Annotated in this window: 61 protein-coding genes and 1 tRNA gene (2 of these 62 cut by a window edge); 35 read left to right on the top strand and 27 right to left on the bottom strand. The window is 68.5% G+C overall.

Features of this window, described 5'->3' with window-relative positions; all coding sequences use genetic code 11:
- The 3 genes from KUG41_RS02585 to KUG41_RS02575 all read right to left on the bottom strand — a co-directional run.
- Positions 1 to 815: the 5' portion of a DUF389 domain-containing protein gene (locus KUG41_RS02585; RefSeq protein WP_254216749.1), read on the bottom strand. Its footprint begins 370 nt before the window's first position; the window shows 815 of its 1,185 coding nt (coding positions 1–815); its start codon is at positions 813 to 815; its stop codon lies beyond the left edge, outside the window.
- A gap of 68 nt (positions 816 to 883) precedes the next feature.
- A complete protein-coding gene (locus tag KUG41_RS02580) occupies positions 884 to 1,582 on the bottom strand; it encodes an ion channel (protein ID WP_371734004.1) in 699 nt (232 codons plus the stop codon).
- Between the two features lie 20 nt (positions 1,583 to 1,602).
- Entirely contained in the window at positions 1,603 to 1,923 is a 321-nt protein-coding gene (locus tag KUG41_RS02575; RefSeq protein ID WP_216900738.1) for a helix-turn-helix transcriptional regulator, read from the bottom strand.
- 142 nt (positions 1,924 to 2,065) lie between these two features.
- Between KUG41_RS02575 and KUG41_RS02570 the strand changes: the two genes are divergently transcribed.
- The 5 genes from KUG41_RS02570 to KUG41_RS02550 all read left to right on the top strand — a co-directional run bounded on the left by KUG41_RS02570 (position 2,066) and on the right by KUG41_RS02550 (position 5,643).
- Positions 2,066 to 3,193, top strand: coding sequence for an MBL fold metallo-hydrolase (locus KUG41_RS02570; RefSeq protein WP_216900736.1), 1,128 nt, complete (start codon positions 2,066 to 2,068; stop codon positions 3,191 to 3,193).
- A gap of 74 nt (positions 3,194 to 3,267) precedes the next feature.
- Positions 3,268 to 3,801: a rhodanese-like domain-containing protein gene (locus tag KUG41_RS02565; protein ID WP_216900734.1), complete on the top strand. Its 534-nt coding sequence runs from the start codon at positions 3,268 to 3,270 to the stop codon at positions 3,799 to 3,801.
- Positions 3,798 to 4,658 (top strand): sulfite exporter TauE/SafE family protein, encoded by an 861-nt coding sequence (locus KUG41_RS02560; RefSeq protein WP_371734000.1) that lies wholly within the window; start codon positions 3,798 to 3,800, stop codon positions 4,656 to 4,658. Before KUG41_RS02565 ends, KUG41_RS02560 begins: the two co-directional genes overlap by 4 nt.
- Positions 4,655 to 5,131: a hypothetical protein gene (locus KUG41_RS02555; RefSeq protein WP_216900732.1), complete on the top strand. Its 477-nt coding sequence runs from the start codon at positions 4,655 to 4,657 to the stop codon at positions 5,129 to 5,131. Before KUG41_RS02560 ends, KUG41_RS02555 begins: the two co-directional genes overlap by 4 nt.
- Positions 5,128 to 5,643, top strand: a complete 516-nt coding sequence (locus tag KUG41_RS02550; protein ID WP_216900730.1) for a GNAT family N-acetyltransferase — start codon at positions 5,128 to 5,130, stop codon at positions 5,641 to 5,643. The genes KUG41_RS02555 and KUG41_RS02550 overlap by 4 nt, the downstream gene beginning before the upstream one ends.
- Positions 5,644 to 5,665: 22 nt before the next feature.
- On the opposite strand, the gene KUG41_RS02545 is transcribed toward KUG41_RS02550, so the two are convergent.
- The 5 genes from KUG41_RS02545 to KUG41_RS02525 all read right to left on the bottom strand — a co-directional run bounded on the left by KUG41_RS02545 (position 5,666) and on the right by KUG41_RS02525 (position 8,548).
- Positions 5,666 to 6,493, bottom strand: a complete 828-nt coding sequence (locus KUG41_RS02545; protein WP_371733999.1) for an MOSC domain-containing protein — start codon at positions 6,491 to 6,493, stop codon at positions 5,666 to 5,668.
- Between the two features lie 82 nt (positions 6,494 to 6,575).
- Positions 6,576 to 6,893, bottom strand: a complete 318-nt coding sequence (locus KUG41_RS02540; RefSeq protein WP_216900728.1) for a Nif11 family protein — start codon at positions 6,891 to 6,893, stop codon at positions 6,576 to 6,578.
- Positions 6,894 to 6,944: 51 nt separating this feature from the next.
- The gene (locus KUG41_RS02535) at positions 6,945 to 7,667 is read right to left on the bottom strand and encodes an STAS/SEC14 domain-containing protein (RefSeq protein ID WP_254216748.1); all 723 of its coding nucleotides are present in this window, start codon (positions 7,665 to 7,667) and stop codon (positions 6,945 to 6,947) included.
- Positions 7,668 to 7,740: 73 nt separating this feature from the next.
- Complete coding sequence (locus KUG41_RS02530) at positions 7,741 to 7,938, bottom strand: hypothetical protein (protein ID WP_216900726.1); 198 nt, start codon at positions 7,936 to 7,938, stop codon at positions 7,741 to 7,743.
- A 40-nt stretch (positions 7,939 to 7,978) separates the two neighbouring features.
- Entirely contained in the window at positions 7,979 to 8,548 is a 570-nt protein-coding gene (locus tag KUG41_RS02525; protein WP_216900724.1) for a restriction endonuclease, read from the bottom strand.
- A 6-nt stretch (positions 8,549 to 8,554) separates the two neighbouring features.
- Here KUG41_RS02525 and KUG41_RS02520 point away from each other — a divergent pair, with 6 nt between their 5' ends.
- A complete protein-coding gene (locus KUG41_RS02520; protein WP_216900722.1) occupies positions 8,555 to 9,079 on the top strand; it encodes a hypothetical protein in 525 nt (174 codons plus the stop codon).
- A gap of 142 nt (positions 9,080 to 9,221) precedes the next feature.
- Here KUG41_RS02520 and KUG41_RS02515 read toward each other — a convergent pair whose 3' ends face one another.
- The 3 genes from KUG41_RS02515 to KUG41_RS02505 all read right to left on the bottom strand — a co-directional run bounded on the left by KUG41_RS02515 (position 9,222) and on the right by KUG41_RS02505 (position 9,925).
- Positions 9,222 to 9,641, bottom strand: coding sequence for an NUDIX domain-containing protein (locus tag KUG41_RS02515; protein ID WP_216900720.1), 420 nt, complete (start codon positions 9,639 to 9,641; stop codon positions 9,222 to 9,224).
- Positions 9,638 to 9,832, bottom strand: coding sequence for a hypothetical protein (locus KUG41_RS02510; protein ID WP_216900718.1), 195 nt, complete (start codon positions 9,830 to 9,832; stop codon positions 9,638 to 9,640). Before KUG41_RS02510 ends, KUG41_RS02515 begins: the two co-directional genes overlap by 4 nt.
- Positions 9,833 to 9,853: 21 nt before the next feature.
- Positions 9,854 to 9,925 (bottom strand) — tRNA-Val (locus KUG41_RS02505).
- 73 nt (positions 9,926 to 9,998) lie between these two features.
- Between KUG41_RS02505 and KUG41_RS02500 the strand changes: the two genes are divergently transcribed.
- The gene (locus KUG41_RS02500; protein ID WP_216900717.1) at positions 9,999 to 10,508 is read left to right on the top strand and encodes a metal-binding protein; all 510 of its coding nucleotides are present in this window, start codon (positions 9,999 to 10,001) and stop codon (positions 10,506 to 10,508) included.
- Complete coding sequence (gene mazG / locus KUG41_RS02495; protein ID WP_216900715.1) at positions 10,508 to 11,401, top strand: nucleoside triphosphate pyrophosphohydrolase; 894 nt, start codon at positions 10,508 to 10,510, stop codon at positions 11,399 to 11,401. Before KUG41_RS02500 ends, mazG begins: the two co-directional genes overlap by 1 nt.
- A gap of 32 nt (positions 11,402 to 11,433) precedes the next feature.
- Here the strand turns inward: mazG and arfB are convergent, their stop codons facing one another.
- Both arfB and KUG41_RS02485 read right to left on the bottom strand, forming a co-directional pair.
- Positions 11,434 to 11,871, bottom strand: a complete 438-nt coding sequence (arfB, locus tag KUG41_RS02490) for an alternative ribosome rescue aminoacyl-tRNA hydrolase ArfB (protein WP_216900713.1) — start codon at positions 11,869 to 11,871, stop codon at positions 11,434 to 11,436.
- The gene (locus KUG41_RS02485; RefSeq protein ID WP_216900711.1) at positions 11,868 to 12,605 is read right to left on the bottom strand and encodes a carbonic anhydrase; all 738 of its coding nucleotides are present in this window, start codon (positions 12,603 to 12,605) and stop codon (positions 11,868 to 11,870) included. The genes arfB and KUG41_RS02485 overlap by 4 nt, the downstream gene beginning before the upstream one ends.
- Positions 12,606 to 12,671: 66 nt before the next feature.
- On the opposite strand from KUG41_RS02485, the gene speE reads away from it, so the two are divergent.
- Both speE and speB read left to right on the top strand, forming a co-directional pair.
- Positions 12,672 to 13,559 carry a polyamine aminopropyltransferase gene (gene speE / locus KUG41_RS02480; protein ID WP_371734003.1) on the top strand — a complete coding sequence of 296 codons (888 nt, stop codon included), beginning with the start codon at positions 12,672 to 12,674 and terminating at the stop codon, positions 13,557 to 13,559.
- Positions 13,556 to 14,425, top strand: coding sequence for an agmatinase (speB, locus tag KUG41_RS02475; RefSeq protein ID WP_216900707.1), 870 nt, complete (start codon positions 13,556 to 13,558; stop codon positions 14,423 to 14,425). The genes speE and speB overlap by 4 nt, the downstream gene beginning before the upstream one ends.
- Here speB and KUG41_RS02470 read toward each other — a convergent pair.
- Together KUG41_RS02470 and KUG41_RS02465 are read right to left on the bottom strand one after the other, a co-directional pair.
- Positions 14,419 to 14,817, bottom strand: coding sequence for a cyclic nucleotide-binding domain-containing protein (locus KUG41_RS02470; RefSeq protein WP_254216747.1), 399 nt, complete (start codon positions 14,815 to 14,817; stop codon positions 14,419 to 14,421). The two genes, speB and KUG41_RS02470, sit on opposite strands and share 7 nt — an antisense overlap.
- Before the next feature lie 145 nt (positions 14,818 to 14,962).
- Positions 14,963 to 15,202 (bottom strand): hypothetical protein, encoded by a 240-nt coding sequence (locus tag KUG41_RS02465; RefSeq protein ID WP_216900705.1) that lies wholly within the window; start codon positions 15,200 to 15,202, stop codon positions 14,963 to 14,965.
- Between the two features lie 183 nt (positions 15,203 to 15,385).
- Between KUG41_RS02465 and gcvT the strand changes: the two genes are divergently transcribed.
- The 5 genes from gcvT (at position 15,386) to KUG41_RS02440 (ending at position 21,431) form a co-directional block, all read left to right on the top strand.
- Positions 15,386 to 16,513 carry a glycine cleavage system aminomethyltransferase GcvT gene (gcvT, locus tag KUG41_RS02460; protein WP_216900702.1) on the top strand — a complete coding sequence of 376 codons (1,128 nt, stop codon included), beginning with the start codon at positions 15,386 to 15,388 and terminating at the stop codon, positions 16,511 to 16,513.
- A 49-nt stretch (positions 16,514 to 16,562) separates the two neighbouring features.
- Entirely contained in the window at positions 16,563 to 18,383 is a 1,821-nt protein-coding gene (gene aspS / locus KUG41_RS02455; protein WP_216900700.1) for an aspartate--tRNA ligase, read from the top strand.
- Positions 18,384 to 18,480: 97 nt separating this feature from the next.
- Positions 18,481 to 18,975: a Dps family protein gene (locus KUG41_RS02450; RefSeq protein ID WP_216900698.1), complete on the top strand. Its 495-nt coding sequence runs from the start codon at positions 18,481 to 18,483 to the stop codon at positions 18,973 to 18,975.
- A gap of 157 nt (positions 18,976 to 19,132) precedes the next feature.
- Positions 19,133 to 20,812: a CTP synthase gene (locus KUG41_RS02445; RefSeq protein ID WP_216900697.1), complete on the top strand. Its 1,680-nt coding sequence runs from the start codon at positions 19,133 to 19,135 to the stop codon at positions 20,810 to 20,812.
- Complete coding sequence (locus KUG41_RS02440) at positions 20,787 to 21,431, top strand: 7-carboxy-7-deazaguanine synthase QueE (RefSeq protein WP_216900694.1); 645 nt, start codon at positions 20,787 to 20,789, stop codon at positions 21,429 to 21,431. Before KUG41_RS02445 ends, KUG41_RS02440 begins: the two co-directional genes overlap by 26 nt.
- A gap of 25 nt (positions 21,432 to 21,456) precedes the next feature.
- On the opposite strand, the gene KUG41_RS02435 is transcribed toward KUG41_RS02440, so the two are convergent.
- A complete protein-coding gene (locus tag KUG41_RS02435) occupies positions 21,457 to 21,984 on the bottom strand; it encodes an ecotin family protein (RefSeq protein ID WP_216900692.1) in 528 nt (175 codons plus the stop codon).
- Between the two features lie 119 nt (positions 21,985 to 22,103).
- Between KUG41_RS02435 and queC the strand changes: the two genes are divergently transcribed.
- From queC to KUG41_RS02405, 6 genes are all read left to right on the top strand, one after another.
- Positions 22,104 to 22,838, top strand: a complete 735-nt coding sequence (gene queC, locus KUG41_RS02430) for a 7-cyano-7-deazaguanine synthase QueC (RefSeq protein WP_254216746.1) — start codon at positions 22,104 to 22,106, stop codon at positions 22,836 to 22,838.
- Entirely contained in the window at positions 22,835 to 24,151 is a 1,317-nt protein-coding gene (locus KUG41_RS02425) for an anthranilate synthase component I family protein (protein ID WP_254216745.1), read from the top strand. The genes queC and KUG41_RS02425 overlap by 4 nt, the downstream gene beginning before the upstream one ends.
- Positions 24,148 to 25,002, top strand: coding sequence for an aminotransferase class IV (locus KUG41_RS02420; protein WP_216900690.1), 855 nt, complete (start codon positions 24,148 to 24,150; stop codon positions 25,000 to 25,002). The genes KUG41_RS02425 and KUG41_RS02420 overlap by 4 nt, the downstream gene beginning before the upstream one ends.
- A gap of 17 nt (positions 25,003 to 25,019) precedes the next feature.
- Positions 25,020 to 25,550 (top strand): hypothetical protein, encoded by a 531-nt coding sequence (locus KUG41_RS02415; RefSeq protein WP_216900688.1) that lies wholly within the window; start codon positions 25,020 to 25,022, stop codon positions 25,548 to 25,550.
- A gap of 142 nt (positions 25,551 to 25,692) precedes the next feature.
- Positions 25,693 to 26,898: a formamidase gene (gene fmdA, locus KUG41_RS02410; RefSeq protein ID WP_216900884.1), complete on the top strand. Its 1,206-nt coding sequence runs from the start codon at positions 25,693 to 25,695 to the stop codon at positions 26,896 to 26,898.
- A gap of 86 nt (positions 26,899 to 26,984) precedes the next feature.
- Positions 26,985 to 27,257, top strand: a complete 273-nt coding sequence (locus KUG41_RS02405) for an FmdB family zinc ribbon protein (RefSeq protein ID WP_216900686.1) — start codon at positions 26,985 to 26,987, stop codon at positions 27,255 to 27,257.
- 11 nt (positions 27,258 to 27,268) lie between these two features.
- On the opposite strand, the gene urtE is transcribed toward KUG41_RS02405, so the two are convergent.
- The 8 genes from urtE to KUG41_RS02365 all read right to left on the bottom strand — a co-directional run bounded on the left by urtE (position 27,269) and on the right by KUG41_RS02365 (position 34,717).
- Positions 27,269 to 27,994, bottom strand: a complete 726-nt coding sequence (gene urtE, locus KUG41_RS02400) for an urea ABC transporter ATP-binding subunit UrtE (protein ID WP_216900684.1) — start codon at positions 27,992 to 27,994, stop codon at positions 27,269 to 27,271.
- 31 nt (positions 27,995 to 28,025) lie between these two features.
- Complete coding sequence (urtD, locus tag KUG41_RS02395) at positions 28,026 to 28,772, bottom strand: urea ABC transporter ATP-binding protein UrtD (RefSeq protein ID WP_216900682.1); 747 nt, start codon at positions 28,770 to 28,772, stop codon at positions 28,026 to 28,028.
- 68 nt (positions 28,773 to 28,840) lie between these two features.
- Positions 28,841 to 29,947 carry an urea ABC transporter permease subunit UrtC gene (urtC, locus tag KUG41_RS02390; protein WP_216900680.1) on the bottom strand — a complete coding sequence of 369 codons (1,107 nt, stop codon included), beginning with the start codon at positions 29,945 to 29,947 and terminating at the stop codon, positions 28,841 to 28,843.
- Between the two features lie 60 nt (positions 29,948 to 30,007).
- A complete protein-coding gene (locus KUG41_RS02385; RefSeq protein ID WP_216900678.1) occupies positions 30,008 to 31,165 on the bottom strand; it encodes an urea ABC transporter permease subunit UrtB in 1,158 nt (385 codons plus the stop codon).
- 138 nt (positions 31,166 to 31,303) lie between these two features.
- Positions 31,304 to 32,599, bottom strand: a complete 1,296-nt coding sequence (gene urtA, locus KUG41_RS02380) for an urea ABC transporter substrate-binding protein (RefSeq protein ID WP_216900676.1) — start codon at positions 32,597 to 32,599, stop codon at positions 31,304 to 31,306.
- Positions 32,600 to 32,811: 212 nt separating this feature from the next.
- A complete protein-coding gene (gene ureG / locus KUG41_RS02375) occupies positions 32,812 to 33,426 on the bottom strand; it encodes an urease accessory protein UreG (RefSeq protein ID WP_216900674.1) in 615 nt (204 codons plus the stop codon).
- Between the two features lie 41 nt (positions 33,427 to 33,467).
- Complete coding sequence (locus KUG41_RS02370; protein WP_216900672.1) at positions 33,468 to 34,172, bottom strand: urease accessory protein UreF; 705 nt, start codon at positions 34,170 to 34,172, stop codon at positions 33,468 to 33,470.
- Complete coding sequence (locus KUG41_RS02365; RefSeq protein WP_216900670.1) at positions 34,169 to 34,717, bottom strand: urease accessory protein UreE; 549 nt, start codon at positions 34,715 to 34,717, stop codon at positions 34,169 to 34,171. The genes KUG41_RS02370 and KUG41_RS02365 overlap by 4 nt, the downstream gene beginning before the upstream one ends.
- A 65-nt stretch (positions 34,718 to 34,782) precedes the next feature.
- Between KUG41_RS02365 and KUG41_RS02360 the strand changes: the two genes are divergently transcribed.
- Entirely contained in the window at positions 34,783 to 35,718 is a 936-nt protein-coding gene (locus KUG41_RS02360; RefSeq protein WP_216900668.1) for an urease accessory protein UreD, read from the top strand.
- On the opposite strand, the gene KUG41_RS02355 is transcribed toward KUG41_RS02360, so the two are convergent.
- On the bottom strand, positions 35,698 to 36,702 hold the full coding sequence (locus KUG41_RS02355) for a hypothetical protein (protein ID WP_216900666.1): 1,005 nt from the start codon (positions 36,700 to 36,702) through the stop codon (positions 35,698 to 35,700). The genes KUG41_RS02360 and KUG41_RS02355 overlap by 21 nt on opposite strands.
- A gap of 201 nt (positions 36,703 to 36,903) precedes the next feature.
- On the opposite strand from KUG41_RS02355, the gene KUG41_RS02350 reads away from it, so the two are divergent.
- The 3 genes from KUG41_RS02350 to ureC are packed head-to-tail and all read left to right on the top strand — an operon-like array spanning position 36,904 to position 39,304.
- The gene (locus KUG41_RS02350; RefSeq protein WP_216900664.1) at positions 36,904 to 37,206 is read left to right on the top strand and encodes an urease subunit gamma; all 303 of its coding nucleotides are present in this window, start codon (positions 36,904 to 36,906) and stop codon (positions 37,204 to 37,206) included.
- Positions 37,207 to 37,218: 12 nt separating this feature from the next.
- Positions 37,219 to 37,536 (top strand): urease subunit beta, encoded by a 318-nt coding sequence (locus KUG41_RS02345; protein WP_216900662.1) that lies wholly within the window; start codon positions 37,219 to 37,221, stop codon positions 37,534 to 37,536.
- Between the two features lie 43 nt (positions 37,537 to 37,579).
- Entirely contained in the window at positions 37,580 to 39,304 is a 1,725-nt protein-coding gene (gene ureC, locus KUG41_RS02340) for an urease subunit alpha (protein WP_216900659.1), read from the top strand.
- 188 nt (positions 39,305 to 39,492) lie between these two features.
- Here the strand turns inward: ureC and KUG41_RS02335 are convergent, their stop codons facing one another.
- Positions 39,493 to 39,954 (bottom strand): PilZ domain-containing protein, encoded by a 462-nt coding sequence (locus KUG41_RS02335; RefSeq protein WP_216900657.1) that lies wholly within the window; start codon positions 39,952 to 39,954, stop codon positions 39,493 to 39,495.
- Between the two features lie 195 nt (positions 39,955 to 40,149).
- Here KUG41_RS02335 and KUG41_RS02330 point away from each other — a divergent pair, with 195 nt between their 5' ends.
- From KUG41_RS02330 to KUG41_RS02305, 6 genes are all read left to right on the top strand, one after another.
- The gene (locus tag KUG41_RS02330) at positions 40,150 to 41,589 is read left to right on the top strand and encodes a circularly permuted type 2 ATP-grasp protein (RefSeq protein ID WP_216900655.1); all 1,440 of its coding nucleotides are present in this window, start codon (positions 40,150 to 40,152) and stop codon (positions 41,587 to 41,589) included.
- Entirely contained in the window at positions 41,583 to 42,563 is a 981-nt protein-coding gene (locus KUG41_RS02325; protein ID WP_216900653.1) for an alpha-E domain-containing protein, read from the top strand. Before KUG41_RS02330 ends, KUG41_RS02325 begins: the two co-directional genes overlap by 7 nt.
- Positions 42,548 to 43,459 (top strand): transglutaminase family protein, encoded by a 912-nt coding sequence (locus KUG41_RS02320; RefSeq protein WP_216900652.1) that lies wholly within the window; start codon positions 42,548 to 42,550, stop codon positions 43,457 to 43,459. Before KUG41_RS02325 ends, KUG41_RS02320 begins: the two co-directional genes overlap by 16 nt.
- Before the next feature lie 126 nt (positions 43,460 to 43,585).
- Positions 43,586 to 46,003: a glycogen/starch/alpha-glucan phosphorylase gene (locus KUG41_RS02315; RefSeq protein WP_216900651.1), complete on the top strand. Its 2,418-nt coding sequence runs from the start codon at positions 43,586 to 43,588 to the stop codon at positions 46,001 to 46,003.
- A gap of 48 nt (positions 46,004 to 46,051) precedes the next feature.
- Positions 46,052 to 48,142, top strand: coding sequence for a transglutaminase family protein (locus tag KUG41_RS02310; RefSeq protein WP_254216744.1), 2,091 nt, complete (start codon positions 46,052 to 46,054; stop codon positions 48,140 to 48,142).
- A gap of 240 nt (positions 48,143 to 48,382) precedes the next feature.
- A complete protein-coding gene (locus KUG41_RS02305) occupies positions 48,383 to 50,503 on the top strand; it encodes an EAL domain-containing protein (protein WP_216900649.1) in 2,121 nt (706 codons plus the stop codon).
- A gap of 13 nt (positions 50,504 to 50,516) precedes the next feature.
- Here KUG41_RS02305 and KUG41_RS02300 read toward each other — a convergent pair whose 3' ends face one another.
- Entirely contained in the window at positions 50,517 to 50,993 is a 477-nt protein-coding gene (locus tag KUG41_RS02300; RefSeq protein WP_216900882.1) for a redox protein, read from the bottom strand.
- 295 nt (positions 50,994 to 51,288) lie between these two features.
- Between KUG41_RS02300 and KUG41_RS02295 the strand changes: the two genes are divergently transcribed.
- From KUG41_RS02295 to KUG41_RS02280, 4 genes are all read left to right on the top strand, one after another.
- Positions 51,289 to 52,146 carry a CsgG/HfaB family protein gene (locus tag KUG41_RS02295; protein ID WP_216900648.1) on the top strand — a complete coding sequence of 286 codons (858 nt, stop codon included), beginning with the start codon at positions 51,289 to 51,291 and terminating at the stop codon, positions 52,144 to 52,146.
- Between the two features lie 245 nt (positions 52,147 to 52,391).
- Positions 52,392 to 52,877, top strand: coding sequence for a nitrate reductase associated protein (locus KUG41_RS02290; RefSeq protein ID WP_216900647.1), 486 nt, complete (start codon positions 52,392 to 52,394; stop codon positions 52,875 to 52,877).
- A complete protein-coding gene (locus KUG41_RS02285) occupies positions 52,874 to 53,482 on the top strand; it encodes a molybdenum cofactor guanylyltransferase (protein WP_216900645.1) in 609 nt (202 codons plus the stop codon). Before KUG41_RS02290 ends, KUG41_RS02285 begins: the two co-directional genes overlap by 4 nt.
- 10 nt (positions 53,483 to 53,492) lie before the next feature.
- Positions 53,493 to 53,524, top strand: the start of a protein-coding gene (locus KUG41_RS02280; protein WP_216900643.1) for a GTP 3',8-cyclase MoaA. 1,027 nt of this gene lie beyond the right edge of the window; 32 of the gene's 1,059 nt are visible here — the first part of the coding sequence; it begins with the start codon at positions 53,493 to 53,495; its stop codon lies off the right edge, out of view.

Raw genomic sequence — 53,524 nt, 5'->3', positions numbered from 1 at the left:
ATGGAGGTGCCCATCAGCTCCGAGTCCTTGCCCAGGGTGATCGTGCGCTGGCGCAGGCTTTCGGTGATCGCCCGCTCCACCTGCTGCAGGGCCACTTCCCGCTGCGCCTTGGCCACCAGATTGAGGAAGCTGCCGGAGAGCGGAACCAGCAGCAGGGCCGTGAGCAGGAGGCTCATCAGTCCCAGCCGGCTGCTCCAGAGGCGGGTGCGCAGGCCGGGGGTGATCGCCGCCAGGGTGATCAGGCCGCCGCTGAGGATGCCCAGCAGGTTGGCGGCGAACAGCAGACCCGCGCCCCGGGCCGTGGACCAGTCGCGGGTGGCCAGCAGCAGGCCGAACACGCACACCGGCGGCACCAGGGCCACGGCGATGGCGGTGCCCGCCAGGGAGGAGACCGCCTTGCTGTGGACCTTGCCATAGATGGCGATCGCCCCTGCCACCAGGGCGATGGCGAGATCCAGCAGGTTCGGGGTGGTGCGGGAGAGCACCTCCGAGCCGTAGACGGGGAAGCCCACCACGAGGCCCAGCGTCCAGGAGAGCAGCACGGTGATGGCCACCCCCGCCGCCAGGGTGACCAGGGCCCGGCCCACCAGGGCGACCCGCCCCTGGAGAATCCCGAAGGCCGCCGCCCGCAGGGGCATGATCCAGGGAGCCACCAGCATGGCGCCGATGACGACGGCAGGGCTGTTGGCCAGCAGACCGAGGGAGGCGATCAGGCCCGCCCCCACGGTCAGGAACAGGTACACCTGATCGAGGCCGGCTTCCTGGTCGAGGTCCCTGGACAGCTCTTCGGCCATGGCCTCGGATCGCACGGTCATCGGTCCGCAAACCCGAGGGGAGCTGGAGGACTCCCACTCTGGACGCGATTCCCTCGGGGCCACAGGCCTCAGGTGGCCGGTGCCGAACCCGGCGGCGGGCAGGCCACGGCGAGGTTGAAGCGGGAGAAATCGATCCGGCGGCCGTCGCCGTGGTGCTTGACCAGGTCGACGAAGCAGCAGTCGAAGGCCAGCTGGGGCGAGGCGCAGGCGTGGCGGGCATGGACCGGCCGCTCCATGGTTTCGTCGATGCCGCGGAAGGCTACGAGCACTTCGGCGTTGGCCGCAGCCAGGTCTGCGGCGCCGAGGCCGTGCAGGGGACTGGCCGCGTCGATCACGTGCATGGCGGTCCAGGTGGGCAGGAACGTGGCGCCCTGCTCCCGCACCAGGGGCAGCCGGTGCAGACGACGCATCCAGAGCCCTTCAGCGCTGCGCTCGTCGATCGCCAGCACCGCCTGGAGCCGGGCCTCCAGGATCGTGTTGCGGCGCTCGCTGGCGATGCGGAACATCAGGGTGGGCACGCCGTTGCAGGTCTGTTCCGTGGCCACTTCCGAGAAGCGGATCCGGGCACTGCTGCGGGCGAAACGGGCGAAGGCCAGGCCGGTGGTCAGGGCAATGAAGATCAGGCCGAGAAAGGCCTCCACCGTGACCAGCAGATGCACGGTCAGGCTCGTGGGGTGGAGCACGCCGTAGCCGATCGAGGCGAGGGTCTGGACGCTGAAGAAAAAGGCCTCATCGAACCGGGCCCGGCCGGAAGCGGTGCCGCCGATGGCGACACACGACAGCAGCCTCAGGCGGCCTGAAGCTGGGCCAGCTGCTGCTGCAGCCGCTGCTTCATGCGGTTCTGAACCAGGGCGCAGAGCTCCTCCACCAGTTCGGCGTTGGCCCGGTAGATCAGGCGGACGCCATCGCGCTCACAGCTGACCAGCCCGGCCCGCTGCAGCTGGGAGAGCTGGCGGCTGATGTGGGACTGGCTGAAGCCGGTGGCTGCGATCAGCGAGGCCACATCGGTGGGGCCCTGGCGCAGATGGCAGAGCAACTGGAGCCGGGCCGGTTCGCTCAGCAGGCGGAAGAACTGGCTGAACTCCTCCAGCAGCTCGGGACTGGGCATCGATCCGGAACCGTCAGCACCCATCACAGCGGGATATGTGTCTAAAGCCATTATTGCAGGGGCCTCCCAGCCCTGGCGGGAAAGGATTTCAGCAGCCGCTTTTATGCGTGTATGGTCATAGCAGCCCACGCAGGTTGCTTCGATGGCTTCCGATCCCCCGTTCCCGCTCGCGGCCGCCGCCGGCGGCGCCCCTCTGCTGTTCCGTCAGCTCTTCGACGCCGAGACGGGCACCTTCACCTACCTGCTGGCCGACGTGGCCTCCGGCGAAGGGGTGCTGATCGATCCGGTGTACGAGCAGCACCCCCGCGATCTGTCCCTGGTGCGGGAACTGGGTATTGATCTGGTGGCCTGCCTCGACACCCACGCCCACGCCGACCACGTCACCGGCAGCTGGCGCATGCACAGGGCCACCGGCTGCGCCATCGGGCTGGCCGCCGCCGTCCGGGCCCAGAACGTGACCCTGCCCCTCACCCACGGCGACCGGGTCGGCTTCGGCAGCCGCCATCTGGAGGTGCGCGCCACCCCGGGCCACACCGACGGCTGCCTCACCTACGTGCTCGATGACCACGGCATGGCCTTCACAGGCGATGCCCTGCTGGTGCGGGGCTGCGGCCGCTGCGATTTCCAGCAGGGCAATGCCCATACCCTCTACCGCTCGATCACCGAGCAGATCCTCTCCCTGCCGGATCACTGCCTGCTCCACCCCGCCCATGACTACAACGGCCGCACCGTGAGTTCGGTCGCCGAAGAGAAGGCCTACAACGCCAGGCTCGGCGGCGGGGCGGACGAGCGGGACTTCGTGGGCTACATGGAGAACCTGCGTCTGCCCCACCCCCACCGGATCGCCGTGGCTCTGCCGGCCAACCTGCGCTGCGGCCGCCCCGTCGATAACGACCACGGTGAGGACGACGACTGGGGGCCCATCGAGCGCAGCTACGCCGGTCTGCCGGAGCTGGCGGCCGCCTGGGTGGCCGAGCACCGCGACCAGCTGACCCTGGTGGATGTGCGCTCCCCGGCCGAGGTGCTCGGGCCGGATGGCCGCATCCCCGGCAGCCTCGCCATTCCCCTGCCGGAGCTGGAGGCCCGGGCCGGCGAGATCCCCGCAGCCAAGCCCGTGGTGCTGCTCTGCCATTCCGGCAGCCGCTCGGCGCTGGCCACCCAGCAGCTGCAGAAGCGGGGGATGGCCCGGGTGGCCAACCTGCGCGGCGGCCTGCGGGCCTGGAAAACCCAGGGCCTGCCCCTGGAGCAGCCGCTGCCCGTGGAGGTCTGAGCCGAGCCAGCCCCGACCCGTCCCTGCACTCCTGCCCACCTCATCCCTGCTGCTTCGTCGCGCTCTCCACCACCATGACCCTCACCCAACCCTCCCCCCGGCGCTACGCCCCCCATGAGCTCACCACCCGCCACGCCCGGGGAGAGCTGACCGTGATCGACGTTCGCGAACCGATGGAATACGCCGGTGGCCACATCCCCGGCAGCCGCAACATCCCCCTCTCGCGCCTGGGCAGCACCGATCTGCCGGACGGGCCGCTGGTGCTGGTGTGCCAGAGCGGCAAACGCAGCCGCCGGGGCCTCAGCGATCTGCTGCGCCGCGGCCATGCCCACCCCCTGGCGGAGCTGGAGGGGGGCTTCGGCGCCTGGCAGGCGGCGGGTCTGCCCGTGGGGCGGCACGCGAGGGCGCCCCTGCCGCTGATGCGCCAGGTGCAGATCGCCGCCGGCGGCCTGGTGCTGCTGGGCGTGCTGCTCAGCCAGGTGGTGGCGCCGGGATGGATCTGGCTGAGCGGCCTGGTGGGCGCCGGCCTGATGTTCGCCGGGATCAGCGGCTTCTGCGGCATGGCCCGCCTGCTGGCGGTGATGCCCTGGAACCGGGTGTCGACGTGAGTGCGGAGACCCTTGTGGTCATGGGGGCCGGCGGAGCCCTGATCGGATTCCTGCTGGCGGTGCTCGGCGCCGGCGGTTCGATCCTGCTGCTGCCCCTGCTGATCTCCGGTGCGGGACTCTCCACCCGGGAGGCGGTGCCGCTGTCGCTCCTGGCCGTGACCCTGCTGGCGTTGGCCAATGCCCTGCCCTACGTGCGCCGCCGCCAGGTGGCGTTGCGCCCCGCCCTGGTCCTGGGCGTGCCGGCCCTGGGGGGCAGCTGGATCGGCGGCAGCCTGGTGAAGGCCGGGCTGGTCCCCGAAGCGGTGCAACTGGGGGTGTTCGCCGCCGCCGCCCTAGCGGCCTCCTGGCTGCTCACCCGTCGGCGCCATGGCCCATCGAGCACCGGCTCCGTCCACGCGCCCCGTCCCCACGGATCCCCCACAGCCCTGGCGGGGCAGGGGGTGCTGGTGGGCCTGCTGACCGGCGTGGCCGGGGTGGGCGGTGGCTTCGCGATTGTGCCCGCCCTGGTGCTGCTGGCCGGCCTGCCGATGCCCCTGGCCACCGGCACCAGCCTGGTGCTGATCGTCACCAACAGTCTGGTCGCCTTCCAGGCGCTGGGTCACTGGCCGGCCCAGGCCCTGCCGCTGCTGGTGCCGCTCCTGGCCGGTGGGCTGGTGGGAGCGATCGCCGGGCAGGGGCTGGCGTCCCACGTGTCGGACCGCCACCTGCGCCAGGGCTTCGCGGCCCTGCTCGTGGGCTCCGCCCTGCTCAGCGGCGCCGAAGCCTGGCATCGCCAGACCGCGACCCCCCGTGCGAACAACCACAGCCATCCCGTCAACACCTCCCTACAGGATCCCCACCCCATCCCCCACCCATGACCAACCTCTGCTTCCACTTCCGCCTGCACAGCCACCACGGCGGACCCGACCACGCCACGCAATCCCTCAGCGTCGACATTCGCAACGACGACAACGACCGTTGGCTGCCGCTGGAGCCCTCCCTGCAGACCCCCGGCTTCCGCCTCTACCTGCTCTCCCTGCTGCTCTGTCAGCACCACTACCTGGTGGCCAACGCCCTCGAGCGACACCTGCCCCTGAAGGCGGTGGACGGAGAACTCAGCGTGACCACCTCCTCCGGCTGGATGATCGAGTCGGTGAACGGCACCTTCCGGGTGTCCCTCGAGCCGGCCGCCGGCGAAGCGACGCCGGCCCTGGATCCCGATATCATCGCCTTCCTGGAGCGGCGCATGACGGTGTGTCCGGTGTCGCGGAATCTGCCGGCCAAGGTGACCAAGGCCATTGCGGTGGAGGCAGCCCTCCAGCCAGTCCTCGAGAACGCGGGCCTGGGATGAGTGGGGCTGTGGCGGCGATCCGGCCCTTCCGGGAGGCCGACTGGCCGGGGGTCTGGGCGGTGCTGGAACCGGTGTTCCGCGCCGGCGAGACCTTCCCCCACGACCCGGCGATCACGTCTGAAGAGGCTCACCGGGCCTGGATCGGCGCCGCCAGCGCCACCTTCGTGGCCGTCGACGCCGACGGCGCCCTTCTGGGCACCTACTACCTGCGGCCCAACCAACCGGCCCTCGGCGCCCATGTGGCCAATGCCGGCTATGTGGTGGCCGAAGCCGCCCGGGGCCGGGGCATGGCCCATGCGCTCTGCCGCCACTCCCAGCAGGAGGCGATCCGGCGGGGCTTCCGGGCCATGCAGTTCAACCTGGTGGTGAGCACAAACACCGCGGGGGTGGCCGCCTGGACCCGCAACGGCTTCCGCACCATCGGTCGGTTGCCGGGTGCCTTCCGCCACCCGCGGCTGGGGTTCGTGGATGCCCTGGTGATGTTCAAGCCCCTCGTGGCGGAGGGGGCCTGAGCGCTCCAGGGCTGAGGAGCGCTCAGGCCAGCAGGCGCACCGGATCGCCCACCGCCACCGGACCGGGGGTCACCACGCTCAGCCGGATGCCGGCCACCACCTTGTTGTGCCGGGCGGTGGCGCGCAGGATCTCCAGATCTTCCTCCAGCTCGCCCTGGGCCAGGGTGGTGACGACGCAGCGGGGACAACCGCCATCGACCCGCAGCACCAGCTGCGCGCCGATCTGGAGGCAGGCACCACTCCAGTCTTCCTCCACGAAGCCTTCCACCCCCTCGGGCGCGCTGATCAGCAGGTTGGGTCGGAAGCGCTCGACCGCGAAATCGAGCTGGGGTTCGAGCTGCCGCAGCCGCGCCAGGGTGGCGGTGGTCAGGGCATGGATGGGGCAGGCGTCGAAGAAGGTGCCCTCAGGCAGCTCGAGGGCGTTGGTCACGTCCTGGAAGGCGCGGCCTTCCACCGGCGGCCAGTACTGATCCAGGCTGGCCCCCTCCGGCGGCGTGTCCAGCAGGCTCACCCGACGACCGAAGAGCCCACTGAAGAAGGCACCGACATCGGCCTCCTCGCTGGAGAGCTCGGCGCCCTCCCCATCGCGGAGGGATCGGATCACGACGGGGGGCAGGGGGGCCGCCGCTTCGGGCTCGTCCCGATAGCGGGCGCCGTAGCCGAGCAGATCCTTCCAGAGGCGTGGATTCTTGGCACTGGCCACCCGGCCGCTGGCGTGGTCCCAGAGGGCATAGGCCCGATCCCCGCGGATGCCGCGGGCATCCACGTCCAGCCTGGCTGGAGATTCCCCCAGCATCGATTTGACCGGGTAGCGCCAGAGCGACTGCACCGTTCCCACCAGCTCCTGCACGTCCCTGCTCCCGCGGATGTGAAGTCACTCTGAAGGCCGGTGGGGACGCTTCCGGTAACAAGTCGTACGGTCCTCGGCCGTCTCAGCCCTGGTCCTGGGGCGTCAGTTCCCAGTGGTCGCCATGGCGGACCGCATCGGGGAGGCCATCCCCATCGAAGTCGATCCGATCGCCCTCCGCCGCTGGGGCCGGCCGGGGCTCACGGGCGGATGGGACCGCCACCTCCCGAGGCTGGCGGGACGGCACGGGGGCCCTGGCGAGTTCCGCCGCCGTGACGGCGAAGCCGGCGGCATGGGCGATGGAGACCGCCGCCGAGGCCACCGCGGGATCCTGGAGCAGCCGCTGCAGCCCGGAATCGGCCCGGACCCTGGCGAGGAAGACGACCCGGGGATCCAGGGACATGGAAAGGCAGCGGGAGCACCCATCCCTAGCATCGTGGAGTGAAGCGAGGCCTCACTGGTTGAGCCAGGTCTCCGCCAGGGCGAAATCCGCCGCAGGGAAGAAGCGGGCTTTGGCCGGGAGCAGACGGGACACCACCCGTTCCGCCAGCTTCTGCCAGGCCGCATCACCCACCACCGCCACCCGCCGCAGGGCATGGCGATGATCCCTGATCAGGGCCAGGTGCTGGCCCAGGGCACCCAGGCCGGCCCAGCCGTCGAACTGGCGCAGGTCCAGCAGCAGCCGCACTCCCTCGATCCCGGAGAACAGGGCATCGATCTCCTGCTCGGCCCTCTCGAAGGCGCTGGCTTCCAGGGAGCCGATCAGCCGCGCGGTCACCAGCGCGCCCTCCCGGGAGAGGTGGATGGTGCCGAGCGACTCGCCCAGCCAGCGGCGGGCGTCCTCCACCTCACTGTTGGCGAACAGGCGGCTGGGGCAGGGCAGGGCGACGGCGAACGCCTGCATGGCCAGTCGCAGCCAGGGCACCTCGGTGACGAGGGCCAGCCGTTCGAAGCCACTCCAGTGGCGCAGCGCCTCCTTGCTGTCCTCCCAGGCGGCCCCGAGTTCGTAGGCCTCGAAGTCCTCGCCCATGATCACCAGCAGCTTGAGCCTGTCGTGCTGCTCCAGGCCGTGCTCCAGGGCCGGTGTGAGCACGTTGGCGTAATCGGCGGCCGTGATCGTGCCGCGCATCCGAAAGCCCAGGGTGCCGTCGGGCAGGCCCTGCAGGGTGTCGATCATGGGCCCCAACCTCTTCTCGCTCAGTCTCAACCTTAGACAGACCCCGGATCAGCCCAGGGGAGACCCACCGTCCTCAGGGGCTGGCGAAGAAGCCGCGGGACTGGAGCCAGAGGCCCAGCACCACCAGCGGCAGCAGGAAGCCCGCCAGGAGCTGCAGACGGGGGCGCAGGCCGCTCCCCTCGGAAGGAACCTGAGAGGGTGCGGGCGTGCGCTGAGCGGCCTTCCCCGATCGCGGCGAACCCGGCCTCTGGCGACGCGTTCGCGAGGGCATGGAAAGTGGAGAGAAGGGACGGCCATTCTGATGGCCGGGCTCAGCCCTTCACCAGCGCCTGCTCGAGGGAGAGTCGATCACGCAGCTCCACGGGCAGATGGGTCCACTGCTGGGCGATCAGATCGGCCAGCTGGTCGCCGCTGACGAGGCTGATCCTGGCGAATCCCTCCTCCATGGCCGCGGCGGCGGCGGCGGGCTCGAAATCGGCCGTGGTGACATAGACACCATGACCTCCGAACGGAATGAGCTGGCGCAGCTGCCGCACCGCCTCGGCGCCGATCCGGGCGCCGAGATTGCCGCGGTGAAAGCGTGCATGCACCCGGATCCTGGCGGGCAGGGCCAGCCGGATCTCACCGCAGGCATCCACCACGTCCTGTCCGGGAGCCTGGTGCTCGCTCAGCTGGCAGTCCTCGAAACCGAGGGCCTCGAGGAGGTGGGCCACGAGTTGTTCGAACACGGGAAGCGGAAGCTGGAGCAACTCCTCCAGCACCACCCGGTGGGCCACCGTCCTGGTGACCGGCTGGGGGCGGGCCGGCGGCTCAGGGCGCTCGATGGCCCTGAGGAACTCCTCCTTGTGCTCGACCAGAAACACCGTGAGCAACGAGTGCATCCGGGTATGGGCAGGAACGTTCAGAAGGGTGCGGATGGAATTCCTGAACGAGGGGGAAAGGTCTTCCAGGCGGATCCCCTCGGCAGCCCAGGTCACGGGTCGACGGTGCCGCAGGGGGCATCCGTCCTCTCCGGTCGGGTCGTAATAGGGAGGCGCCTGGTCGACGAGGCCGTAGCGGAGGAATGCGGCGTCAGCCGTCGGGATGATCACATAGTCATCGGATTGAATCTCAAAAAGAAAACGATGAATCTCATTGACGTAATTGGAGAGGAGGATGGCACTCTGAACATCGGGAAAGTAACGCCGCACCAGGGTGAAGAGCTGCTCTCGGTTGCTGACCTTTCCGAGATCTTCGGCAATTTCACGCCAGCCGATGCCGACGTAACCACCCTTGAGGAAATTCTCTGCAAACATCCCACCGCCCGCGCGTACGCACCAGACGTTGGTCATTGGAGTGGCCCTGCGGGAAAGGTTGGCGACCAGCTCATCCGTGCGAGGCAGGAGAACTGGATGGACCCAAGTGCGCCATGATTGCGGCAGATGTGCGGCCAGCTTCCGACTGGAAACCTGTCGCCAGTGTCGCTGATCTTGTTGACAAACGCATCCACACGGACAACGAGGCGCAGGGGCCCAGGCTGAATTCCGCCAATCTTAAGGCAAAGCTCACCTTTTTCTAGCCCTTGACCTCCAGGCGGTGCACAGCCCGCTCCAGGGAGGGGGCCAGTCTCCGAAGTTCCTGCCGTCTGGGGCTCCAGACCTCGCCACTGCGCAGCTCATCGAGGCCGGCCAGCACCATGTCCTGTCCCTCGGTCTGCACCAGGTCCGCCAGGGACACCGTCAGCCTGCCGCGGAAGTAATGGGCGCGGAGCTGGGCATCCTGGTGCTCGAACCAGAACGGCAGCCCTTCCGCCTCCCAGCCGATCTCCTCCCGCAGCTCCCGTCGGATCGCCTGGTCGGGTGGTTCTCCCGGATCGAGATGGCCTCCGAACAGGCCCCAGAGCCCGGGATGGACGATGCCTGCGATGTCGTCGCGGAGCTGGAGCAGCCAGCGGCCCTCCCGCTCCAGCATGGCCAGGGCCACCGCGAAGGTCATGGTTGGGCGCAGTCCGCCACGGTTGAGCCCTTCTCGAACCTGCGGATTCTGCCCTGATCCGGTGCAGCCGGCATGGCGATGGCGAATCCAGGGTGATGAGCAGCATCCGGTTCGTCAACAACGTTCCCGCCCGGCTGTTCATGGCCGATTTCACCGGGCTCACCCAGCGCTTCCTCGGCCAGGAGAACCATGCGCTGCGCCTCAGCCGACCATGCCCGATGCCGGTTTCGAACCAGCGACATCCTGCTTGTAAGGCAGGCGCTCTACCGCTGAGCTAATCGGGCGCTGATCCATTTTGCCGGAAGGGCGCCCACGCCAGCGGCCCGGTATCTTCCGCTCAGCGTCCGTCCCCCGGCCATGGCCAGCGGCCGCCACCACGACCGCGCCACCCGGCTGCTGACCGTGCCCTTCGGGCTGCTCTGGTGGCCCGGGCTCGGACCCACGGGTGCCGTCGTGGCAGCCCTGGCCTTTCTGTTCGGTGGCCTCTGGCTGTCTCCCGATCTCGACACCCGCTCCAACGCCACCCGCCGCTGGGGGCCCCTGCGGCTGCTCTGGTGGCCCTACCGGCGGCTGCTCAGCCACCGGTCGCTGCTCTCCCACTGCCCCCTGCTGGGCACGGCCCTGCGGCTCCTGTGGCTGGCGGCTGTGGTGACCGCCATCGCCGCCGCCCTGCAGCCCCTGGGGGCCCCGGGCCCCGGGGAACTGCTGGAGCACAGCCGGGGGCTCTGGAACTCCCGAAGGCCCCTGCTGCTCGCGGCCCTGGTCGGCGTGGAGGCCAGCAGCTGGCTGCATCTGCTCCAGGACGGCGACCCGATCCCCCGGTTGCCGCGGCCCCTGCGCAGGCTCCTGCGTGACAGCCTGCGGTGATGGATCCCGACCTTTCCCCCGCCACCGATCCCTCCACCCTCGCCGCCCTGGCCGAGCTGGTGGCGATCGTGGCCCGCCTGCGGGATCCCGAGGCCGGCTGCCCCTGGGACCTGGCCCAGACCCACGCCTCCCTGATTCCCTACGTGCTGGAGGAGGCCCATGAGGTGGCCGATGCCATCCGCCGGGACGACGCCTCCCACCTGGAGGAGGAGCTTGGCGATCTGCTGCTGCAGGTGGTGCTCCACGCCCGCATCGCCGGCGAGCGAGGCGCCTTTGATCTGGCCGGCGTCGCCCGGGCCATCGGCGCCAAGCTGGTGCGCCGCCATCCCCATGTGTTCGATCCGGCGGCGGAGCGGGCCGCCGACCCCGAGGCCGTGCGCCGCAGCTGGGAGGCGATCAAGGCCGCCGAGCGGGCCGAAGCCCAGGCGGCCGCAGACCCCGCCGGCGTCAGCCAACCACCCTCCCCCAGCCCCCTGAGTGATCAGCTGGCGAGCAAGGTGCGCGGTCAGCCGGCCCTGGCCGGCGCCATGACCATCTCCCTCAAAGCCGCCGCCGCAGGCTTCGAGTGGGAGTCAATGGAGGGGGTATGGGCGAAGGTGCAGGAGGAGATGGAGGAACTGCGGCAGGCGGTGGCCAGCGGCGATCGGGCCCATGCCCAGGCGGAACTGGGCGATGTGCTCTTCACCCTGGTGAACGTGGCCCGCTGGTGCGGCCTCGATCCCGAGGAGGGTCTGGCCGGCACCAACCGCCGCTTCCTCGACCGTTTCTCCCGCGTGGAAGCCGCCCTGGGCGGTGATCTGGGCGGCCGTGGCATCGCTGAGCTGGAAGGCCACTGGCAGGCGGCCAAGGCCATGATCCGCGCCGAGCAGGGTGAACCGGGTCCCGCCAGCTGAGCCCACCGTTCCCGGGGGCCGGTGGGGAGTCTTCAGCCCTCCTCCGGAGCGGCCCCCTGGCGGCGGCCGCTCTTGATCGACCCCCGCTGCCGCTTGGCCTTCAGCCGCCGCTCCACCGAGCCCCGGGTGGGCCGGGTGCGGCGCCGGGGCGGCGCCGGCGGCGCCAGGGCCTCCCGCAGCAGGGCCACCAGCCGCCGCTGGGCCGCCTGACGGTTCTGCCACTGGGAGCGGTGCTCGGCGGCCACGATCACCAGGCCGGCGGGGGTGAGCCGGGCGGCCAGCCGCCGCAGGGCCCGCTCCCGAAGCGACGGCGGCAGGGCCGCGCTGGCGGCCAGGTCGAACACCAGCTCCACCCGGGAATCGGTCGTGTTGACCCCCTGGCCGCCGGGCCCCGAGCCCCGCGAGAAGCGCCAGCCCAGCTCGGCCGCCGGGATCACCAGACCGTCACCCAGGGGCAGATCACCGCTCACACCAGGCTCACTTCGCCGCTGCCGATGTCGAAGTAGGCGGCCTGGATCTGCAGCCGCCCGTCCGCCACCGCATCGCGCAGCAGGCCACTGCAGCGAGGCAGGTCGGCGGCGGCGGCGGCGGCGTTGGTGCGCACCGCCTGGGCCAGATCGGCACCGGGCTGGAGTGTGGCCCGGATCGGCGCCACCAGGTCTTCGAGCAGGGGCGTGAGCGGCTCTGTGGCCATGGCGGCGGTCACCGCGCCGCAGCCGCTGTGGCCCATCACCAGGATCAGGGGCACCGCCAGTTCCGCCACGGCGAACTCCAGCGAGGCGATGCCCTCGGCGAAGGCCGTGTTGCCGGCGCTGCGCACCTCGAACAGTTCGCCGGAGCCGCAGGCGAAGATCCACTCCGGTGCCACCCGCGAATCGGCGCAGCAGAGCACCGAGGCCCAGGGCCGCTGGCCGGCGGCCAGGGCATCGGGACGCACCTGGCAGTGGAGCGGCCAGGTGTCGTGCAGCAGGGTGGCCCGGTCGACGGGATCCTCGCTGCGCTCCGCCGCCTGCCAGACCCGGCAGAAGTCCCGGTTGCGGCGCAGCAGCTCCTGCAGGGGGTCACCGCTGGGGCGGCACACCGACAGCCGCTCCGCCAGATCGCCCTCGGCCGCCGCCGCTGCGCGGGGAGCCAGGGATTCGAGCACCAGGCCACCGGCCCCCAGGGCGGCAAACCGCAGCAACTGGCGACGGGAAGGTGCCATGGCTCCGTGACAAGGGGTGCTGCTGAAGGTTTAGCTGGAAAGCCACGAGCCAACCGCATGGGTCCTCTGCAGCCACCTGCCGCCCCCCGCTCCGGCGACGCCTGGGTGGACGAGGAGCTCGACGGCGTGCGCTACGGCCTGGCGGCCACCGTGGTGGAGGAGCGCATCAGCCCCTACCAACGCATCACGATCATCGACAGCCCGGCCTACGGCAAGGGTCTGCTGCTCGACGGTTGCTGGATGACGGCGGAACGCCAGGAACGGCACTACCACGAACCCCTGGTCCATCCGGCCCTCTGCGCTGCCGCTTCGATCGAGCGGGTGCTGGTGATCGGCGGCGGCGACGGCGGCACCGCCCGGGAGTGTCTGCGCCATGCCGGCGTCGTCCATCTGGACATGGTGGAGATCGATGGGCTGGTGGTGGAGCTGGCCCGCCGCCACCTGCCCTCCCTCGGCGGCGGCGCCTGGAGCGACCCCCGCTTCCACCTCACCGTGGGCGACGGCATCGGCTGGGCGGCCTCGTCCGCCGATGCCAGCTACGACGTGGTGCTGGTGGACGGCTCCGACCCGGCCGGACCGGCCGAGGGCCTGTTCAACCGCAGCTTCTTCCAGCACTGCCGCCGCCTGCTGCGGCCCGGCGGCGTGTTCGCCACCCAGAGCGAATCCCCCGAGGCCTTCCGCCAGGTGCACATCGACACCGTGCGACTGCTGCGCGAGGTGTTCGGCCATGCCGATCCCCTCTACGGCTGGGTGCCCATGTACCCCAGCGGCTGGTGGAGCTGGACCTTCGCCTGCCCCGACGGCCCCCGCTACCGGGAGCCCCTGGCCGAACGGGCCGCGGCGGTGGCCGGCGGCTGCGCCATCTGGTCGCCCCGCTGGCAGCGGGGCGCCTTCGAGGCGGTGCCCGCCTTCGTGGAGCGGGCGCTGGCGGCGACCGATGGGGACCAGCCATGAACAGCGACCTGTTCGACACCGAAGGCGCGATCTTCATGGGCGCCCGACGCGAGCCTCGGGGCTGCGCGGTGGGCCTGTTCGGCGTTCCCTACGACGGCACCACCTCCTTCCGTCCCGGCACCCGCTTCGGACCGGCGGCGATCCGGGAGGTGAGCAACGGCCTGGAGAGCTACGACCCCCAGCTCGACCTGGACCTGGAGGAGCTGGCCATCGCCGACCTGGGCGCCGTGGCGATCCCCTTCGGTGCCCCCGAGCCGGTGGTGGCGGCGGTGCGCCGGGCCACCGAGACCGTGCTGGCCCAGGGCCTGGCGCCCCTGATGCTGGGCGGGGAGCACTCGATCAGCAGCGGAGCGGTGGCGGCGGTGGCCGAGCAACACCCCGATCTGGCCCTGGTGCAGCTGGACGCCCACGCCGACCTGCGCCAGAGCTGGCTCGGGGCCCATCACAGCCACGCCTGTGCCATGCGCCGCTGCCTGGAGGTGCTGCCCAGCGGCACGCTTCGCCAGATCGCCATCCGCAGCGGCACCCGCGAGGAGTTCCGGGAACTGCGCTCCAGCGGCCGGCTGGTGCCGATCGAGGCCATGGCCCAGGCCCTGCGGCCCCTGCGGGGCAGGCCCATCTACCTCACCGTGGACCTCGACTGGTTTGATCCGGCCGTCCTGCCAGGCACGGGCACCCCCGAGCCCGGCGGCTTCCACTGGCCCGACTTCGCCGTTCTGGTGGAGGAGCTGCGCCACCACCATCTGGTGGCCGCCGATGTGGTGGAACTGGCCCCCCAGCTCGACCCCAGCGGCGTCAGCGCCGTGCTCGCCGCCAAGGTGACCCGCAGCCTGCTCCTGCTGCTCGGCCGAGGGCCCGCTCAGTAGCAGCAGGTGCCGCTGGCGCGCTGCTCCCGCAGGCGATCGTGCTGCTGGCCGATCAGCTGCACCGCGAGGGTTGGGTGGTTGTGGAGCAGGTTCAGGAAGCGCAGCCGATCCAGCCGCAGCACCTCCACCGGTGTGCGCGCGAAGGCATCGCTGCGGTGACTCAGTTCCCGCCAGGTGATGTCCTGGTAGCTGAACAGCTCGCCGGGGCGGTAACAGGTTTTTTCGCCCTGCTCACCCACCAGTTCGACAATGCCGCGACGCACCGCGTAGATGGCATCGGCGGCCGCTCCGCGGGAGAAGACGTGGGCACCGGTGGGCAGGGTGAAGGTTTCACAATCCACATGGACCGCCATCAGCTCGATGGGGGATGGGGATGCGGTGGTTCTGTTCAATTCAGGACACCTCCTGGTGCAGGGTGGACAACATGGTGCCTTCCTACAGCCGATCCCCCGGGGGTGCGAGGGGGCCGGGCGGGGAAATGACTGAGGAGCTTCGAATCGGCATCAACCGTAACGAATTTCCTCTTTTCTTCGGATTTCAGGCGAGGCCGGTGGCCAGGCTGAGCTGCTGGTTGCCCGCCGGCAGCCGGCCGGGCCGTTGCAGCCCCTCGGGGGTCACCACCGGAAGCCGCGGCGGACGGGCCGTCCAGTGATGGCACCAGAGATCCGCCACCAGCTCGGGATGGATGGGCAGCTGGCGGAGCTGGCACCAGCCCATCTCCACCCCGGCGGGAGGGGTGCAGTGGCGGCAGCTGCGGCAGTGGGGACGGTTGCCCATCCGGTCGACCCATTGGGCTGCTCAAGGTAGGCAGTTCTTCGCCCCTACACCAGTGGTGGAACCCGAATCACAGGCTTTCTTCGGGATTGCTGACGCGGTCGCCGCCCAGCAGCCTGCCCACCGGCACTCCATAGGATCGCGCCACCGTCAACCGGTGTCCCCTGGCCGGCCGGCAGTCTCCCTATGGATTCCTCTCCCCTGCGCCGCACCCCCCTGGCCGCCGCCGCCGTCGCCGCCGGCGCCCGCATGGTGCCCTTCGCCGGCTGGGAGATGGCCATCCAGTTCTCCGGCCTGGTGCAGGAGCACAACGCCGTGCGCCAGCACTGCGGCGTCTTCGACATCTCCCACATGGGGGTACTCAGCCTCCGGGGCGACGGCGCCAAGGACGCCCTGCAGCGGCTGGTGCCCACCGACCTGTTCCGCATCGGCCCCGGCGAGGCCTGCTACACGGTGCTGCTCAACGAAGCCGGCGGCATTCGTGACGACCTGATCGTCTACGACCGGGGCCGGGTGGCCGGGGGGGAAGGTCCGGAGAACGACAGCACTGACGAGCTGGTGCTGGTGATCAACGCCGCCTGCGCCGAGGCGGACACCGCCTGGATCACCGCCCAGCTGGCCCCCGAGGGGATCCGCATCAGCGACCGCAAGGGCGACGGGGTGCTGCTGGCCCTGCAGGGGCCGGAAGCCGCCGCCCGGCTCGAGGCCCTCAGCGGCGCCGATCTGGGCGGCCTGCCCCGTTTCGGCCACCGGGAACTGACCATCGACGGGGCGCCGGTGTTCGTGGGCCGCACCGGCTACACCGGTGAGGACGGCTTCGAGCTGCTGTTGGGCCGTGAGGCGGGCCTGGCCCTGTGGGAGCGGCTGCTGGCCGGCGGCGTCACCCCCTGCGGCCTCGGCGCCCGCGACACCCTGCGGCTGGAGGCGGCCATGCACCTCTACGGCAACGAGATGGATGCGACCACCACCCCCCTGGAGGCGGGCCTGGGCTGGCTGGTGCACCTGGAGATGCCGGCCGACTTCATCGGCCGCGCCGCCCTGGAACGGCAGACCGCCGCAGGGGTGAGCCGGAAGCTGGTGGGGCTGAAGCTGCAGGGCCGGGCCATCGCCCGCCACGGCTACCCGGTGCTGCAGGACGGACAGCCGGTGGGTGTGGTCACCAGCGGCACCTGGTCGCCGACCCTGGGGGAGGCGGTGGCGCTGGCCTATGTCCCGGCGGCGGCGGCGAAGCCCGGCACCGAACTGGCCGTCGAGATCCGCGGCAGGGCCGAGCCGGCGCTGGTGGTGAAGCGGCCCTTCTACCGGCGCGGCTGAGGGCGGCCCGCTCCACGTGGGAAACTCGCCCATTGATGTGTCCTTCTCCATGCGCAGCCACGGGTGCGGCGATCTGCGCAACGACGCCATCGGTACGGGCGTCCAGCTGTGCGGCTGGGTCGATCGGCGCCGCGACCATGGCGGGGTGATCTTCATCGACCTGCGGGACCGCAGCGGCACCGTGCAGATCACGGTGGACCCGGATCTGGCCCCCGCCGCCTTCGCCGTGGCCGAGCGGCTGCGCAACGAGACCGTGCTGCAGGTGGAGGGAAAGGTGCGGGCCCGTCCCGAGGAATCCCGCAACGAGCGGCTGGCCACCGGGGCGATCGAGGTGCTGGCCGCCGGCATCACGGTGCTCAATGAGGTGCGCGGCAACCTGCCCTTTCCGGTGTCGGTTCACGACGAGGAGAACACCCGCGAGGAGCTGCGCCTGCGCCACCGCTACCTCGATCTGCGCCGCGAGCGCATGGCCCGCAACCTGCGCCTGCGCCACGCCACCGTGCGAGCCGCCCGGGGCCACCTGGAAGCCGAGGGCTTCATCGAGGTGGAAACCCCCGTGCTCACCCGCTCCACCCCCGAGGGCGCCCGCGACTATCTGGTGCCCTCGCGGGTCTGCGGAGGCGAGTGGTTCGCCCTGCCCCAGTCGCCCCAGCTGTTCAAGCAGCTGCTGATGGTGGGCGGCATCGAGCGCTATTACCAGCTGGCCCGCTGCTTCCGCGACGAGGACCTGCGGGCCGACCGCCAGCCGGAGTTCACCCAGCTGGACATGGAGATGAGCTTCATGGACCAGGAGCAGATCCTGGCGCTCAACGAGGGCCTGATCGCCGCCATCTGGCAGCAGGTGAAGGGGATCGAGCTGCCGCGGCCCTTCCCCCGGCTCACCTGGCACGAGGCCATGGCCCGCTATGGCACCGACCGGCCCGACACCCGCTACGGCATGGAGCTCACCGACGTCTCGGACATCGTCCGGGACATGGGCTTCAAGGTGTTCTCCGGCGCCGTGGCGGCCGGCGGGTCGGTGAAGTGCATCGCCGTGACGGGGGGCAACGAGGCCGTCAGCAACGTGCGGATCAAGCCCGGCGGCGATGTGTTCCGGGAGGCCCAGGCGGCCGGCGCCGGCGGCCTGGCCTTCATCCGGGTGCGGGCCGGCGGTGAGATCGACAGCATCGGCGCCATCAAGGACAACCTCGACGCCGACAAGAGAGCGGAGCTGCTGGAACGCACCGGCGCCGCCGAGGGCACGCTGCTGCTGTTCGGTGCCGGCGACACGGCCACGGTCAACAAGGCCCTCGACCGGGTGCGCCAGTACCTGGCCCGGGAGCTGGGCCTGGTGCCGGCCGACCGGGACAACGACCGCTGGAACTTCCTCTGGGTGGTCGACTTCCCGATGTTCGAGGTCAACGCAGGCGAGAACCGGCTGGAGGCCCTGCACCACCCCTTCTGCGCCCCCAACCCCGACGACCTGGGCAGCGACCCGGCCGCCTGGGCCGAGCGGCTGCCCACGGCCCGCGCCCAGGCCTACGACCTGGTGCTCAACGGCCTGGAGCTGGGCGGCGGCTCCCTGCGCATCCACGATTCGGCCCTGCAGCGCCAGGTGCTGCAGACCATCGGCCTGCCCCTGGAGGAGGCCGAGCGCCAGTTCGGCTTCCTGATGGAGGCCCTCGACATGGGCGCCCCGCCCCACGGCGGCATCGCCTTCGGCATGGACCGGCTGGTGATGCTGCTGGCCGGGGAGGAGTCGATCCGCGACACCATCGCCTTCCCGAAAACCCAGCAGGCCAGGTGTCTGCTCACCCAGGCCCCCGCCGACGTCACCGACGCCCAGCTGGCGGAGCTGCACGTGGCCAGCACCTGGAGCGAGGAGAACTGAGCCACAAGCCGCTCGGCATGTCATGGCACAGGGATGGCGCCGGCGAAGCGGCCCAGGCCCTCGGCGGGTTAAAACGGAGTTAGTCCGCATTAACTTCATGGCCAGCAAAGCCCCCACGCCCCCTGCCATCGACATCGGCATCCCGGAGGCCCAGCGAAAACAGATCGCAGAGGGCCTCGGACGGGTGCTCGCCGACAGCACCGTGCTCTATGCCAAGACCCACGGCTTCCACTGGAACGTCACCGGGCCGATGTTCAACACCCTGCACCTGATGTTCATGGAGCAGTACACCGAGCTCTGGACCGCCCTCGACGAGATCGCCGAGCGGATCCGGGCCCTGGGCTTGCCCGCCCCCTACGGCGGCTCCACCTACTCCGGCCTGTCCTCCGTTCCCGAGTCGAAGGGGGTTCCCGCCGCCATGGACATGGTGCGGGAGCTGGTGGTCGGCCACGAGACGGTGGCCCGCACGATCCGCGACGTGTTCACCACGGCGGACGAGGCCAACGACCAGCCCACCGCCGATCTGCTCACCCAGCGGCTCCAGATCCACGAGAAGACGGCCTGGATGCTCCGGAGCCTCCTGGAGGGGTGAGCGTCAGCGGTGCCGCCTGCGCCGGCCCACGCTCGCTGGCGCGAGCAACGGCAGGCTCCGGTGGCGCCGCAGACGCCCCCCTGGAGCGTGAGAGAGCAGAGGGGCGGCCTGGGGGTCTGGAAAGGGTCGGTAGATTGGGTGATCAGCGCAGCGCCCGATGTCCGCACCGTCCGCCCCGCGGGGCCATGCCGCGAAGTTCGTCTTCGTCACCGGCGGGGTGGTCTCCAGCATCGGCAAGGGCATCGTGGCCGCCAGCCTGGGGCGGCTGCTCAAGTCACGCGGGTACAGCGTCTCGATCCTGAAGCTCGATCCGTACCTCAACGTGGATCCGGGCACGATGAGCCCTTACCAGCATGGGGAGGTGTTCGTCACCGAGGACGGCGCCGAGACCGATCTCGACCTGGGCCACTACGAACGCTTCACCGACACGGCGATGTCGCGCCTCAACAGCGTGACCACCGGCTCCATCTACCAGTCGGTGATCAACAAGGAGCGCCGCGGCGACTACAACGGGGGCACCGTCCAGGTGATTCCCCACATCACCGGCGAGATCCGCGAGCGGATCCACCGGGTGGCCGCCAACAGCGGCGCCGATGTGGTGATCACCGAGATCGGCGGCACCGTCGGCGACATCGAATCGCTGCCGTTCCTGGAGGCCATCCGTGAATTCCGGGGCGACGTGGGCCGCCAGGACCTGGCCTATGTGCACGTCACCCTGCTGCCCTACATCGGCACCTCCGGCGAACTCAAGACCAAGCCCACCCAGCACTCGGTCAAGGAGCTGCGCTCGATCGGCATCCAGCCCGATGTGCTCGTCTGCCGCAGCGACCGGCCCATCAGCACCGACCTCAAGGCCAAGATCGGTGGCTTCTGCGGCGTGCCGGCCGGTGCCGTCATCCAGGCCCTCGATGCCGACAGCATTTACGCGGTGCCCCTGGCGATGGAGACCGAAGGCCTGTGCCGCCAGGTGCTCGACGTGCTCTCCCTGGTGGACCACGACAGCGACATGGAAGGCTGGGCGGAACTGGTCAACAAGCTGCGCCACCCGGGGCCTGCCGTGAAGGTGGCCCTGGTGGGCAAGTACGTGCAGCTCAACGACGCTTACCTCTCGGTGGTGGAAGCCCTGCGCCATGCCTGCCTGGAGCGGGATGCGTCCCTCGATCTGCACTGGGTCTGCGCCGAGCAGATCGAGAGTCGCGGTGCTGACGTCCTGCTGCGGGGCATGGATGCGGTGGTGGTGCCCGGCGGCTTCGGCAACCGCGGCGTCGACGGCAAGGTGGCGGCGATCCGCTGGGCCCGGGAGCAGCGGGTACCCTTCCTGGGGCTCTGCCTGGGCATGCAGTGCGCCGTGATCGAGTGGGCCCGCAACCAGGCGGGCCTGGAGGGGGCCACCAGCGCCGAGCTGGACGGCGCCACGCCCCATCCGGTGATCCACCTGCTGCCGGAGCAGCAGGACGTGGTGGATCTGGGCGGCACCATGCGGCTCGGCGTCTACCCCTGCCGGCTCACGGCGGGCACCATGGCCCAGCGGCTCTACGGCCAGGAGGTCGTCTACGAGCGCCACCGGCACCGCTACGAGTTCAACAACGCCTACCGCTCCCTGTTCCTGGAATCGGGCTACGAGATCAGCGGCACGTCCCCCGACGGCCGCCTGGTGGAACTGATCGAGCTTCGCGACCACCCCTTCTTCACCGCCTGCCAGTACCACCCGGAATTCCTCTCCCGGCCCGGCAAGCCCCATCCCCTGTTCCGCGGCCTGATCGAGGCCGCCCAGCAGCGGCTGCCCCGCTCGCCGACCGAAGCCCTCGAGCATGTCGCCAACCGCAGCTACGGCTGAAGATCCGGCGGTCGTCGAAACCTTCCACTCCCTGCAGGGAGAGGGCATCCATGCCGGCCGCAGCGCCTTCTTCCTCCGCCTGGCGGGCTGCGACGTGGGCTGCCCCTGGTGCGACACCAAGCACTCCTGGCCGGAAGCGGCCCATCCCCGCCGCCCCCTGGCCGATCTGGCCGCCGAGGCCCGGGCCGCTGCGGCCGCCGGCGCCGCTTTCGTGGTGATCACCGGGGGCGAGCCCCTGCAGCAACCCCTTGACGCCCTCTGCGCAGCCCTGGGGGCCGTGGGCCTGCCCCTGCACCTGGAGACCAGCGGCGTGGGGCGCCTCAGCGGTGGTTTCGACTGGATCACCCTCTCCCCCAAGCCCCATCGCCTTCCTGCGACGGAGCTGCTGGCCTGCTGCGACGAACTCAAGGTGGTGGTGACTGGACCGGAAGACCTGGCCTTCGCCGAAGCCATGGCCGCCGCCGCCGGACGGCGGGCGCCGGGCCGAGCGGGCCCCCAGCTGCTGCTCCAGCCCGCCTGGGACCAACCAGCCGCCCGGGAACTCACCGTGGCCTATGTGCGCAGCCACCCAGCCTGGCGCCTCAGCCTGCAGAGCCACAAGTGGCTGGGGGTGCGCTGAGCCCCGGCCTCTGGCCGGTGACAGGTCAGAGGGGCAGGGCCGGCTGCTGCACCTTCTCCGCCTTCCACAGCCGCCAGCGCAGCTGCAGGTCCTGCGGGGTGTAGACCACGATCGGACGGCTGGCGTCGTAGGGAACCACGTAGGGCTTGCTGCCCATCGGCACGAACAGCTTCCGCTTCGCCTCGCCGGGGGGGCAGGCCATGCGGGTCGACACCATCGGTCCCACATCGCTCACCCGGTAGACACTGACGCCCAGGGCCTCCACCCAGCTGGCCCGGAAGCGGCCGCGGAAGGCCATCTGGTTGCAGTCGGCCTCCACCTCCCGGCCGGCGATCAGCTGCACCCGCCAGTCGCTGGGGCTGGAAGACAGGCGGGGATCGGCGGTGGGCGGCAGCACCCCGGGCAGCTGGATGACCCAGCGGGTCTGGCCGGCGGCCGGCAGGGGATAGGGCTTCAGATCCAGCCGGGGGATGGCCAGCGCCGGAGCCAGCCCCATCCCCAGCAGGAGCGGCACGGCGACGGCGGCTGCGGCGGGGCGCAGGGCATGGGCCATGGGGCTCCTCCGGCAGATCGGGGACGGTGGCCCCAGGATGGCACTCCTGAAGCCCCTCGGAGCACAGGAGCCGATCACGACGGCGGGCAGCAACGGGACAGGCACCGGGCGTCTCCAGAATGGGCGTCTTTCCCACCCGGCCTCCCATCGCCCGTCCCCTTGCGATCGCCCTGCTCTCCGGCGGACTGGATTCCGCCACCGCCGCGGCCCTGGCGATCGAGGCGGGCCACCGGGTGATCGGCCTCTCCTTCGACTACGGCCAGCGCCACCGGCGCGAACTCGCCGCCGCGGGCGCCCTGGCCGGATCCCTGGGTCTGGAGGAGCACCACACCATCAGTGTGAACCTGGCGGCCTGGGGGGGCTCGGCCCTCACCGATCCCACCATCCCCGTGCCCGATGAGGGAGTGAACGACGGGGAGATCCCCAGCACGTACGTGCCAGGGCGCAACACCGTGTTCATCGCCCTGGGGCTCAGCCTGGCCGAAGCCCGGGGCGCCGGCACCCTGGTGCTGGGGGTGAACGCGGTGGATTACTCCGGCTACCCCGACTGCCGTCCCGACTATCTGGCCGCCTTCCAGACCCTGGCCGACCTGGCCAGCAAGGCCGGGAGGGAGGGCCATGGGGCCCGCCTCTGGGCGCCGCTGGTGCACTGGGACAAGACCGCCATCGTCAGGGAGGCCCTGCGGCTGGGGGTGCCGATCGCGGCCACCTGGAGCTGCTACGGCGGCGGGGAGCACCCCTGCGGCCGCTGCGACAGCTGCCGCATCCGGGATGCCGCCCTGGTGGCGGCGGGGCGATCCGACCTGGCCAGTGGCGCCGCAAGCGCCGACGGCTGCACCCCCGGGGCCCCTTGAAGAGCGACCCGCTTGGCTGGCTGGAGCCCCGGGCCCTGGCCATGGTCCTGGCCGACCGCTTCGGTCAGGACGGGCTGGTGCTGCTCGACGGCGACGGCAGCCCCCTCGGCCGCCACGGCGTGCTGGGGGTGAATCCACTGGCCACGGTGTGCTGCCGGGGCCTGCCGGGCAGCGCCGGCGCGGCCGACCCCTTCGCCGCCCTGGCGGCCCTGCAGCAGCGGGGAGGCCCCTGGCTCGGCTGGCTGGGCTACGAGGCGGGCGCCTGGGTGGAGCCGGCCGACCACTGGCAGGACGCCGACATGGCGACCCTCTGGGCCGCCTGCCACGACCCTCTGATCCACTTCGATCGGGGCGAGCAACGGCTCTGGCTGGAGGGCCGCGATCCCGCCCGGCTGACGGCCATGACCCGGCTGCTCCAGGACCCTGCAACCCACGCCGCGGTCGTGGAGCTGGAGACCCGGCCGGACACCGGAGGGGCCATCCCGCGCAGCGACTGGCACTGGCACACCTCCCCCGAGCGCTACGCAGAGCAGGTGCGGACCCTGCGGGAGTGGATCGCCGCCGGGGACCTGTTCCAGGCCAACCTCACCGCCTGCTGCGAGAGCGTGCGGGAGCGGCGGGCCGATCCCCTGGCCCTCTACCGGCGCCTGGTGCGCCGCGGCCCTGCCCCCTTCGCCGGCCTGGCGGTGGCCGGGGCCGAAGCGGTGATCTCCGCCTCCCCCGAGCGCTTTCTGCGCCTGCACCCCGACGGGCGGGTGGAAACCAGGCCCATCAAGGGCACCCGGCCGCGCCACCACGACCCCGAGGCCGATGCCGCCAGCGCCGCCGACCTGATCTGCGACCCCAAGGACCGGGCCGAGAACGTGATGATCGTCGATCTGCTGCGCAACGACCTGGGCCGGGTGTGCGTGCCCGGGTCGGTGCATGTGCCCCAGCTGCTGGGCCTGGAGAGCTACGCCCATGTGCACCACCTCACCTCGGTGGTGATGGGCCGGCTGGCCGAAGGCCACGGCCTGGTGGACCTGCTGCGGGCCTGCTGGCCGGGAGGGTCGATCACCGGGGCCCCCAAGGTGCGCGCCTGCCGACGCCTCAACCAGCTGGAGCCGGTGCCGCGGGGTCCCTACTGCGGCTCCCTGTTTCACCTGGGCGCCGACGGCGGCTTCGACAGCAGCATCCTGATCCGCACCGTGCTGCAGCGGGGCCGGCGGCTGCGGCTGCATGCGGGCGGCGGCATCGTGGCCGACTCCGACCCGGAGGGCGAGGCGCGGGAGATGGGCTGGAAGATCGAACCCCTGCTGGAGGCACTGGCATGAGCGCTGACCGACCGATCGCCTGGATCGACGCGCCGGAACCCGGTGGTGCCTGGGGCGAACCCGACCGGCTCAGCCTGCCCCTGAGCGACCGCGGCCTGCTGCTGGCCGACGGCCTGTTCGAGACGGTGCTCGTGGAGCGGGGGCGCCCCCGGCTGCTGACGGAGCACCTGGAGCGCTGGCGGGCCTCGGCCGCCCTGCTGGGGATGGCGCCGCCCCCCGGAGCCGACCGGGTGATGGCGCTGCTGGCAGAGGCCGTGGCCCGCAGCGGCCTCACCGGTACCGCCGCCCTGCGGCTCAACTGGAGCCGGGGAGACGGCGGCCGGCAGCGGGGCCTGGCCCTGCCGGCCCCAGGGGAACCCCAGGGTCAGCCCCGATTCTGGCTGCAGCTGAGCCCCTGGCAGCGCCTGACCACGCCCGTGGCAGTGATCGTCAGCCGGCTGGAACGCCGCAACGCCGCCAGTCTGGTGAGCCGCTGCAAGACCTTCGCCTATGCCGGGGCCATCCAGGCCCTGCGGGAGGCCAGGGACGCCGGCGCCCAGGACGCCCTGCTGCTCGGGACCGGCGGCGACCTGAGCGGCGGCAGCAGCGCCAATCTCCTGGTGCGGGGGAAGGAGTTCTGGCGCACGCCGCCCCTGGCCAGCGGCTGCCTGCCCGGGGTGATGCGGGGCCGGGGCCTGGCCCTGGGCCTGTGGAGAGAAGCGCCCCTGGGGGTTGACGACCTGCTCGCCAGCGAGGGGGCGCTGCTGATCAACAGCCTCGGGCTCCGCCCGATCCGAAGCTGCGACGCCGCCGATCTGCCGCTGGCGATGGGTGCGGACGACCTCTGGAAGAGGCTGCTCCCGTCGTCATAGGTTGGCTCCAGCCACCAATGGTCACCTTGTCCGACGCCGTGGGGGACCGGGGGTCCCGGAAGCACCTTCTCGCCCTGGCCGCGGGCCTGGCCATGGGCCTGGTGGGCTGCAGCACCGGCCCCCGGGAGACCGCCATCCAGAACGCCAAGGCGGGCGATCTGCTGGTGGAAGCGGGCGGCAGTCGGGTGGAGCTCGTCAGAGCGTTCCAGACCGGCGCTGCCAACGGGCAGTACAAGGGTGTCGTGAAAGTCAGCACCGCCAATGATCCGGCGAACGTTCAGCTCCATGAAATGAGCGCCATCTGCAGCATCAGGGGAGAGCCCGGCTGGCCGACTTACGACAATCTTTACGGCAATCCCATCAACAATCCCAATGCCGAGAGCAAGTTTTCAGCTGAAGATCGCTGGCAGCGCCTGTTCCATTTTGACGGCAGAACTGAAAAGATCGGCAAGCTCGATTCGGATGGCTGGACTGCACGCCTGAAGGATAATCTCTGCCGTAAAGGCGACTTTGACGACACCGGAATAGCGCCGAGACCAGCAACATGAAGCGGTCAGCTGCCCCCTGATCCGTGCGCTGTCGCCACTTCAGTGGCGCGGGGGAAATGGCACCCAGGTCTGGTAACAATCGACACTTTAGAGCCGCAGTCCATCCTTTTGGATGGATGAGAAAATGCGCTTCGGTTCCTCGATGCCAAAAACACTCTTCTCCGTCGATCTCACCAAGCCGATGGATCAGCAGGACATGCCCGGTCACAACCGCTGGCATCCCGATATCCCTGCCGTCGCCTCCGTGAATCCTGGTGACGTGTTCCGGATCGAATGCAAGGACTGGACGGACGGTCAGATCAAAAACAACGACGACCCCAAAGACATTGAAGATGTCAACCTGGAAGTCGTCCACGTTCTCAGTGGTCCGATCTGGGTCAATGGCGCCATGCCCGGTGACATTCTGGTGGTCGATATTCTCGAGGTCGGTGCCCTTCAGGGTGATGAGTGGGGCTTCACGGGTATCTTCGCCAAGGAGAATGGCGGCGGCTTCCTCACCGACCACTACCCCAAGGCCGCCAAAGCCATCTGGGATCTCGAAGGTGTCTACACCTCCTCCCGCCACATCCCGGGCGTGCGATTCGCCGGCATCACCCACCCCGGCCTGATCGGCTGCGCTCCCTCCCAGGAGCTGCTGAACGAATGGAACCGTCGGGAGACGGAACTCGTGAACACAGCCCCCGACCGCCGCACCTACGGAGCGGGTCTTTCCGGCAGCGAACCGGTGCTGGCGGCCCTGCCCAATCCCAACAGCGCCATCCTTGGCACCCTCCCCTCCAGCGAGTTCGAACGCGTCGCCAACGAGGCCGCCCGCACGGTGCCGCCGCGGGAGCATGGCGGCAACTGCGACATCAAGAACCTCACCAAGGGCACCCGGATCTATTTCCCCGTCTACGTCGAGGGCGCCAAGCTCTCGATGGGCGACATCCACTTCTCCCAGGGAGATGGGGAGATCTCCTTCTGCGGTGCCATCGAGATGTCCGGCTATCTCGATCTCCACGTTGAGATCATCAAGGGCGGCATGGCCAAGTACGGAATGGTCAACCCGATGTTCAAGACCAGTCCGGTCGAGCCCCACTACACCGATTATCTGGTGTTCGAAGGTATCTCGGTGGACGAGTTTGAGGGCAAGCAGTACTACATGGATGTGCACATCGCCTATCGCAGGGCCTGCCTGAATGCCATCGAGTACCTGAAGAAGTTCGGCTACACCGGTGAGCAGGCCTACCTGCTGCTGAGCTGCGCCCCGGTGGAAGGAAGGATCAGCGGCATCGTCGACATTCCCAACGCCTGCTGCACCCTCGCCATTCCCACGTCGATCTTCGACAAGGACATCCTCCCCTGCTGATCTGCAGCGGTTGAATCGGGGGTCTGAGCATCAGGCCCCCATTTCTTTTGTCGATCCATACAGACCAGATCTCCACTCTTCCAGCGATGCCTGTCTACGAATTCAGCTGCAGCAACGGCTGCGAAAACTATGAAGTGTGGCGCCGCATCGATGAGCGCCAGAGCGACACCAACTGTCCCGAATGTGCCGCCGAAGGCACCCGCATCTTCACGCCGGTGATGTCCCTCACGGGGCCCCTGCGGTTGAAGCAGGAGCAATCGGAACCCCGCCTGGTGCGCAAGGAGTCTGCTCCGCCCACCGGAAAGCCCCGACTGAAGGAAAGCGGCACCCGCCCCTGGATGCTCAATCGAGGCTGCTGAGTCGCGAACGGCTAGACGGTCAGGAATTCCTGGATCACATCATCGGAGAGCTGATCCGTCTGGCCGCTCGAAACGATACCCCCCCGCTGCATGGCGTAATAGAAGTCGGACTGGCGTACGAAGTGGAGATGCTGCTCCACCAGCAGCACGCTGATCCCGGTCTCCTTCATGATCCGCTGCACGGCATGCTCGATGTCGAGGATGATCGAGGGCTGAATCCCTTCGGTGGGTTCGTCGAGCAGCAACAGTTTCGGTTTGCCCAGCAGGGCCCGGGCGATGGCGAGTTGCTGTTGCTGACCGCCGCTGAGATCTCCACCCTTGCGCTTGAGAAACTGCTCAAGAATCGGGAAAAGATCGAAGATCAGGGGATCGATATGACGGTTCTTCTCAAGCCCTCCTGGAAGGGCCTCCATGCCAAGCAACAGATTCTCCTTGACCGTGACCTGGGGAATGATGTCCCGGCCCTGGGAGACATAGCCGATGCCGGCCCTGGCCCTGCGGTAGGGGGGCTGGGTGGAGAGTTGGCTATCGCCGTACTCGATGGTGCCGGAACGCTGCTGAAGCAGGCCAATGATGGTCTTGAGAAAGGTGGTCTTGCCGACGCCGTTGCGGCCGATCAGACAGACCATCTTGCCTTCGTGGATGGTCAGGTCCACATTGCGGAGAATGTGGCTCTCTCCGTAATAGACATTCAGGTCGTTGACCTGGAGCAGGGGTGTTTCGGTGGTGGTCGACATGGGGGCGATGGTTATTGGTCGGATGGCGCGATTACTGTTCAGGCGGACCCAGGTAAACCTCGATGACCCGGGGATCAGCTTTGACCTTGTCCAGGGGGCCCTCCGTGAGCACCTGTCCCTGATGCAGCACGGTGACATCGAAACCGAGGTCGCGGATGAATTCCATGTCGTGCTCGATCACCACCACGGTGTGATCGCCCGCAAGGGACTTGATCAGCTCAGCCGTGCGAAGGGTTTCCTCATCGGTAAGCCCGGCAACAGGCTCATCCAGGAGCAGGACTTCCGGAGCCTGAGCCACCAGGGAGGCGATGGCCAGCCACTGTTTCTGGCCGTGGGAAAGGGATCCGGCCTTCACCGTGGCGAAGGGGGTGAGGCCCACATAGTTCATGATGCGATGGACCTCGTCCTTCGCTGACTGGGGCAAAGAGGAACCCAGCAGGCTGAAGGCGTTCTTGAGGGGGGAGGCGGCCAGTTCGAGATTGCGCAGCACCGTGAGGTTGTCGAAGACCCGAGGGGTCTGAAATTTGCGGCCGATCCCCTGACGCGAGATGCGCTGCTCCGATACCCCGAGCAGGGAATGACCCTTGAAGGTCACCGTGCCTTTGGTGGGCCTGACCTTACCGGTGATGACGTCGAGGAACGTGGTCTTGCCGGCGCCGTTGGGACCGATGATCGACTTGAGCTCACCTTTGTAGAGCTTCAGGCTGAGATCGGTAAGGGCATAAAAGCCATCGAAACTCACGCTGACGTCATTGAGTTCGAGTAGTGGTTCGGACATGGACATCGGAAAGGTGCGGAATCGAGAAGGCAGTCACAGAAGAAGGAGGAACAACATCGTCTGGCGGCCTAGTCCACGGCCACGGCCTCCTCGTCGAGTCGGGGATAGGTCTTGGCCTTTCTGGCGATGCCGAAGGCCGCCAGAAGGCTGCGGAGGCCACCGTTGGTGACCCAGCCATAGATTCCATCCGGCATCAGCACCACCACGAAGATGAACAGGGCACCCTGAACGAAAAGCCAGGCCTCGGGCAGGGCCTCACTCACCAGGCTGCGCAGATAGTTCACCAGGGTGGCACCGATGATGGGTCCCACCAAGGTTCCGCGACCACCCACAGCCACCCAGATGACCATCTCGATCGAAAAGGAGATCGACATGTACTGGGGTGAAACAATCCCCGACTGCACGGTGTAGAGAGCTCCAGAGATACCGCAGAGGGCTCCTGCCACGAGGAAGACGATGGTCTTGAAGGGGACGGGATTGAAGCCGGCAAAGCGAATACGTGTCTCATCGTCGCGGATGCCGATCAGGGCGTCACCGAAGCGTCCGCTGGTGAAATAGCGGCATACCAGAAAAGCCAGTGGCAACAGGATCACGGTGAGACGGTAGAACCAGACCTGCATCTCAGGCGAGCCGACCAGTTCACCGAACAATTGGGATGTGCTGGTCTTGAGGCCGTTGGTGCCGTCAAACAGCTTCTGCTGGCCGTTGAAGAAGTGAAAGAAGACCATCAACGCAGCCTGGGTGATGATCGAGAAATACACCCCCTTGATTCTGTTTCTGAAGATCAACCAACCCACCAGACCAGCCACCACCGCTGGGATCACCCAAAGGGCGATCAAGGTGAACACCGGAGACCAGAACGGTGTCCAGAAGAACGGCAACTCCGAAACACCGTAGTTTTCGAAGAATTTGGGAATTCCGTTGCCACCTGCCAGGCTCTTGGTGTTGAGCATCAGGTACATGGCCACCGCATAACCACCCAGGGCGAAGAAGATCCCCTGGCCAAGACTCAGCAGACCGGTGTACCCCCAGATCAGATCGATCGCCAGGGCCGTGATGGCCAGTGCGAAATAGCGTCCGAATAGGTTGAGCCGGAAATCGTCGAGGGCTGCCGGCAGAATGAACAGGGCAATCGCCAGCAGAATCCAGGGGACGAGTCGTTGGAAGAGTTTCAAGATGATGGCCTCCTGGTGGGGAGATGGAAAGGAAAACCGCAGGGGGTGGAGGTGGTCGGGTCAGGCATCGACCGAGCGACCCTTCTGGGGGAACATGCCGTTGGGACGGAACTGGAGAAAGACGATGATGAAGATGAACACGAGCACCAGAGACATGCTGGTGGTCGCAAAGAATTCGATCACGCCGCGGGCTGCATCAGGCAGGTCGGGGAAGATGGTGAGCAGCGTGCCCGAACCGATCACCGACTGGATGATGCCGAGCAGCAAGGCCGCCAGGACGGTGCCGAGGAGATTTCCCACCCCACCCAGCACGATCACCATGAAGCAGGAGACGATGTAGGCAGCACCCAGGTTGGGCCCCACCGATCCCAGCAGGGTGATGGCGCAACCGGCGACACCTGCAAGGCCGGATCCGATGCCGAAAGTGATGCTGTCAACGCGATCGGTGGGAATGCCCAGGCAGTTGCTCATCTGCCGGTTCTGGGTGACCGAACGGATGCGCAGACCCCAGACGCTCTTGTTGAGGAACCAGTAGGTGGCCAGCAGCAGCAAAGCTGACAGCAGGATGATGAAGATTCTCAGACCGGGGAGTTCGATCGTGCCGATCATTCCCCAGCTTCCCTGCAGCCATTTGGGTGCCGTCACATCAATGTTGCGCGGACCGAACCAGGCCTTGGAGAGGGGACGAATCTGATCAAAGAGGTTGACGGCAATCAGGCCGATGCCAATGGAAAGGGCCCAGCCCATTCCATTGAGATAGGTGAAGAAAGGCCGCTGGGAGAACTTGGCTCGCAGTAGCCTTGTGAGGAAGAATCCAACGACAACAGCAACAATGATGCCAAGCATCATGGCCGTGGAGATACTGCGAATCAGCTGAATGAGAATCAGGCTGACACCCCAGGTGGCGAGCAATGTTTCCAGGGGCCGGCCGTAAAGCTGCCGGATCAACGTCCTCTCCAGCAAGACGCCGATCAGGCCCGTCACGATGAAGGCACAGATCAATGAGATGGGGAAATACAGCTCAAAGATCACACCACCCATCGGCTTGAAGGCCGATTGCACCACATAGGTGACATAGGCGCCCAGCATCATGAACTCGCCGTGGGCGAGATTGATGACACCCATCAGGCCAAAAACGATGGCCAGACCAGTGGCCGCAAGCAACAGAACAGATCCGATGCTGAGGCCATCGAGGATCTGAGAGAAGAAGAGTTCCAACGGAATGAATGTTGAAAGTTAGATCCAGCATCGCTCTCGCGACGCTGGATCAGGTCGAACGGGATGGGCTTCGAACCGGAGGGAGGTGGTCCCCTCAGGGACCACCGTTGCTTCACGGATGGGCGGCCTGGGCCGAGATCACATCTTGAACTTGCCGGCGTCAGGACGATCGAGGGTCCAGTCGCAGGTGAAGCCCTTGGTCTCAGGAACGAACTGGTTCCAAGGGATCGGGGGGATCGCCTTGACGCTGTCGTACAGGATCTTGAACTGGCCGGTGGGCTCCGCCTCACCGATGAGCACGCGCTCGGAGGTGTGGTGGTTGGGGAACATCTTGATCTCGCCCTGGGGAGCGGCGAAGGTGATCCCGATCATGTCCGTACGGACCTTGTCGAGATCCTCGAAGGTTCCAGCCTTCTCGACGGCATTCTTCCAGAGGTACACCATGTTGTAGGCCGATTCCGCCGGGTCACCGGTGACCCGATCAGCGCCATACATCTTCTGGAAGTCTTCGGTGAACTTCTTGGACGCCGGGGTATCCAGGCTCATGAAGAAGTTCCAGGCGGCGTAGGTGCCGGTGGTGTACTCAGGACCGATCTGACGAATCTCTTCTTCCGCGATGGAGAAGGACATGATCGGATACTTGGCAGGGTCGATACCCGAAGCCTTGAACTGCTTGAAGAGGGCAACGTTGGAGTCACCGTTCAAGGTGTTGATGATGATGCCACCATCGGGGAAGGCTTTCTTGATCTTGGCGATGATCGGCGCCACCTCAGTGTTGCCGAGAGGGATGTAATCCTCGCCGACGGTTTCTCCACCAAGAGCCTTCATCTGCTCCTTGATGATGGTGTTGGCGGTACGTGGATACACGTAGTCGGAGCCCACCAGATAGACCTTCTTGCCGAGCTTGTCGGAGAACTTGTCCATCAGCCACTGAACCGCCGGTTCAGCCTGCTGGTTGGGAACAGCACCGGTGTAGAAGATGTTCTTGGAACATTCCTGACCTTCGTACTGGATCGGGTAGAAGAGGATGTGGTTCTTCGACTCATACACCGGCAACATCGCCTTACGGCTGGCGGAGGTCCAGCCACCGAAGACGACAGCAACTTTGTCGGAATCGATCAGCTTCTGCGATTTCTCGGCGAAGGTGGGCCAGTCGGAGGCGCCGTCTTCGGTGATGGCGACGATCTTGTAGGACTTGCCGCCAACCTTGACGCCGCCGGCATCATTGATCTCCTTGATGGCCATTTCCTCGACTTCTTTCAAAGTCGTTTCGGAGATGGCCATCGTTCCGCTGAGGGAGTGAAGGATACCGACCTTCACTTCACCGTCGAAATTGCCGCCGGATCCAGACTCACCTCCACAGGAAACGATGGTCACGCTCACGGCAGTTACGGCGAGAGCAGCTGCCAGTCGCCTTGAAAGATGCAGAGACATTGAAGCCTATTCAAGTTGAATTGTAGTCGCCGTAACCGACGGCAAGGTGAAAGGTACGGAAGGACGTGCTTAACCCTGGTATCCAATGAGACAAAAAGCGCCTCAGGGATTGCGGCGGTGCGGATTTGCACGCCGGGCCTCTGTCGATTTGTTGCAATGCTGACGTTTCTTCGTAATGGAAGTAAGCCGGCGACGAGGGGGATGGCCGGAGTTCAGGCGACGGCGAGCTCAGGCAACTGCCGCAACAGAAAGCTCTCGACACGATCGAGGCCTTCGCCGGTGCGCAGATTGGTGAAGCACCAGGGACGGCCCGACCGCATGCGTTCGGTGTCCGCTTCCATCACCGCCAGGCTGGCTCCCACCATGGGGGCGAGGTCGATCTTGTTGATCACCAGCAGATCAGAGCGGGTGATGCCAGGCCCGCCCTTCCTGGGGATCTTGTCGCCAGCGGCCACATCGATCACATAGATGCAGAGATCCACCAGTTCGGGACTGAAACTGGCCGCCAGGTTGTCGCCGCCGCTTTCCACCAGAACCAGGTCAAGGCCCGGGAAGGTCTCCTCCAGTTCCTGCACCGCCGCCCGGTTGATCGAACAGTCCTCCCGGATGGCGGTGTGGGGGCAGCCGCCGGTCTCCACGCCGCGGATCCGCTCGGGGGCCAGGGCCCCGGCGCGGGTGAGGAACTGGGCATCCTCCTGGGTATAGATGTCATTGGTGACCACCGCCAGCTGCAGCCGTTCCCGCAGCCGCCGGCAGAGGGCCTCCACCAGGGCCGTCTTGCCCGACCCCACCGGCCCGGCCACGCCCACCCGCAGTTTGCTGCCCATCGCCCGATCTCAGGATGGCTGCCATCCTGCCGCCGGCGCCCTCAGCTGCGAAACAGGCGGGAGTAGAGCTCCGCGTGACCCAGCTGGGCCAGGCCGGCACCGACGCCGCCGTTCCACAGGGCCTGGGGATCGGCGGCAGCCAGATCGGCGGCCCGGGCAGCGATGGAGGGAGCCAGGGCCAGCTGCAGCCGCTGAGCCTCGGTGGGGCCCAGCGGCACGAGCCGGACGGCGGCGCTGAGCTGGGTGGCCACCCACCCGTAGAGGTAGGCCTCCACCACCTCCAACGGGTCGATCCCCAGGGCCAGCCCCGCCCAGGCCCAGGCCGCGGGCCAGGCCAGACGGGGAGCCGGGCCGGCCGCGGCCGCCGGCGGGAGCGGCGGCAGGGGCAGATCCAGGTCGGACAGCAACTGCAGCAGGGAGCGGCCCATCTGGCGCAGCTGGGCCCGCAGCTCGGCCGCCTCCCTCTGGGCCAGCAACCAGCCATCGAGCTGGCGCACGGCCTCCCAGCCCTCGCCGTCGGGAACGTCGCGCCAGCGGGCCAGGGCGTCCATCAGCCGCGGCAGGCTGGAGGCCTCCAGGGCCAGCCCCCCCCGTGCCAGCTCCGCCCCGAGCCAGCGGCCCACCCCGTCGGCGTCGCGCAGGCTGCCCGCCTGCACCAGCACCTCCAGGCCCTCGGAGTAGCTGAACGCCCCCACCGGCAGGGCGGGACTCACCAGCTGGAACAGACGCAGCCTGCTGAGGCTCATGGCTGCTGCTGCGAGAGCGCCCGGGCGTGGGCGTGGGGATGGCCGTCGTGGCCGTGGTCATGGCCCTGGGAATGGCTCCCCCCGTAGGCACCGGCCTCCGGCAGGAAGGGCTCCAGGCGGCGCTCCAGCCGCAGGCCCGGCAGCTGCTGCAGCAGAGCCTCCAGCACCGGATCCTCCAGCAGCCGCAGGCCGTCCTCCCCCACCTGCAGCGCCACGTGACGGTTGCCGAGGTGATAAGCGGCCCGCAGCAGGGCCAGGGGATCGCGGCCGCTCACCAGCAACAGGGGCTCCGCAGCCGCCTCCACCCGCACCCGAAGCCGGCCGGCGGCATCGGCGAGCCACTCCCCCGGCTCGAGGGCCGCACCCCTGGGGAGCTGCAGCAGCAGGTCCTGGCCGCAGCGGCTGCGGCGGTGGCCCCGCAGCCGGGTGCGCTCATCGGCACTGAGCTCCAGCCGCAGCGGCTCAGGAGCATCCTGCTCACCGGTGGCCTGTCCCGGCGGCAGCCGGCCGATGAGCAGGAGGGGGTCCGGTTCCGTTTCGGCCATGGCCTGCGGTTCGGCGGCAGTTCAACCCCCAGAGTGTGACCCTTCGATCGGGGATCCGCAGGTCCATGGGCGACACAGCGAACGGCTGGTCCGGCACAGCCAGCCTGCGGTTCGCCCGCGGGGCCCGGGGCACCCGGCACCAGGGGGGCGGCACCGCGCCGCTGAAGGTGCAGCGGGCCTTCCAGGGGGCCGACGGCCGCTGCGAGCTGCCGGTCCTGCACACCGCCGGGGGGCTGGTGGGAGGCGACCGGCTCCACATCTCAGCCACCCTGGAGGCCGGCTGCCGGGTCCTGCTCACCAGCGTGGCTGCCCAGAAGGTGTACGGCTCGATCGGCCGCTCCCGCCGGGCGCCGGCGGGGAGCTGGGCCCGCCAGCAGCTGACCTTCGCGGTGGAGGCCGGAGCCGATCTGGAATGGCTGCCCCAGGAACTGGTGCTCTACGCGGGGGCCCTGTACGAGCAGCGCGCCCGGGTGACGCTCGCCCCGGGGGCGGGCTGGCTGGGGGGGGAGGTGGTGCGCCTGGGCCGGACCGCGGCCGGTGAGGAACTGGGCCAGGGGCGCTGGCGCTCCCTGCTGGAGGTCCGCCGGCTTGGGGCGACGGCCGACGGGCCCGACCGCTGGGAGCTGGTGGACCGGCTCGAGCTGTCCGGAGACGCTCTGGAGGAGGCCCATGGGATGGCGGGCCAGCCGGTGTTCGGATCCCTGGTGTGGGCGGCACCCCATCCCCTGCCGGCGGAGCGGATGCAGCGGCTGCTGGAGCTGTGCCGTTCCGATCGCGCGGGCCTGGAGGGTGAGATGGCCTGCGGCGCCCTCGACCAGGGGCTGGTGGCGCGCTACCGGGGCCCTTCCAGCACGGCCGCGCGCTTCTGGTTCGTGCGCCTCTGGGCCCGCATCCGTGCGGAACAGGGGCTGGCGGCTCCGGTCCTGCCCCGGGTGTGGCCCTTCCAGGAGGAGCCGCTGGCGCAGGCTGTCTGCGGGACCTCAGCCGATGGCGAGCGGTAGGGGTGGGGTGCGCAGCAGCACGTCCCCGATCTGATTCGCCAGCAGCGGGGCAGAGATGGCGGCAAGCTGCGGCAGCTGGGACAGGGCGTCGTAGGAGAGGCCCCGCTGTTTCAGCCAGTCCGCCCGCTCCCTGGGCGGCACCTCCAGCTGATCCATCACCGTTTCGGCCCTGTGGTGCAGCACCAGCAGCAGGGGGATGTAGACCGCGGCCAGCATCAGGGTGAAGACGCAGCTCCAGAAGAGCGTGACGCTGGAGGCCAGGGCTTCCAGCGGCTTCTCCATCAGCAGGGCGCTTGACCATTGCATCCAGGAGAACATGTGCAGCAAACCGGCCACCAGGAAAGCCGAGGCCACCACTCCCAACTGCCGGGCGTCCTTGATCCGGGCGGCCAGGGAGGCTTCGGTCCAGCCCCGGGGAGGAGCCAGGATGCAGAGGGGCATGACGGCACAGACCGAGGCCGGAACCACCACGCTCATCACATTGATGACGTCCAGCACCCGATGGACCCCGTCGAGGCGTCCGACGTCCAGCAGTCCGCTGCGGCTGAGGCTTTCGAAGGTCAGATAGAAGATCGCGCTGAGGGGATGACGCTGCATGTCCACGATCACCAGGTGCCCCACCCCGAGCACGCTGAGCAGGGTCGCCAGAGCCAGAAACGGAACCTGGGCAGCACCACGCACCCGGCTGCGCAGCTGCTGGATCAGGAGGCCAAGGGCGGCGGAGCCCACCACCAGATAGATCAACGCCGTGGCAGCCCAGGCCTGCCCCGCCTGGGTGACGGCGTGCCGCGAGAGATCGGCTGAGGGCGACTGGATGACGACGCTGTAGATCTCGTGGAAGGTCTGACCGACCAGCTCGAAGAGGCCGTGCCCCAGCGCCAGCACAGCCACCGGCAGAGTGCCCACGGCGAGGATCTTCAGCTCCTCCAGGGTCAGGGGAGCCCTGCGGATCCAGGCGGTTCCATCCGTCACAGAGGCTGACACGACCAACGGACTCCCGAACCCCATGACCTGAACCTTATGCAGGGTCGTCGGCCCCTTCCCATGCTCAGCCGGTCGTACCCAGAGATCATCCTCCGCCCGCGCGGCCTGAAAGGGCGTCGCTGGCTGATCCCAGAAAAAAGTGCGCGAGGAACCGGTCGCCGCGCCCGTCCCTGACAGGATGCCCCCGTTGCCGCCTGGTCCATGCACCTGACACCTCAGGAGAAGGACAAACTCCTGATCGTCACCGCCGCCCTGCTGGCCGAACGGCGACTGAACCGAGGCCTGCGGCTCAACCACCCCGAATCGGTGGCCTGGCTCAGCTTCCAGGTGCTCGAGGGAGCACGGGATGGCCGCACCGTCGCCGCACTGATGCAGGAGGGCACCACCTGGCTCAGCAGGGAGCAGGTGATGGAAGGGGTGCCGGAGCTGGTCCGGGAGGTCCAGATCGAGGCGGTCTTCCCCGACGGCACCAAGCTCGTGACCCTCCACGATCCGATCCGTTAGCCCCCCTCCCCCATGGCCCCGATCATCCCCGGCGAGCTGATCCCCGAACCCGGAACCCTCGAACTCAACGCCGGCCGGCCCGTGACCACCCTCTCGGTGTCCAACAGCGGCGACCGGCCCGTGCAGGTGGGTTCCCACTTCCACTTCCACGAGGCGAACGACGCCCTCCGCTTCGACCGCGACGCGGCCCGGGGGCTGCGGCTCGACATCCCCGCCGGCACGGCCATTCGCTTCGAGCCCGGCGACACCCGCGACGTGAACCTGATTCCTTACGCCGGCGACCGCCGGGTGTTCGGCTTCAACGGCCTGGTCAACGGCCCCCTCGACTAGGCCAGCCCCGCTCCTTCGTCCCTCCGTCCTCGTCCTTCCGTCCATGCCCTACCGCATCGACCGCCGCGCCTACGCCGAGACCTACGGCCCCACCAAGGGGGACCGGCTGCGGCTGGCGGACACGGAGCTGATCCTGGAGGTGGAGAACGACTTCACCACCTACGGCGACGAGGTCAAGTTCGGCGGCGGCAAAGTGATCCGCGACGGCATGGGCCAGGCCCAGACCCCCAGGGCGGAGGGGGCGGTGGACACGGTGATCACCAATGCCCTGATCCTCGACTGGTGGGGCATCGTCAAGGCCGACATCGGCCTGAGGGACGGCCGCATCTGCGCCATCGGCAAGGCCGGCAACCCCGACATCACCGATGGGGTGACCATCGTGGTGGGGCCGGGCACCGAGGCCATCGCCGGCGAGGGCCACATCCTCACCGCCGGCGCGATCGACACCCACATCCATTTCATCTGCCCCCAGCAGATCGAGACAGCCCTGGCCAGCGGTGTCACCACCCTGATGGGCGGCGGCACCGGCCCGGCCACCGGCACCAACGCCACCACCTGCACCCCCGGGGCCTTCCACCTGGCCCGCATGCTCCAGGCCGCCGAGGGCCTGCCGGTGAACCTGGGCTTCTTCGGCAAGGGCAACGCCAGCACCCCCGAAGCCCTTGAGGAGCAGATCCGGGCGGGGGCCTGCGCCCTCAAGCTGCACGAGGACTGGGGCACCACCCCGGCCGCCATCGACTGCTGCCTGACGGTGGCCGACCGCTACGACGTGCAGGTCTGCATCCACTCCGACACCCTCAACGAGGCGGGCTTCGTGGAGGACACGATCCGGGCCATCGGCGACCGCACCATCCACACCTTCCACACCGAGGGGGCCGGCGGCGGCCACGCGCCGGACATCATCCGCATCTGCGGTGAGGCCAACGTGCTGCCCAGCTCCACCAACCCCACCCGCCCCTACACCCGCAACACCCTCGAGGAACACCTCGACATGCTGATGGTGTGCCACCACCTCGATCCCCGCATCCCGGAAGACGTGGCCTTCGCCGAATCCCGCATCCGCCGCGAAACCATCGCCGCCGAGGACATCCTCCACGATCTGGGCGCCTTCAGCATCATCGCCAGCGACTCCCAGGCCATGGGCCGGGTGGGGGAGGTGATCACCCGGACCTTCCAGACGGCCCACAAGATGAAGGTGCAGCGGGGCTTCCTGCCGGAGGACGCCGCTGATCCCCGCGGGGCCCGCAACGACAACCACCGGCTGAAGCGCTACATCGCCAAGGTGACGATCAACCCGGCCATCGCCCACGGCATCGAAAGCCAGGTGGGCTCGGTGGAGGTGGGCAAGCTGGCCGATCTGGTGCTGTGGAAGCCGGGCTTCTTCGGTGTCAAACCGGAGCTGGTGATCAAGGGGGGCTCGATCGTCTGGGCCCAGATGGGCGATGCCAACGCCTCGATCCCCACCCCCGGTCCCGTGCACGGCCGGCCCATGTTCGCCGCCTACGGCGGCTCCCTGGCCGCCAGCTGCCTCACCTTCCTGAGCCAGGCCGCCCTTGAGGCCGACCTGCCCCGCAGCCTCGGGCTGAAACGGACCTGCGTGCCGGTGGTGCAGACCCGGGGCATCGGCAAGGCCCAGATGCGCAACAACGACGCCCTGCCGAAGGTGGAGGTGGACCCCCAGACCTACGAGGTGTTCGCCGACGGCGAACTGCTGACCTGCGAACCGGCCGAGGTGCTGCCGATGGCCCAGCGCTACTTTCTGCTGTAGCGCCGCTGGCGCATGGTTCGAAGGGCCACAGGCCACCGCATCAGCCGGATGCGGCCGCTTCACCGTTGCAGAGGTCAGCGATCACGGTACGAGGCTTCACAACTCGCAGAGACCTGCCACACGGTTGGATCAAGCGGGGTGACAGGGCCAACCGACCAGCAATAGCTGCCGGTATCAGGAGTTTTTTATCACTCCTCCAGCGCCCAATCCTCCAGATTCGGATCCCGGCGCAAGCCGCGGCGCTCCACCGCCAGGGTGGGCACCTCCGACAGGGGCGCGGCGAAAGCCACCCCGAAGGTGAGAGCGAAGTGGGCTCTGACGAACCAGCGCAGCTGGGCCTGCATGCGGATCTGCCTGAAACCCGGATGGGAGCGGAGGTCGAGCTGCAGCCACTGGCCCGCCTCCATGCTCTGGTCATCGGATGCGAGCAGACAGAAGCCGCCCTCACTCAGATCCAGGATGTCGGCAAGAAACCAGCGGCCGGAGGGCTGGCGGTCGGCATCGAGCCGGCGGATGGCGATGGGGCGGCAGCATTCAACAGCGTGACGCTCAAAGGCCCGATGCTCCTGGCCTGACGCTTCATCCTCCTCGGCCCTGAGGAGGGTGGCGGATTCGAAAGCAACCGTCGCCGGCAGGGGGCTGGTCTCCATGGGGGTCATGAGCACGTTTCCCTGCCTCTCCATCTTGACGTGCGGGCGCCGGGGTGGTCGGGTTTCCGCTGAATCGCCGGAGGAAATTACAGTTTCAGAAGGAGTTCGCCGGCCAGCCCCCCTGGTTTCGTAACAACGGCAACGGGTGAGGCCCCCGGCGGCACTGCAGTATCCATGCGCGCGGCAGGGTCTGGAATGTTCACTGAGTACAAACCAAGCCAAGGGTATGACGAGTACTTCAGCGCCACCGACCAGCCCCGGGCAGCTCTGAAGCCCCTGCTCTCCTCCCTGGGCCAGATGGGGCTCGATCAGCTGAACCGGAACCACGTGGCCGCCGGCATGCTGCTCAAGAGGCTCGGCGCCACCTTCCGGCTCAACGATTCCGACAGCAAGGGGGTGGAGCGGATTCTCCCCTTCGATCCCCTGCCGCGACTGATCGGGGCGCGGGAGTGGGAGCGGCTGGAGCGGGGCCTGGTCCAGCGTCTCGAGGCGATCGACCAATTCCTGGCCGACGTGTACGGCGATCAGAAGATCCTGGCCGACGGCGTGGTGCCCAGGTCCGACGTGGAGAGTTCCCAGGGGTGGCGGCCCCAGATGCAGGGCTTCCGGCCACCCCTGGGCCGGTGGTGTCACATCTCCGGTCTCGATCTCGTGCGCGACGGTGCCGGCACCTGGCGGGTGCTGGAGGACAACCTCCGCTGTCCTTCAGGGGTGGCGTACTTCCTCGAGAACCGGCGGGTGATGAAACGCATGTTCCCGAGCCTGTTCGCCGGCCGCACGGTCCAGCCCATCGACGACTACCCCTCCCACCTGCTCCAGACCCTGCGGGAACTCGCCCCCTGGACCGATGCGCCCAAGGTGGTGCTGCTCACCCCCGGGGTCTTCAACAGCGCCTATTTCGAGCACAGCTACCTGGCCCAGCAGATGGGGATCCAGCTGGTCGAGGGCCGCGACCTGGTCTGTGAAGGCGATCGGGTCTGGATGCGCAGCACCGCCGGCCTGGAGGCGGTGGACGTGATCTACCGGAGGATCGACGACGACTTCCTCGACCCGGCCGTGTTCCGCAGCGACTCGCTGCTCGGGGTGCGGGGCCTGATGGCGGCCTACGCGGCAGGCCGGGTGGCCATCGCCAACGCCCCGGGCACCGGCGTGGCCGACGACAAACTCATCTACGCCTACGTGGGCGACATGATCCGCTACTACCTGGGCGAGGAGCCGATCATCGAGAACGTGCCCACCTACCTGTGCTCCCGCCCCGACGAGCAGGTCTACGTGCTGGAGCACCTGGCGGAGCTGGTGGTGAAGTCGGTGGCCGAGGCGGGGGGGTACGGCATGCTCATCGGCCCCCATGCCGCCCAGGCGGAGATTGACGAGTTCGCCATCAAGATCCAGGCCGATCCTCGCAACTTCATCGCCCAGCCCACCCTGGAGCTCTCCACCGTGCCCTCCCTCAGCGAAGGGGAGCTCTACCCCTGCCATGTGGACCTGAGGCCCTACGTGCTGCGGGGCAAGGGGGCCTGGGTGAGCCCCGGCGGTCTCACCCGTGTGGCCCTGCGGCGTGGTTCGCTGGTGGTCAACTCCTCCCAGGGCGGAGGCTGCAAGGACACCTGGATCGTGGATGAAGCCCCATGCTGAGCCGCGTCGCCGACTCCCTCTACTGGATCAACCGCAACGTGGAGCGGGCCGAGAACATCTCCCGCTTCGTGGAGGTGAGCGAGGCGATGGCCCTGGACTGCCCCCCGGGCAGCGCCGAGCCCTGGCTGCCTCTGATCGAGGCCAGCGGGGATCGCCAGCTGTTCGACAGGCTCTGCCCGGTGGTCACCCCCGAGGCCGTGATCCATTTCCTGGTGCGGGAGGCGGAGAATCCGAGCAGCGTGCTGAATTGCATCGGCAGCGCCCGGGAGAACGCTCGCCAGATCCGGGAGGTCATCACCACCGAGATGTGGGAGCAGATCAACGACATCTACTGGAACCTGCAGGAGGAGAGTTTCTGGCAACAGCCTCCCCAGGAGCAGCTGCGGGAGATCCGCCGCGCCTGCCAGCTCTTCTACGGCATCACCGATGCCACCCTCAGCCGGGACCTCTCCTGGCAGTTCAGCCGCCTGGGGAGGCTGCTGGAGAGGGCCGACAAGACCACCCGCATCCTGGATGTGAAGTACTTCCTGCTGCTTCCCTCTCCCGAGGAGGTGGGAGGGGTCCTCGATGAGCTGCAGTGGATTTCTCTGTTGCGCTCCGCCGGCGCCTACCAGATGTTCCGCCAATCCAATCAGCAGGCCATCGAACCGAAGGCAGTGGCTGCCTTCCTGCTGCTCGATCCGATCTTTCCCCGCTCGGTCCGTTACTGCCTCGAGAGGATCAACGAAACCCTGCGTATCATCCGCGGCAGCTCCGTTCCCAGGCCCGCCGATGATCTGGAATGCCTGATCGGCCTCACTCTCGCCCACTGGAGTTTCACCAGAATCGACGAGCTCGTCTCCACTGGGCTGCACGAAGCCATCGACAACTTCCAGTCCAATCTGAATCGCCTTCATGAGCTGATCGAAGCCCGCTACTTCATCGCCCCGACGAGCGCCACCTCCAGTCACGAGCCGGCATGCGAGCCCGCATAACTCACACCTTCGACTATCGCTACAGCGCGCCGGTGTTTCTGGGCCCCCACCGTTTCTGCCTGAAGCCCCGGGGCCACGGTTTCCAGCGCCTGCTCCATTTCCAGCTCGCCATCACTCCGGAGCCGTCCCGGCTCTATCCCCTCGTGGCCGCCAGCGGTGACGAAATCCTGCGGGCCCGTTTCGATGGTGGCACCGACCTCTTCCATGTGCAGGCAATCAGCGAGGTGGAGACCCAGATGCCCCCGGCCCTGGCCACCTGCCTGGAGGACCAGGAGCCGCAGCTGCCCTACCCGGTGGGCCATCTGAACGGCGACCTGATGGGCTCCCTCGAGGGCTGGCTGCCCAATGGTCAGCACGACCCGGCCGCGGTGGACCTCGCCCAGGAGGCGCTGATGGGCAGCGACCAGCGCGGCCTGATGTTCCTGGAGCAGCTGGTGGAGATCATCAAGGACCGGGTGAAGTACACCCAGCGGCACGTGGGGCCGGCCTGGCCGGCGGGCCGCACCCTGAAGGAGCGGGTGGGCTCCTGCCGCGACCTGGCCATGCTGATGATCGAGGCCTGCCGGTGCGTCGGCCTGCCGGCCCGGTTCGTGAGCGGGTACCACCTGGTGGAGCCCCGGCCGAAGCAATACGACCTGCATGCCTGGGCGGAGGTCTACCTGCCGGGGGCCGGCTGGCGGGGATTCGACCCCAGCGGCATGGGCGCCGTCGACGACCGGTACATCACCCTGGCCACCTCCTCCAAGCCCATGCTCACGGCCGCGGTGAACGGCAGCTTCTCGGGACCCTCGGTGGTCGAGAGCGAACTGGCCTGGAACATCCAGGCGGAACTGCTCGATCCCACCACCATCGCCCCCGCCAGCCCCGCCGCCTCGCTCGAGGCCCTGCAGAGCTGACCCTGACGGCCCGCGTGCCGAAACGAAGCCTCCCTTAAGCTGCTGCCGCTTGTAGCCGATGGTGCAGCGGCAGGGTCACTCCCCAGGCCAGGACTGGTTCCACTCCGCCCACTTCGGCACCTGCCCATGGCCAGCTCCACCCCCATCTCCAGCCCCACCAAGGGGCAGGCCCTCATGGAGGCGATGCGCCGCCATCTGTTCTCCAGCCAGGCCAAGTCCGCCTCCCTCGCCACCACCCACGACCACTACGTCTGCCTGTCCCTGGCGGTGCGCGACATCCTGCTCACCAGCTGGGTCGACACGGCCGACACGTACACCAGCCAGCACGTCCGCACGGCCACCTACCTCTCGGCGGAATACCTGCTCGGGCCCCATCTGGAGAACAACCTGGTGAGCCTGGGCCTGCGGGACGAGGCCGAGGCCGCCTGCAGCGCCCTGGGGCTCAGCCTGGAGGAGATGCTGGCCGAGGAGCCCGAACCGGGCCTGGGCAACGGCGGCCTGGGCCGCCTGGCCGCCTGCTTCCAGGAATCCATGGCCACCCTGGAGCTGCCCGCCATCGGCTACGGCATCCGCTACGAGTTCGGCATCTTCCGCCAGCAGATCGGCCCCCACGGCCAGATGGAGAGCACCGACCCGTGGCTGGCCCGGGGCAATCCCTGGGAAGTGATCCGGCCGGAATGGAGCTATCCGGTGCTGATCGGCGGCCAGACGGTGATCGGCGTGGCCTACGACACCCCGATCCTGGGCTACGGCGTTCACACCGCCAACACCCTGCGGCTGTGGTCAGCCCAGGCGCCCGATGCCTTCGACTTCGCCTCCTTCAACGCCGGCGACTACACCCGGGCCGTGCTGCACAAGGTGCAGTCGGAAACCCTCTCGAAGGTGCTCTATCCCAACGACGAGATGGTGCAGGGCAAGCGCCTGCGGCTCAGTCAGCAGATCTTCTTCGTCTCCTGCTCCCTGCAGGACATGTTCCGCATCCTCGAGGGCCAGGGGATCCCGGTCACGGAGTTCCACCGCAAGTTCGCGGTGCAGCTCAACGACACCCATCCGGCGATCGCTGTGGCCGAACTGATGCGGCTGCTGATCGACGACCACGGGGTGGACTGGGACACCGCCTGGAACATCACCACCGCCACGATCAGCTACACCAACCACACCCTGCTGCCCGAAGCCCTGGAGGCCTGGGGCCTGGAGCTGTTCCAGCAGCTGCTGCCCCGCCAGCTGCAGATCATCTACGAGATCAATGCCCGCTTCCTGCGCACCCTGCGCATCCGCTTTCCGGGCCAGCCCGAACTGCTGGAGCGCCTGTCACTGATCCAGGAAGGACCGCACCGCAAGGTGCGCATGGCCCACCTGGCCGTGGTGGGCAGCCACACGGTCAACGGCGTGGCCGAACTGCACAGCAAGCTGCTGAAGGAGAACCTGTTCGCCGAATTCGCCCAGGTGTGGCCGGATCGCTTCACCAACATCACCAACGGCGTCACGCCCAGGCGCTGGCTGGCGGTGGCCAACCCCCCCCTGGCGGCCCTGCTCAACGACACCATCGGCCCCGACTGGTGCAAGGACCTGGACCAGCTGAAACGGCTCGAGCCCCTGGCCACCGACGGGGCCTTCCTGGAACGCTGGCAGGGTGTGCGCGAGCAGGCCAAGGAGCGGCTGGCGGCCACGATCCGGCACGACACCGGTGTGCTGGTGGATCCCGCCTCCCTGTTCGATGTGCAGGTGAAGCGGATCCACGAATACAAACGCCAGCACATGGCGGCCCTGCAGGTGGTGGAGCGCTACCTGCGGCTGCGCGCCGGTGAGGATCTGCCCCCCCGCACCGTGATCTTCGGCGGCAAGGCGGCACCGGGCTATGCCATGGCCAAGCTGATCATCCGCCTGATCGTGGGCATGGCGGAGATCATCAACATCGATCCGGCCATGGACGGTCGCCTGCGGGTGATCTTCCTTCCCAACTTCAGCGTCAAGCTGGGCCAGAAGATCTATCCCGCCGTGGATCTCTCCGAGCAGATCTCCACCGCCGGCATGGAGGCCTCCGGCACGGGCAACATGAAGATGTCCCTGAACGGGGCCCTCACCATCGGCACTCTCGACGGGGCCAACATCGAGATCCGGGAGCGGGTCGGCGACGATAATTTCTTCCTCTTCGGCCACACCGCCGAGCAGCTGGACAACATCAACCGCAACGGCTACCACCCGATGCCCTGGCTGGAGAACGACCCCCTGGCCAAGGAGGCCATCGACCTGATCGGCTCAGGCCATTTCAGCGAAGGCGACCGCGACCTGTTCCATCCCCTGCTGGCCAACCTCTGCAGCAGCGATCCCTTCCGGGTGATGGCCGACCTGGGCGACTACCGTCGTGCCCAGAACGATGTCGACGGCGCCTGGCGCGATGCCGGACGCTGGAGCATGATGTCCGTGCTGAACACCGCCCGCTGCGGCTTCTTCAGCAGCGACCGTTCCATCCTTGAGTATGCCGAGCGCATCTGGAAGGTGGTTCCGGTTCCCGTCAACTCCTGCAGCGTGATTCCCAAATAGTCCCCATGAGCCTCCCGCAACACGCATGAGCTGGCCCTCATGAGCTGGATGGAGAAGGTGGCCGAGGCAGCCGAATCCCGCCTCACCGCCGCCGGCATCCAGCTCACCCTCGGCGGTGAGCCCACCCTGGTGCCCCTCCAGCCGGAAGGGCCCGAATGGAGCGTCACCGCTGACGGTCCCACCAAGCTCCCCGTTGCCCGGGCCCTGGCCAGGGATCTGCAGGAGCGGGTCTGGCCCGGCAGCACCCTCCTGTACTGCCCGGGCAAGCGCTACGACGGGGAAGTCAATCCCCGCTGGGCTCTGCGCCTGTTCCTGGGCATCGACGGCGCCCCCGCAGTGCACTGGCCCGGCCCCTGCCAGCCTGGAACCGAGGGCAGGCCGCTGAGAACGACCGAAGCCCTGGCCTGGCTGGGGCGGCTGAGCGGCCTGCTGGGCGTCGCCCTGCAGCCGGTGCCCCTGCGGGACCCCCTGGATCCCGAACGCCGCGCCTGGGCCGCTCCCCTGAGTGTCGCCCCGCGGGATGAGACCGAGGAGGAGTCGGCGATCGACTGGCTGGCGGCCCCCTGGCCCCTGGAGCCTGGGCTGCGGGAACTCAGCGGCGCTCCCGGGCCCGCCGGCCTGCGCCTGCCGCTGGAGCACCTGCCGGAGGACTTGCCCCGCCAGGTGCTCACCCTGGAGGTCGATCCCCAGGGCTGGGAGCTGTTCCTGCCTCCCCTTGAGCGGGAACCCCTGCGGGTGCTGCTGCAGGCGGTGGCCGACAGCCTGGGCAGGCTGGCCGCGCCGCGGCTCAGTGGTGTGCTGCCCCATGACGCGGGCGAGCGCTGGCAGGTGCTGGGTCTGACCGCCGACCCGGGTGTGCTGGAGATCAACCTGCCCGTCTGCCATGGCTGGGGTGACTACCACCAGTGGCTGCAACGGCTGGAGGAGGCCGGCGCGCGGGTGGGACTGCGCAGCTGGAAGGCACTGGCCGACGGCCGCCAGGAGGGCACCGGCGGCGGCAACCATCTGCTCTGGGGCGGCCCTGACCTGGCCCGCCATCCCTTCTTCTCCAGGCCGGGCTGGCTGATGGGGATCCTGCGCTACTGGCAGCACCACCCGTGCCTGGCCTATCTGTTCTGCGGCCCCGGAGTGGGGCCCGCTTCCCAGTCACCACGGCCCGACGAGGCGATCGGCGACTGCTTCGACCTGGAGCTCGCCTACCGCGCTATCGAACAGGCTGAAGGGAGGCCTTCGGACGAGCCCTCCGGCGACCATCGGGGCCTGATCGGCGAGACCCTGCGCCATCTGCATGCCGACCGCAGCGGCAACAACCACCGCAGTGAGATCAGCTTCGACAAGTTCTGGAACCCCGGGGCCCCGGCCGGCTGCCTGGGGCTGGTGGAGTTCCGGGCCCTGGAGAGCCTGCCCCACATGGCCTGGAGCAGCGCCATCGCCCTGCTCTGGAGTGCCCTGGCGGCCCACCTGCTCGAGCCTGGCCACCGGCCGTCCCAGCTGCACGACTGGGGCTCGGCCCTCCACGACCGCCAGTTGCTGCCCAGCCAGCTGTGGGCCGATCTGGAGGGAATCCTGGCGGCCCTGGCCGCCGATGGCCTGATCCTGGATCCAGCGCCCTACCGCGCCATCTGGGAATGGCGCTTCCCTCCCCTGCTGCGCTGGCAGGCGCAGGACAGCGGCGAGACCGGCGAGGAAGCGGCGGCCCTTGTGCTGCGCCCGGCCCCCGAACCCTGGCCCCTGATCTGCGACACCCCCGTGCAGGGTGGTTTCACCAGCCGGTTCATCGATGGCTCCCTGCGCCGGTTCGAGGTGGAGGCCAACCCGTCCTTCCGCCGGGACTGCCGGCTGCTGATCAACGGTCGGCCCCTGCCGCTGCCCCCCGCCGACGGGGTGGAGTCACCGGTCCAAGCGGTGCGCTTCCGTTACCAGCGGCTCTACCCCTGTCTGCATCCGGCGATCGCCCCCCAGATGCCGCTGGAGCTCGTGCTTCAGACCCCCGACGGGGACTTCGGCTTCCGCCTGCATGAGGACGGACACAGCTTCGAAGCCTCTCCGGCTCAGGAGTCCGGGCCATCCCATGGGGCGGTGCCCTGGCAGGGGCGCCGCCGGTCCGGGGATCGCACCATCGACCTGCGGATCGGTTGAGGCCCACCGACGCTGAGAGCGCAGACCTGACGACCGGGAAGCATCAGGCAAGGAGGGAGATGGCCTGCATGGGCCTTTCACATCCCCTCACTTTTCGGCCTACAGACACATACGATCCCAGGCAAATCCTCAGCCAGAGGGAGATATCGGTGAAGGACTGAGTCGAGGCGGGAACATCCGTTCTTCCTTATGGTCATCACTCGAAGGGGCAACTAAACTCAACGGTCAATGGACGCATCAGTGCAACCCTTCTGGTTCAGCACCCCATCGGAACTGGGGCTGATTCCTTGCGTCGACAGCATTGGCGATGCCCTGCGTTTTGCCGCTGATCTCGGCAGCGATGATCTGGTCGTCATTGATCTGAGCAAGGGTCATTTCATCGATTGCAACCGTTCGGCCCACGAGCGTCTCGGCTATGGGCGGGAGGACTTTCTCACGCTGAATCCCGCCGCGATTCAGGCGGACGAGGAGCTGGCCCACGACCTGATGCAGGACCAGCTCCGGGTGATGCATCAGCAGCCGCGGGGCAGCTTCGCCACCCGTCACCGGGCCCGGTCCGGACTCTGCAGGGACGTGTCCGTGAGCTACCAGGTGCTGGAACTGAAGGGCCGGCTGGTGGCGCTGGTGAGTCACCGCGACCGCACCGAACTGGACAGTGCCCTGCGGGAAAGCGATCGGCTGGGCTCGTTGCTCAACGAAGCCGAACGGCTCACCCATGTCGGCAGCTGGGAGCTGAACCACCGCACGGGAGAACTGCTCTGGTCGAACGAGGCCTTCAACATCTTCGACACGGCCCGGGAGGTGACCGCCCCCTCCTATGAGGCGTTTCTCGAGAAGGTGCATCCGGAGGATCGCTCCCTGGTGGATGCCACCTTCCGGGAGTCGTTCCGCAGCGGCAGGCCTTACCGGATCCAACATCGGCTGCTGCTCGGCGAAGGGCGTCTCAAGGTGGTGCTCGAACGGGGGCGCACCAGCCTGGGCGACGACGGTGAACCCCTCTGCACCGTGGGCACCGTTCAGGACATCAGCGAACAGCACGAGATCCAGCAGCGGCTGGAGAGGATCGCCTTCGTTGATCCCCTCACCAAGCTGCCCAACAAGGCTGCCGCCGTTCGCCAGCTGGGACGCCTGCTGCGCACCGCCGGCAAGACGAACGGCATCGCCCTGATCAACCTCGACCTCGACCATTTCCAGTCGATCAACAACAGCCTGGGCCATGACATCGGCAACCGGGTGCTGCGGGCCAGCGGCTCCCGGCTGCGGCACCTGATGCAACCGGACGACTGGCTGGCCCGGCTGGGCAGCGACGAATTCCTGCTGCTGCGGCCCATGGCCAGGGCCGACCGGCGGGAGGCCCTGGAGTGGGCGGAGGACATCCGCCGCACCCTGGGCAACACCCCCGGGATGGGCACCGGCCTGGCGGTCCAACCCAGCGCCTCCCTCGGAGTGGCCCTGGCACCGGACCACGGCTCCGACCCTGACACGCTGCTGCGCTGCGCCAACACGGCCCTGATGGAGGCCAAGCAGAACGGCAAGAACCAGCTGCGCTTTTACACCCCGGAGATCAGCCTGCAGCTGCGGGAGCGGCTCGAGCTCGAGCTGCGCCTGGCCCGGGCGATCGACCGGGAGCAGTTGCAGTTGCATTACCAACCCCAGGTCGATCGGGGGGGGCGCCGGATTGCCGGTGCTGAGGCCCTGCTCCGCTGGCGGGATCAGAACGGCCGGATGGTGTCCCCGAACGTGTTCATTCCCCTGGCGGAGCAGACGGGCCAGATCCACACCCTCGGGCTGTGGGTGATCCAGGAGGCGTGCCGTCAGCTTCGCGACTGGCGGTGCCAGGGACTGCGGCCAGGCAAGCTGGCGATCAACATCTCCGCCCTGCAGCTGGGAGCGGAGAATCCCTCACTCAGTGAGCTGCTGTCCAGGTCCCTGAACACCCATGGCCTGGATCCCCAGAGTCTCGAGCTGGAGATCACGGAAACGGCCCTGCTCAACGATCCCGATCGGGCCGGCGAACAGCTCAGGGAACTCGCTGACAGGGGCTTCAGCCTGGCGATCGACGATTTCGGCACGGGCTATTCCTCCCTGGCACTGCTCCACTCCCTGCCGCTCGACAAGCTGAAGATCGACCGGTTCTTCGTTGACCGCCTCGGCAACGACCACGCCGACCTGGCCATCGTCAAGGCCACCATCGTGATGGCCAAGGAGCTGGGCCTGATGACCCTGGCCGAAGGGGTGGAAACCCGCGACCAGCTGATGAAGCTCCAGGAGCTCGGCTGCGATCAGTTTCAGGGACATCTGCTGGGGCGGCCGATGTCGGCCTCCTCGTTTGCCACCCTGCTGCGGGAGAGCGCGGTTTGAAAGGGATGGGGACCTACCAGCTCACGCCGTGGAGCTTGGGCAGGGGAGCGGTCTTGGAGGTGACGGCGAAGAGCCGGGGGATGCTGTGGCTGTTGTACACACGGAATTCACGCACCACGCTGGCCCCTTCCTCTCGCACCGCCTGGTTGAGCACCAGGGAGCCATCGGGATCGGAGACGGACCGGTGGAAGGTGCCGGGTGGAATGCGGAGGATGTCGCCGCCGCAGTCGAGGCGAACGATGTGGTACGGGTAATTCCAGCCCAGGTTGACCAGAAAGAAGGTGCGGCCACCGTGCATGGCCAACAGGTTGTCTTCCTGGTGGGGGTGGAGATAGAACTGCCAGCTGCCGGTCTCCGGGCAGTCGGGGGGGCTCACCGCCGGGCCGGAATGGACCACCAGATCCCTGGCGTTCGAGCCGGGCACCGTGATGTCGAAGAACCGCACCGAGGGGGTGTCACGGAACTTCTGGTATGGGATCAGCTCGAACATGGGCGCCGGGCGGGGACCATGTCCATGGGGGGGTGCCGGGTGCAGGCTCTCCTGCAGCTCTTCTCTCGGCGGAACGGTGGCGGTCATGGAAGCGGCTTCAAGAGAAGCCTCTGCGTTCAGCCCAGTGAACCTAAACCTGCACTGATCCCACCGTGAGATCGGATACGAAACCCTCCCGGCCGTAGGCCAGTTCGGTCGGTGGAGAGGGGCCTTCCTCAGCAACCTGCAACAGCCGATGGGAAGGCGAATCCCAGGGTTGCTTGAATGGTTGGTGAACATCATCCAGACATGCACCATGCCCATCCCGGTGACCTGGCTGCGGCTGGTGCTGGCTGGACTTGTTCTGCCTTCCGGCCTGGCTGCCGCCCCCTTCGCCGCCCTTGCCCAGAACCGGCAGCCTGTGGGCCGGCCCACCGTGTCGGTGCCCGCCTTCAAAAACACCGTGACCCAGCCCACATGGTGGTGGCAGGGACCGGTGGCGGATGATCTGGCCGCCGCCCTGGCCAACGAACTGCAGGGCACCGGAACCCTGCAGGTGGTGGAGCGGCGCCAGCTCAATGACGTTCTCTCGGAACAGGAGCTGGCCGAGCTCGGCATCGTCAGGAAAGGCCCCGATGCCGCCCGCAAGGGGCAGATGCGCGGCGCCCGCTACATCGTGCTGGGAACGATCACCTCCTACGACACCAACGTGGAGCAGAAGCAGTCGGGCAACAGCTTCGGCCTGCTGGGGTTCGGCAAGCGGAACGAGGAAGTGGAGACCAAGGATTACGTGGCGATCGACATCCGGGTGGTGGACAGCACCACCGGCGAGGTGGTCGGCTACCGCACGGTGGAGGGACGCGCCACCAGCACCGCCAGCGCCAGCAGCAGCGGGGTGAGTCTGCTGCCGGCGGCCGGCCTGGCCCTCTGGCTGGCACCCAACATGGGGCGTACCGGCCAGGCCCTCACCGGCGCCGCCGGCACCCTCAACTTCGGCGGCAACCAGGCCCAGGTCCAGCGCACTCCGGCCGCCAAGGCGATCCGGGCCGCTCTGGTGGATGCCTCCGACTACGTCAGCTGTGTGCTGGTGCCCCAGGGCGACTGCCTGGCCCGCTACGAACAGCAGGACCGGGAACGCCGCCAGCGCACCCGTGGGGTGCTGCAGCTGGACTGAGCCTCCGGCCCCTGGCCGGATCATTCAGCCGAAGGACCGGGAACGGCCCAGAGCAAGCACTCCCCACAAGGCCGTCCTTGGGCACCGCTGCGGTCTTGGGGCATCGCGGCTGGGGCAGTGGCGGAAGAGGGCGCCGTGGTTCACGCCCATGCGCCAGGCCACGGCGGCCGTGCCGATCTGGTCAGGGGCCCTGTCTGCGGCAAGGAAGGCTGCCTAGGGTGACGGGGCCTGAGGGGGTCGGCGCCATGGCCCGCCACGACCACAGTTTCGGCTTCGAGGCCGACTTCGTCGGCGACCTGCGCTGCATCCCCATGGCCGTGCGGCGCAAGCTGGATCTGGTGGGGGTGAAGCTGAAGCTGAGCCACTGGAGCCAGCTGGGCGAGGCCGAACGCCAGCGGCTGCTGGCCTGGCCCGATGACGATGGCGCCCTGGAGGCCCTGGACCAGTGGCTGAAGCAGCGCACGGCCGCGATGGCCGAGGGCGCCGCGGGCCGGCTGGAGCCCGCCAGTCACGCGTCCTGGCAGCAGGCCGAAGCGGCGCCTGAGGTGCTGCTCGCCTCCTGCCGCCAGCTGGGGCTGGTCCTGCCCCCCCACGCCTGGGGGCGCCTCGACGAGCTGCAGCGCTTCGCCCTGGTGAAGCTCAGCCATCCGGGCCATGAGCACCGCAACCTGCCGCGGGCCCTGGCCGAATTCGGCCTGGCAGACCCCGAGGGGGCCGGGTCGCCGGTATGAACGGCCTGCGGGCCTGCCTGCTCAGCGGTGGCGCCAGCCGCCGCATGGGCCGCGACAAGGCCCTGCTGCCCCATCCCGCCGGGGGCACCTGGCTGGAATTCAGCCTCGGCCGGCTGGCGGCCTTGCCGGTGCCGATCACCCTGCTGAGCCACCATCGGGCCCATCGGGATCTGGCGGCCCGCCACCGCGACGGGCTGGGAGACCCGATCGAGCTGCTGGAGGAGCCGGCTCCGCGGCAGGGGCCGCTGCTGGCCCTGCAGCGGCTGATGGACCATCACCCGGACCAGAGGCTGCTGCTCTGTCCGGTGGACATGCCCTGGCTGGAGACCGCCGCCCTTGAGGCCCTGGTCGCCGCGGCCGACAGGGCCGCTGCCACCGCCCCCGACATCATCCACCTGGCCCATGACGGCCAGCGCCTGCAGCCGTTGTTGGGGATCTATCCGGCCCGGGCCGGCCTCCGCCGGGGGCTGGCCGCCTTCACCGCCGCCGGCGGCCGGCGGCTGCAGGACTGGCTCCAGGAGGTGGAGGCGGTGGACGTGCTTCTGCCGGCCGGGGGGCTGCGCAACGCCAACCGGCCCGACGACGCCACCGGCCTGTGGCCCTAGCTTGCCTGCCATGGCGGAGCGTCCCCTGGATCTGCACGGCCG

The organism is Synechococcus sp. CCY 9618, assembly GCF_019038415.1.
Taxonomy (GTDB): domain Bacteria; phylum Cyanobacteriota; class Cyanobacteriia; order PCC-6307; family Cyanobiaceae; genus Cyanobium.
The sequence above is the reverse complement of the archived record's forward strand: the minus strand, read 5'-3'. Positions and strand labels throughout refer to the sequence as shown.

What these genes read in the sequence shown, in the direction of transcription:
- KUG41_RS02530 (WP_216900726.1), bottom strand. Translation starts at nt 7,938, where the DNA reads ATGCCCTCGCGAACGCGTCGCCAGAGGCCGGGTTCGCCGCGATCGGGG.
- KUG41_RS02450 (WP_216900698.1), top strand. Translation starts at nt 18,481, where the DNA reads ATGGCCAGCAAAGCCCCCACGCCCCCTGCCATCGACATCGGCATCCCG.
- KUG41_RS02540 (WP_216900728.1), bottom strand. Translation starts at nt 6,893, where the DNA reads ATGTCCCTGGATCCCCGGGTCGTCTTCCTCGCCAGGGTCCGGGCCGAT.
- queC (WP_254216746.1), top strand. Translation starts at nt 22,104, where the DNA reads ATGGGCGTCTTTCCCACCCGGCCTCCCATCGCCCGTCCCCTTGCGATC.
- KUG41_RS02520 (WP_216900722.1), top strand. Translation starts at nt 8,555, where the DNA reads ATGGGCAGGAACGTTCAGAAGGGTGCGGATGGAATTCCTGAACGAGGG.
- mazG (WP_216900715.1), top strand. Translation starts at nt 10,508, where the DNA reads ATGGATCCCGACCTTTCCCCCGCCACCGATCCCTCCACCCTCGCCGCC.
- ureC (WP_216900659.1), top strand. Translation starts at nt 37,580, where the DNA reads ATGCCCTACCGCATCGACCGCCGCGCCTACGCCGAGACCTACGGCCCC.
- aspS (WP_216900700.1), top strand. Translation starts at nt 16,563, where the DNA reads ATGCGCAGCCACGGGTGCGGCGATCTGCGCAACGACGCCATCGGTACG.
- KUG41_RS02350 (WP_216900664.1), top strand. Translation starts at nt 36,904, where the DNA reads ATGCACCTGACACCTCAGGAGAAGGACAAACTCCTGATCGTCACCGCC.
- KUG41_RS02370 (WP_216900672.1), bottom strand. Translation starts at nt 34,172, where the DNA reads ATGAGCCTCAGCAGGCTGCGTCTGTTCCAGCTGGTGAGTCCCGCCCTG.
- KUG41_RS02510 (WP_216900718.1), bottom strand. Translation starts at nt 9,832, where the DNA reads ATGGTTCTCCTGGCCGAGGAAGCGCTGGGTGAGCCCGGTGAAATCGGC.
- KUG41_RS02465 (WP_216900705.1), bottom strand. Translation starts at nt 15,202, where the DNA reads ATGGGCAACCGTCCCCACTGCCGCAGCTGCCGCCACTGCACCCCTCCC.
- KUG41_RS02335 (WP_216900657.1), bottom strand. Translation starts at nt 39,954, where the DNA reads ATGGAGACCAGCCCCCTGCCGGCGACGGTTGCTTTCGAATCCGCCACC.
- KUG41_RS02360 (WP_216900668.1), top strand. Translation starts at nt 34,783, where the DNA reads ATGGGCGACACAGCGAACGGCTGGTCCGGCACAGCCAGCCTGCGGTTC.
- KUG41_RS02500 (WP_216900717.1), top strand. Translation starts at nt 9,999, where the DNA reads ATGGCCAGCGGCCGCCACCACGACCGCGCCACCCGGCTGCTGACCGTG.
- KUG41_RS02285 (WP_216900645.1), top strand. Translation starts at nt 52,874, where the DNA reads ATGAACGGCCTGCGGGCCTGCCTGCTCAGCGGTGGCGCCAGCCGCCGC.
- KUG41_RS02515 (WP_216900720.1), bottom strand. Translation starts at nt 9,641, where the DNA reads ATGACCTTCGCGGTGGCCCTGGCCATGCTGGAGCGGGAGGGCCGCTGG.
- KUG41_RS02440 (WP_216900694.1), top strand. Translation starts at nt 20,787, where the DNA reads ATGTCGCCAACCGCAGCTACGGCTGAAGATCCGGCGGTCGTCGAAACC.
- urtD (WP_216900682.1), bottom strand. Translation starts at nt 28,772, where the DNA reads ATGTCCGAACCACTACTCGAACTCAATGACGTCAGCGTGAGTTTCGAT.
- gcvT (WP_216900702.1), top strand. Translation starts at nt 15,386, where the DNA reads ATGGATTCCTCTCCCCTGCGCCGCACCCCCCTGGCCGCCGCCGCCGTC.
- speB (WP_216900707.1), top strand. Translation starts at nt 13,556, where the DNA reads ATGAACAGCGACCTGTTCGACACCGAAGGCGCGATCTTCATGGGCGCC.
- KUG41_RS02535 (WP_254216748.1), bottom strand. Translation starts at nt 7,667, where the DNA reads ATGATCGACACCCTGCAGGGCCTGCCCGACGGCACCCTGGGCTTTCGG.
- KUG41_RS02435 (WP_216900692.1), bottom strand. Translation starts at nt 21,984, where the DNA reads ATGGCCCATGCCCTGCGCCCCGCCGCAGCCGCCGTCGCCGTGCCGCTC.
- KUG41_RS02330 (WP_216900655.1), top strand. Translation starts at nt 40,150, where the DNA reads ATGTTCACTGAGTACAAACCAAGCCAAGGGTATGACGAGTACTTCAGC.
- KUG41_RS02525 (WP_216900724.1), bottom strand. Translation starts at nt 8,548, where the DNA reads ATGCACTCGTTGCTCACGGTGTTTCTGGTCGAGCACAAGGAGGAGTTC.
- KUG41_RS02365 (WP_216900670.1), bottom strand. Translation starts at nt 34,717, where the DNA reads ATGGCCGAAACGGAACCGGACCCCCTCCTGCTCATCGGCCGGCTGCCG.
- KUG41_RS02570 (WP_216900736.1), top strand. Translation starts at nt 2,066, where the DNA reads ATGGCTTCCGATCCCCCGTTCCCGCTCGCGGCCGCCGCCGGCGGCGCC.
- KUG41_RS02485 (WP_216900711.1), bottom strand. Translation starts at nt 12,605, where the DNA reads ATGGCACCTTCCCGTCGCCAGTTGCTGCGGTTTGCCGCCCTGGGGGCC.
- urtE (WP_216900684.1), bottom strand. Translation starts at nt 27,994, where the DNA reads ATGTCGACCACCACCGAAACACCCCTGCTCCAGGTCAACGACCTGAAT.
- KUG41_RS02320 (WP_216900652.1), top strand. Translation starts at nt 42,548, where the DNA reads ATGCGAGCCCGCATAACTCACACCTTCGACTATCGCTACAGCGCGCCG.
- KUG41_RS02315 (WP_216900651.1), top strand. Translation starts at nt 43,586, where the DNA reads ATGGCCAGCTCCACCCCCATCTCCAGCCCCACCAAGGGGCAGGCCCTC.
- ureG (WP_216900674.1), bottom strand. Translation starts at nt 33,426, where the DNA reads ATGGGCAGCAAACTGCGGGTGGGCGTGGCCGGGCCGGTGGGGTCGGGC.
- KUG41_RS02295 (WP_216900648.1), top strand. Translation starts at nt 51,289, where the DNA reads ATGCCCATCCCGGTGACCTGGCTGCGGCTGGTGCTGGCTGGACTTGTT.
- KUG41_RS02575 (WP_216900738.1), bottom strand. Translation starts at nt 1,923, where the DNA reads ATGCCCAGTCCCGAGCTGCTGGAGGAGTTCAGCCAGTTCTTCCGCCTG.
- KUG41_RS02550 (WP_216900730.1), top strand. Translation starts at nt 5,128, where the DNA reads ATGAGTGGGGCTGTGGCGGCGATCCGGCCCTTCCGGGAGGCCGACTGG.
- KUG41_RS02565 (WP_216900734.1), top strand. Translation starts at nt 3,268, where the DNA reads ATGACCCTCACCCAACCCTCCCCCCGGCGCTACGCCCCCCATGAGCTC.
- KUG41_RS02290 (WP_216900647.1), top strand. Translation starts at nt 52,392, where the DNA reads ATGGCCCGCCACGACCACAGTTTCGGCTTCGAGGCCGACTTCGTCGGC.
- KUG41_RS02415 (WP_216900688.1), top strand. Translation starts at nt 25,020, where the DNA reads ATGGTCACCTTGTCCGACGCCGTGGGGGACCGGGGGTCCCGGAAGCAC.
- KUG41_RS02300 (WP_216900882.1), bottom strand. Translation starts at nt 50,993, where the DNA reads ATGTTCGAGCTGATCCCATACCAGAAGTTCCGTGACACCCCCTCGGTG.
- KUG41_RS02310 (WP_254216744.1), top strand. Translation starts at nt 46,052, where the DNA reads ATGGAGAAGGTGGCCGAGGCAGCCGAATCCCGCCTCACCGCCGCCGGC.
- KUG41_RS02345 (WP_216900662.1), top strand. Translation starts at nt 37,219, where the DNA reads ATGGCCCCGATCATCCCCGGCGAGCTGATCCCCGAACCCGGAACCCTC.
- fmdA (WP_216900884.1), top strand. Translation starts at nt 25,693, where the DNA reads ATGCCAAAAACACTCTTCTCCGTCGATCTCACCAAGCCGATGGATCAG.
- KUG41_RS02445 (WP_216900697.1), top strand. Translation starts at nt 19,133, where the DNA reads ATGTCCGCACCGTCCGCCCCGCGGGGCCATGCCGCGAAGTTCGTCTTC.
- KUG41_RS02420 (WP_216900690.1), top strand. Translation starts at nt 24,148, where the DNA reads ATGAGCGCTGACCGACCGATCGCCTGGATCGACGCGCCGGAACCCGGT.
- urtA (WP_216900676.1), bottom strand. Translation starts at nt 32,599, where the DNA reads ATGTCTCTGCATCTTTCAAGGCGACTGGCAGCTGCTCTCGCCGTAACT.
- KUG41_RS02325 (WP_216900653.1), top strand. Translation starts at nt 41,583, where the DNA reads ATGCTGAGCCGCGTCGCCGACTCCCTCTACTGGATCAACCGCAACGTG.
- KUG41_RS02405 (WP_216900686.1), top strand. Translation starts at nt 26,985, where the DNA reads ATGCCTGTCTACGAATTCAGCTGCAGCAACGGCTGCGAAAACTATGAA.
- KUG41_RS02555 (WP_216900732.1), top strand. Translation starts at nt 4,655, where the DNA reads ATGACCAACCTCTGCTTCCACTTCCGCCTGCACAGCCACCACGGCGGA.